The 53,666-nt window shown below is 42.3% G+C and carries 68 protein-coding genes, 1 pseudogene and 2 other annotated features; all 69 genes and pseudogenes read right to left on the bottom strand.

All coding sequences use genetic code 11. From position 1 onward, the window contains the following. Positions 1–87 precede the first annotated feature (87 nt). The 69 genes and pseudogenes from rpsI to ASE42_RS18080 all read right to left on the bottom strand — a co-directional run bounded on the left by rpsI (position 88) and on the right by ASE42_RS18080 (position 53,433). Entirely contained in the window at positions 88–480 is a 393-nt protein-coding gene (rpsI, locus tag ASE42_RS18410) for a 30S ribosomal protein S9 (RefSeq protein WP_007496354.1), read from the bottom strand. Between the two features lie 20 nt (positions 481–500). Continuing rightward, positions 501–938, bottom strand: a complete 438-nt coding sequence (gene rplM, locus ASE42_RS18405) for a 50S ribosomal protein L13 (protein WP_003217042.1) — start codon at positions 936–938, stop codon at positions 501–503. Positions 939–1,103: 165 nt separating this feature from the next. After that, positions 1,104–1,847, bottom strand: coding sequence for a tRNA pseudouridine(38-40) synthase TruA (gene truA, locus ASE42_RS18400; RefSeq protein ID WP_041105676.1), 744 nt, complete (start codon positions 1,845–1,847; stop codon positions 1,104–1,106). 11 nt (positions 1,848–1,858) lie between these two features. Next, complete coding sequence (locus ASE42_RS18395) at positions 1,859–2,656, bottom strand: energy-coupling factor transporter transmembrane component T family protein (protein WP_041105669.1); 798 nt, start codon at positions 2,654–2,656, stop codon at positions 1,859–1,861. After that, positions 2,653–3,522, bottom strand: a complete 870-nt coding sequence (locus tag ASE42_RS18390) for an energy-coupling factor ABC transporter ATP-binding protein (protein WP_024425606.1) — start codon at positions 3,520–3,522, stop codon at positions 2,653–2,655. The genes ASE42_RS18395 and ASE42_RS18390 overlap by 4 nt, the downstream gene beginning before the upstream one ends. After that, positions 3,498–4,340 carry an energy-coupling factor ABC transporter ATP-binding protein gene (locus ASE42_RS18385; RefSeq protein WP_008356549.1) on the bottom strand — a complete coding sequence of 281 codons (843 nt, stop codon included), beginning with the start codon at positions 4,338–4,340 and terminating at the stop codon, positions 3,498–3,500. Before ASE42_RS18385 ends, ASE42_RS18390 begins: the two co-directional genes overlap by 25 nt. Positions 4,341–4,465: 125 nt before the next feature. Then, the gene (rplQ, locus tag ASE42_RS18380; RefSeq protein WP_003216944.1) at positions 4,466–4,828 is read right to left on the bottom strand and encodes a 50S ribosomal protein L17; all 363 of its coding nucleotides are present in this window, start codon (positions 4,826–4,828) and stop codon (positions 4,466–4,468) included. Positions 4,829–4,903: 75 nt separating this feature from the next. Beyond that, on the bottom strand, positions 4,904–5,848 hold the full coding sequence (locus ASE42_RS18375; protein ID WP_003217009.1) for a DNA-directed RNA polymerase subunit alpha: 945 nt from the start codon (positions 5,846–5,848) through the stop codon (positions 4,904–4,906). Positions 5,849–6,023: 175 nt separating this feature from the next. Beyond that, positions 6,024–6,419, bottom strand: a complete 396-nt coding sequence (gene rpsK, locus ASE42_RS18370; protein ID WP_003217231.1) for a 30S ribosomal protein S11 — start codon at positions 6,417–6,419, stop codon at positions 6,024–6,026. Between the two features lie 20 nt (positions 6,420–6,439). Continuing rightward, positions 6,440–6,805: a 30S ribosomal protein S13 gene (rpsM, locus tag ASE42_RS18365; RefSeq protein ID WP_003217023.1), complete on the bottom strand. Its 366-nt coding sequence runs from the start codon at positions 6,803–6,805 to the stop codon at positions 6,440–6,442. Positions 6,806–6,826: 21 nt separating this feature from the next. Continuing rightward, positions 6,827–6,940: a 50S ribosomal protein L36 gene (rpmJ, locus tag ASE42_RS18360; protein WP_003156543.1), complete on the bottom strand. Its 114-nt coding sequence runs from the start codon at positions 6,938–6,940 to the stop codon at positions 6,827–6,829. Between the two features lie 31 nt (positions 6,941–6,971). Continuing rightward, a complete protein-coding gene (gene infA, locus ASE42_RS18355; protein WP_003217190.1) occupies positions 6,972–7,190 on the bottom strand; it encodes a translation initiation factor IF-1 in 219 nt (72 codons plus the stop codon). Continuing rightward, positions 7,168–7,474 (bottom strand): annotated as a pseudogene (locus tag ASE42_RS19315) (RNA-binding protein). Before ASE42_RS19315 ends, infA begins: the two are co-directional and overlap by 23 nt. 27 nt (positions 7,475–7,501) lie before the next feature. Next, complete coding sequence (gene map, locus ASE42_RS18350) at positions 7,502–8,248, bottom strand: type I methionyl aminopeptidase (protein WP_003217210.1); 747 nt, start codon at positions 8,246–8,248, stop codon at positions 7,502–7,504. Further along, the gene (locus tag ASE42_RS18345; protein ID WP_024425604.1) at positions 8,245–8,898 is read right to left on the bottom strand and encodes an adenylate kinase; all 654 of its coding nucleotides are present in this window, start codon (positions 8,896–8,898) and stop codon (positions 8,245–8,247) included. The genes map and ASE42_RS18345 overlap by 4 nt, the downstream gene beginning before the upstream one ends. 55 nt (positions 8,899–8,953) lie before the next feature. Further along, positions 8,954–10,246 (bottom strand): preprotein translocase subunit SecY, encoded by a 1,293-nt coding sequence (secY, locus tag ASE42_RS18340; protein ID WP_024425603.1) that lies wholly within the window; start codon positions 10,244–10,246, stop codon positions 8,954–8,956. A 1-nt stretch (position 10,247) separates the two neighbouring features. Then, positions 10,248–10,688 carry a 50S ribosomal protein L15 gene (gene rplO, locus ASE42_RS18335; RefSeq protein WP_003216888.1) on the bottom strand — a complete coding sequence of 147 codons (441 nt, stop codon included), beginning with the start codon at positions 10,686–10,688 and terminating at the stop codon, positions 10,248–10,250. 30 nt (positions 10,689–10,718) lie between these two features. Then, positions 10,719–10,901, bottom strand: coding sequence for a 50S ribosomal protein L30 (gene rpmD / locus ASE42_RS18330; RefSeq protein WP_003217067.1), 183 nt, complete (start codon positions 10,899–10,901; stop codon positions 10,719–10,721). 13 nt (positions 10,902–10,914) lie between these two features. Then, positions 10,915–11,415: a 30S ribosomal protein S5 gene (gene rpsE / locus ASE42_RS18325; RefSeq protein ID WP_007496332.1), complete on the bottom strand. Its 501-nt coding sequence runs from the start codon at positions 11,413–11,415 to the stop codon at positions 10,915–10,917. A 24-nt stretch (positions 11,416–11,439) separates the two neighbouring features. Continuing rightward, positions 11,440–11,802: a 50S ribosomal protein L18 gene (rplR, locus tag ASE42_RS18320; RefSeq protein WP_008356544.1), complete on the bottom strand. Its 363-nt coding sequence runs from the start codon at positions 11,800–11,802 to the stop codon at positions 11,440–11,442. Positions 11,803–11,834: 32 nt separating this feature from the next. Further along, positions 11,835–12,371 carry a 50S ribosomal protein L6 gene (gene rplF / locus ASE42_RS18315; protein ID WP_024425602.1) on the bottom strand — a complete coding sequence of 179 codons (537 nt, stop codon included), beginning with the start codon at positions 12,369–12,371 and terminating at the stop codon, positions 11,835–11,837. A gap of 31 nt (positions 12,372–12,402) precedes the next feature. Next, the gene (gene rpsH, locus ASE42_RS18310) at positions 12,403–12,801 is read right to left on the bottom strand and encodes a 30S ribosomal protein S8 (RefSeq protein ID WP_007496327.1); all 399 of its coding nucleotides are present in this window, start codon (positions 12,799–12,801) and stop codon (positions 12,403–12,405) included. A 31-nt stretch (positions 12,802–12,832) separates the two neighbouring features. After that, positions 12,833–13,018, bottom strand: a complete 186-nt coding sequence (gene rpsN / locus ASE42_RS18305) for a 30S ribosomal protein S14 (RefSeq protein ID WP_008356542.1) — start codon at positions 13,016–13,018, stop codon at positions 12,833–12,835. Positions 13,019–13,040: 22 nt separating this feature from the next. Further along, entirely contained in the window at positions 13,041–13,580 is a 540-nt protein-coding gene (gene rplE / locus ASE42_RS18300) for a 50S ribosomal protein L5 (RefSeq protein WP_024425600.1), read from the bottom strand. 25 nt (positions 13,581–13,605) lie between these two features. Further along, entirely contained in the window at positions 13,606–13,917 is a 312-nt protein-coding gene (rplX, locus tag ASE42_RS18295) for a 50S ribosomal protein L24 (protein ID WP_008356538.1), read from the bottom strand. 35 nt (positions 13,918–13,952) lie between these two features. Then, positions 13,953–14,321: a 50S ribosomal protein L14 gene (rplN, locus tag ASE42_RS18290; RefSeq protein WP_003216882.1), complete on the bottom strand. Its 369-nt coding sequence runs from the start codon at positions 14,319–14,321 to the stop codon at positions 13,953–13,955. A 39-nt stretch (positions 14,322–14,360) separates the two neighbouring features. Next, the gene (gene rpsQ, locus ASE42_RS18285) at positions 14,361–14,624 is read right to left on the bottom strand and encodes a 30S ribosomal protein S17 (RefSeq protein WP_003216906.1); all 264 of its coding nucleotides are present in this window, start codon (positions 14,622–14,624) and stop codon (positions 14,361–14,363) included. 25 nt (positions 14,625–14,649) lie between these two features. Further along, positions 14,650–14,850 (bottom strand): 50S ribosomal protein L29, encoded by a 201-nt coding sequence (rpmC, locus tag ASE42_RS18280; protein WP_003217155.1) that lies wholly within the window; start codon positions 14,848–14,850, stop codon positions 14,650–14,652. Beyond that, entirely contained in the window at positions 14,840–15,274 is a 435-nt protein-coding gene (gene rplP / locus ASE42_RS18275; RefSeq protein WP_003156478.1) for a 50S ribosomal protein L16, read from the bottom strand. The genes rpmC and rplP overlap by 11 nt, the downstream gene beginning before the upstream one ends. Before the next feature lies 1 nt (position 15,275). Beyond that, positions 15,276–15,932, bottom strand: coding sequence for a 30S ribosomal protein S3 (gene rpsC / locus ASE42_RS18270; RefSeq protein ID WP_003217241.1), 657 nt, complete (start codon positions 15,930–15,932; stop codon positions 15,276–15,278). Between the two features lie 3 nt (positions 15,933–15,935). Continuing rightward, positions 15,936–16,277 carry a 50S ribosomal protein L22 gene (rplV, locus tag ASE42_RS18265; protein WP_007496316.1) on the bottom strand — a complete coding sequence of 114 codons (342 nt, stop codon included), beginning with the start codon at positions 16,275–16,277 and terminating at the stop codon, positions 15,936–15,938. Between the two features lie 17 nt (positions 16,278–16,294). Next, positions 16,295–16,573 carry a 30S ribosomal protein S19 gene (gene rpsS, locus ASE42_RS18260; RefSeq protein WP_003216920.1) on the bottom strand — a complete coding sequence of 93 codons (279 nt, stop codon included), beginning with the start codon at positions 16,571–16,573 and terminating at the stop codon, positions 16,295–16,297. A 57-nt stretch (positions 16,574–16,630) separates the two neighbouring features. Further along, positions 16,631–17,464, bottom strand: a complete 834-nt coding sequence (gene rplB / locus ASE42_RS18255; RefSeq protein ID WP_024425599.1) for a 50S ribosomal protein L2 — start codon at positions 17,462–17,464, stop codon at positions 16,631–16,633. Positions 17,465–17,492: 28 nt separating this feature from the next. Then, the gene (rplW, locus tag ASE42_RS18250; protein ID WP_003217016.1) at positions 17,493–17,780 is read right to left on the bottom strand and encodes a 50S ribosomal protein L23; all 288 of its coding nucleotides are present in this window, start codon (positions 17,778–17,780) and stop codon (positions 17,493–17,495) included. Then, on the bottom strand, positions 17,780–18,403 hold the full coding sequence (gene rplD / locus ASE42_RS18245) for a 50S ribosomal protein L4 (protein WP_024425598.1): 624 nt from the start codon (positions 18,401–18,403) through the stop codon (positions 17,780–17,782). Before rplD ends, rplW begins: the two co-directional genes overlap by 1 nt. 27 nt (positions 18,404–18,430) lie before the next feature. Next, on the bottom strand, positions 18,431–19,060 hold the full coding sequence (gene rplC / locus ASE42_RS18240; RefSeq protein WP_024425597.1) for a 50S ribosomal protein L3: 630 nt from the start codon (positions 19,058–19,060) through the stop codon (positions 18,431–18,433). A 37-nt stretch (positions 19,061–19,097) separates the two neighbouring features. After that, entirely contained in the window at positions 19,098–19,406 is a 309-nt protein-coding gene (gene rpsJ, locus ASE42_RS18235; RefSeq protein ID WP_003156464.1) for a 30S ribosomal protein S10, read from the bottom strand. A 218-nt stretch (positions 19,407–19,624) separates the two neighbouring features. Further along, positions 19,625–20,584, bottom strand: a complete 960-nt coding sequence (locus tag ASE42_RS18230; RefSeq protein WP_056768519.1) for an alpha/beta fold hydrolase — start codon at positions 20,582–20,584, stop codon at positions 19,625–19,627. 109 nt (positions 20,585–20,693) lie between these two features. Then, positions 20,694–21,884 carry an elongation factor Tu gene (tuf, locus tag ASE42_RS18225; RefSeq protein ID WP_024425595.1) on the bottom strand — a complete coding sequence of 397 codons (1,191 nt, stop codon included), beginning with the start codon at positions 21,882–21,884 and terminating at the stop codon, positions 20,694–20,696. A 118-nt stretch (positions 21,885–22,002) separates the two neighbouring features. Beyond that, entirely contained in the window at positions 22,003–24,081 is a 2,079-nt protein-coding gene (gene fusA, locus ASE42_RS18220) for an elongation factor G (RefSeq protein ID WP_024425594.1), read from the bottom strand. 54 nt (positions 24,082–24,135) lie between these two features. Then, entirely contained in the window at positions 24,136–24,606 is a 471-nt protein-coding gene (rpsG, locus tag ASE42_RS18215) for a 30S ribosomal protein S7 (protein ID WP_008356520.1), read from the bottom strand. Positions 24,607–24,727: 121 nt separating this feature from the next. Beyond that, positions 24,728–25,147, bottom strand: a complete 420-nt coding sequence (rpsL, locus tag ASE42_RS18210; RefSeq protein ID WP_008356518.1) for a 30S ribosomal protein S12 — start codon at positions 25,145–25,147, stop codon at positions 24,728–24,730. A gap of 113 nt (positions 25,148–25,260) precedes the next feature. Continuing rightward, positions 25,261–25,509, bottom strand: a complete 249-nt coding sequence (locus ASE42_RS18205; RefSeq protein ID WP_024425593.1) for a 50S ribosomal protein L7ae-like protein — start codon at positions 25,507–25,509, stop codon at positions 25,261–25,263. A gap of 144 nt (positions 25,510–25,653) precedes the next feature. After that, positions 25,654–29,253, bottom strand: a complete 3,600-nt coding sequence (rpoC, locus tag ASE42_RS18200; protein ID WP_024425592.1) for a DNA-directed RNA polymerase subunit beta' — start codon at positions 29,251–29,253, stop codon at positions 25,654–25,656. Positions 29,254–29,314: 61 nt separating this feature from the next. Next, on the bottom strand, positions 29,315–32,896 hold the full coding sequence (rpoB, locus tag ASE42_RS18195; protein WP_024425866.1) for a DNA-directed RNA polymerase subunit beta: 3,582 nt from the start codon (positions 32,894–32,896) through the stop codon (positions 29,315–29,317). A gap of 255 nt (positions 32,897–33,151) precedes the next feature. Continuing rightward, positions 33,152–33,757: a class I SAM-dependent methyltransferase gene (locus tag ASE42_RS18190; RefSeq protein WP_024425591.1), complete on the bottom strand. Its 606-nt coding sequence runs from the start codon at positions 33,755–33,757 to the stop codon at positions 33,152–33,154. 96 nt (positions 33,758–33,853) lie between these two features. After that, positions 33,854–34,219, bottom strand: a complete 366-nt coding sequence (rplL, locus tag ASE42_RS18185; RefSeq protein ID WP_008345418.1) for a 50S ribosomal protein L7/L12 — start codon at positions 34,217–34,219, stop codon at positions 33,854–33,856. 48 nt (positions 34,220–34,267) lie between these two features. Continuing rightward, the gene (gene rplJ / locus ASE42_RS18180) at positions 34,268–34,768 is read right to left on the bottom strand and encodes a 50S ribosomal protein L10 (protein WP_024425590.1); all 501 of its coding nucleotides are present in this window, start codon (positions 34,766–34,768) and stop codon (positions 34,268–34,270) included. A gap of 69 nt (positions 34,769–34,837) precedes the next feature. Then, positions 34,838–34,978, bottom strand: a sequence feature (ribosomal protein L10 leader region). 49 nt (positions 34,979–35,027) lie between these two features. After that, entirely contained in the window at positions 35,028–35,726 is a 699-nt protein-coding gene (gene rplA / locus ASE42_RS18175) for a 50S ribosomal protein L1 (protein ID WP_017359164.1), read from the bottom strand. Positions 35,727–35,825: 99 nt separating this feature from the next. Then, the gene (gene rplK / locus ASE42_RS18170) at positions 35,826–36,251 is read right to left on the bottom strand and encodes a 50S ribosomal protein L11 (protein WP_003216956.1); all 426 of its coding nucleotides are present in this window, start codon (positions 36,249–36,251) and stop codon (positions 35,826–35,828) included. Positions 36,252–36,422: 171 nt separating this feature from the next. Beyond that, entirely contained in the window at positions 36,423–36,956 is a 534-nt protein-coding gene (gene nusG / locus ASE42_RS18165; RefSeq protein ID WP_003217197.1) for a transcription termination/antitermination protein NusG, read from the bottom strand. Between the two features lie 171 nt (positions 36,957–37,127). Beyond that, positions 37,128–37,304: a preprotein translocase subunit SecE gene (gene secE / locus ASE42_RS18160; protein WP_008345422.1), complete on the bottom strand. Its 177-nt coding sequence runs from the start codon at positions 37,302–37,304 to the stop codon at positions 37,128–37,130. A gap of 34 nt (positions 37,305–37,338) precedes the next feature. Beyond that, a complete protein-coding gene (gene rpmG / locus ASE42_RS18885; RefSeq protein WP_008356502.1) occupies positions 37,339–37,488 on the bottom strand; it encodes a 50S ribosomal protein L33 in 150 nt (49 codons plus the stop codon). Positions 37,489–37,564: 76 nt separating this feature from the next. Then, entirely contained in the window at positions 37,565–38,221 is a 657-nt protein-coding gene (gene sigH, locus ASE42_RS18155; RefSeq protein WP_008345424.1) for an RNA polymerase sporulation sigma factor SigH, read from the bottom strand. Between the two features lie 63 nt (positions 38,222–38,284). Further along, positions 38,285–38,797, bottom strand: coding sequence for a ribosome-dependent mRNA decay endonuclease Rae1/YacP (rae1, locus tag ASE42_RS18150; protein ID WP_024425589.1), 513 nt, complete (start codon positions 38,795–38,797; stop codon positions 38,285–38,287). A 2-nt stretch (positions 38,798–38,799) separates the two neighbouring features. Continuing rightward, positions 38,800–39,549, bottom strand: coding sequence for a 23S rRNA (guanosine(2251)-2'-O)-methyltransferase RlmB (rlmB, locus tag ASE42_RS18145; protein ID WP_024425588.1), 750 nt, complete (start codon positions 39,547–39,549; stop codon positions 38,800–38,802). Continuing rightward, positions 39,533–39,964: a Mini-ribonuclease 3 gene (locus ASE42_RS18140; RefSeq protein ID WP_024425587.1), complete on the bottom strand. Its 432-nt coding sequence runs from the start codon at positions 39,962–39,964 to the stop codon at positions 39,533–39,535. The genes rlmB and ASE42_RS18140 overlap by 17 nt, the downstream gene beginning before the upstream one ends. A gap of 3 nt (positions 39,965–39,967) precedes the next feature. Further along, complete coding sequence (cysS, locus tag ASE42_RS18135) at positions 39,968–41,368, bottom strand: cysteine--tRNA ligase (protein WP_024425865.1); 1,401 nt, start codon at positions 41,366–41,368, stop codon at positions 39,968–39,970. Next, positions 41,365–42,018, bottom strand: a complete 654-nt coding sequence (cysE, locus tag ASE42_RS18130; protein WP_024425585.1) for a serine O-acetyltransferase — start codon at positions 42,016–42,018, stop codon at positions 41,365–41,367. Before cysE ends, cysS begins: the two co-directional genes overlap by 4 nt. Positions 42,019–42,100: 82 nt before the next feature. After that, positions 42,101–42,331 (bottom strand) — a binding site (T-box leader). Further along, positions 42,331–43,782: a glutamate--tRNA ligase gene (gene gltX / locus ASE42_RS18125; RefSeq protein WP_025092232.1), complete on the bottom strand. Its 1,452-nt coding sequence runs from the start codon at positions 43,780–43,782 to the stop codon at positions 42,331–42,333. Its footprint overlaps the feature before it by 1 nt. Before the next feature lie 94 nt (positions 43,783–43,876). Next, the gene (gene ispF, locus ASE42_RS18120; RefSeq protein WP_003216928.1) at positions 43,877–44,353 is read right to left on the bottom strand and encodes a 2-C-methyl-D-erythritol 2,4-cyclodiphosphate synthase; all 477 of its coding nucleotides are present in this window, start codon (positions 44,351–44,353) and stop codon (positions 43,877–43,879) included. Positions 44,354–44,356: 3 nt separating this feature from the next. After that, complete coding sequence (gene ispD / locus ASE42_RS18115; RefSeq protein WP_024425583.1) at positions 44,357–45,046, bottom strand: 2-C-methyl-D-erythritol 4-phosphate cytidylyltransferase; 690 nt, start codon at positions 45,044–45,046, stop codon at positions 44,357–44,359. Between the two features lie 13 nt (positions 45,047–45,059). Continuing rightward, a complete protein-coding gene (locus tag ASE42_RS18110; RefSeq protein ID WP_024425582.1) occupies positions 45,060–46,160 on the bottom strand; it encodes a PIN/TRAM domain-containing protein in 1,101 nt (366 codons plus the stop codon). A 153-nt stretch (positions 46,161–46,313) separates the two neighbouring features. Beyond that, complete coding sequence (disA, locus tag ASE42_RS18105; protein ID WP_024425581.1) at positions 46,314–47,393, bottom strand: DNA integrity scanning diadenylate cyclase DisA; 1,080 nt, start codon at positions 47,391–47,393, stop codon at positions 46,314–46,316. Between the two features lie 2 nt (positions 47,394–47,395). Beyond that, the gene (gene radA, locus ASE42_RS18100) at positions 47,396–48,775 is read right to left on the bottom strand and encodes a DNA repair protein RadA (protein WP_025092231.1); all 1,380 of its coding nucleotides are present in this window, start codon (positions 48,773–48,775) and stop codon (positions 47,396–47,398) included. A gap of 93 nt (positions 48,776–48,868) precedes the next feature. Then, positions 48,869–51,304, bottom strand: coding sequence for an ATP-dependent protease ATP-binding subunit ClpC (gene clpC, locus ASE42_RS18095; RefSeq protein ID WP_007496263.1), 2,436 nt, complete (start codon positions 51,302–51,304; stop codon positions 48,869–48,871). Then, a complete protein-coding gene (locus tag ASE42_RS18090; RefSeq protein ID WP_024425579.1) occupies positions 51,301–52,392 on the bottom strand; it encodes a protein arginine kinase in 1,092 nt (363 codons plus the stop codon). The genes clpC and ASE42_RS18090 overlap by 4 nt, the downstream gene beginning before the upstream one ends. Positions 52,393–52,396: 4 nt before the next feature. Further along, a complete protein-coding gene (locus ASE42_RS18085) occupies positions 52,397–52,954 on the bottom strand; it encodes a UvrB/UvrC motif-containing protein (protein ID WP_024425862.1) in 558 nt (185 codons plus the stop codon). A 14-nt stretch (positions 52,955–52,968) separates the two neighbouring features. Then, positions 52,969–53,433 carry a CtsR family transcriptional regulator gene (locus ASE42_RS18080; RefSeq protein ID WP_003217184.1) on the bottom strand — a complete coding sequence of 155 codons (465 nt, stop codon included), beginning with the start codon at positions 53,431–53,433 and terminating at the stop codon, positions 52,969–52,971. Positions 53,434–53,666: the final 233 nt, after the last annotated feature.

Below are 53,666 nucleotides of genomic sequence, written 5' to 3'. Positions count from 1 at the left end.
AAGAAAATTTTATGGGTTTTCACAAGTCTTTAATAATGAACAAACCCCACAACCATAGTGATTGTGGGGTTTGCATTTTGAACCAAATTAACGTTTTGAGAACTGAGGTGCGCGACGAGCGCCTTTAAGACCGTATTTCTTACGCTCTTTCATACGAGAGTCACGAGTAAGAAGTCCAGCACGTTTAAGTGGTGTACGGTACTCAGGATCTACTTCTAGAAGAGCACGAGAGATACCGTGACGAATTGCTCCAGCTTGACCAGAGAATCCACCACCGTGAACATTTACAAGAACATCGTAGCTGTTAGCTGTTTCTGTGATGTTCAAAGGCTGTTTCACGTCTTCGATTAAAGCAGCGAATGGAATGTATTCAGTAATTTCACGATTATTAACGACGATACGGCCTTCACCTGGAACTAAGCGAACGCGCGCTACAGAACTTTTACGACGACCTGTACCGTAATATTGAACCTGTGCCAAATTGTTAACCTCCCTTATAATTAACCGCGAAGTTCGTAAACTTCAGGTTGTTGTGCTTGATGTGGATGCTCAGAACCACGGTACACATTTAATTTTTTGAACATTTGACGACCTAGTGGACCCTTTGGAAGCATACCTTTGATAGCAAGCTCCAACATTTTTTCAGGGTAGTTTGTACGCATCTCAAGAGCAGTTCTTTGTTTCAAACCACCTGGGTGCATCGTGTGACGGTAGTAAATTTTGTCCGTCAATTTCTTACCAGTTAATTCGATTTTCTCAGCATTGATGATGATCACATGATCACCTGTATCAACGTGTGGTGTATAAGTTGGTTTGTGCTTACCGCGCAAAAGTGATGCTACTTCAGTAGAAAGACGACCTAGTGTCTTGCCTGCCGCATCAACAACTAGCCATTTGCGCTCAATTGTGCTTGCGTTCGCCATTGGTGTTGTACGCATGAGTTTCCCTCCTAAATAAATCAATGAATTTTCCTTGAATCAAATGCTACGTTCTATTTCAAAACACAGATAAGTCTTCCGGGGCTTATTTGTGGGGTTGAAATACATACCATATGATATCTTATAACTTTCTGCTTCCTGTGTCAAGAACATGTTACACCTGGTTTAGTTGTCATAGAAAACTTCCCATAAATACAGTCCGTGACTAGGCGCAGTCTTGCCTGCCGCTTCGCGATTTCGGGCGGCAAGCATGGCTTTTATCTCCTCAGGGTGAAATTTACCAGAACCGATTTCAAGCAATGTTCCAGCGATAATCCGCACCATGTTGTATAAAAAACCATTCCCTCTCACACGCATTTCAAGCCCGTCTGAGACGTTTTTCCACTCGAGGGCATAAATAACCCTCACCTTGTCCTGAACCTCTGTATTGGCCGCACAAAAGCTTGTAAAGTCATGTGTCCCAACCAGGTGCTCAGCGGCTTCTCTCATTTTATCGATATCCAGCCGGTAAGGATAGTGGCAGGCATACTGTCTCGTGAATACATTTTGGTGTGTTTCCGTTGAGACCTTATAACGGTACTCCTTCGAAACAACACCAAATCTGGCATGAAACGAATCATCGACCTCCTCAGCCTTTAGAACACGGATATCATCCGGCAGCATGCTGTTGAGGGCAAAAGGCCATCTCTCCATCGGGATCGAAAGCGGGGTCTCAAAATGGATGACCTGTCCCTTTGCATGGACACCACTGTCCGTCCGGCCGGAAGCCACAATCGGAATCAGTTCATCCTGTTTATGCATTCTTGCAAGGGCAGACTCTATCTCCGTCTGAACGGTTCGCTGCCCTGGCTGCACCTGATAGCCTTTAAAATGTGTCCCATCGTAGGATACGGTACATTTGACCTTCATCTAGGAATCACCTAATTTCTAAGCAGCACAAGGAGTGCTGTTAACAGGATGAATAGAAGCAGCGTGAACGTGTCCTTCATGCCCCAGACAAGCTGACGATATTTCGTCCGTCCTTCTCCCCCGCGGTAGCCTCTCGCTTCCATCGCGGTCGCCAGTTCCTCTGCACGCTTAAACGCACTGACGAAAAGCGGAACAAGCAAAGGAACGATAGCTTTCAGGCGATCCTTTAAAGGTCCGCTTGTAAAATCAACGCCTCGTGCCATTTGTGCCTTCATGATTTTGTCTGTCTCTTCTAATAACGTCGGAATAAACCGAAGAGAGATGGACATCATGAGAGCAAGTTCATGAACAGGCAGTTTGATTTTACGGAACGGGTGCAGCAGCTTCTCCATCCCGTCTGTCACTTCTATAGGCGTTGTGGTTAACGTAAGAAGTGTCGTCATCATAATGAGATAGACAAAACGGAGTGAAATGAAGATTCCCTGCTTTAGACCTTCTTCATAAATATTCAGAAAACCCAAGTGGAATAGCAAGGAGCCATCCTTTGTCATGAAAATATGCAGAATAAAGGTAAACAGGACAATCCATAGGATCGGCTTCATTCCCTTGAGAATAAAGTATAGCGGCACCTGAGAAACCATCACCACAAGGATGGTAAAGACACCTAAAAGCCCGTAAGTGATGTAATTATTAGCAAAAAAGACGATAAAGACGAAAAAGAAAATTGATAACAGCTTTGTCCTTGGATCAAGACGATGGACAAAGGATGAGCCTGGCACATATTTGCCGATAATCATACTATCCATCATGATGTCGTGTCCTCCTGATAAAGAGCTGTTAAGGCTTCTGCCATTTCATCCATGGTCAGAAGCGGCCTTGGAAACGTAATACCAAGCTTTTCTTCTACAGTCTGCTGGAATTTAATCGTTTCCGGGAGGTCGAGACCAAACGAAGACATGTCTGTACGATTGGCAAACAACTCTCTCGGCGTGCCTGTCGCCTTCACTGTTCCTTTATGCATCACAATCATTTGATCCGCATAATGAGCGGCATCCTCCATACTGTGTGTGACCAGGATCGTGGTGAGGTTTGCCTTTTGATGAAGGTCATAGAACATGTCCATAATTTCCTTCCGCCCGCGTGGATCCAGCCCAGCAGTCGGCTCATCAAGCACAAGCACTTCTGGCTCCATCGCTAAAACGCCTGCAATCGCCACACGTCTCATTTGACCGCCGCTTAGTTCAAAGGGAGATCGAGATAATAGAGATTCAGGAAGACCAACCAGTTTCAGCATCTCCTTCGCCTTCGCTTCTGCCTTCTCTTGAGGAACACCGAAGTTCATTGGACCAAAGCAGATATCCTTGAGGATGGTTTCCTCAAAGAGCTGATGCTCAGGAAACTGAAACACGATGCCTACCTTTTTCCGGAGGGGTTTCATATCCTTCTGCTTTTTATTGGCTTGTAAAATTGTCTCTCCAAGCGCAATGCTCCCCTTCGTTGGTTTGAGCAATCCATTTAAATGCTGCAGCAATGTAGACTTACCAGAGCCCGTATGACCAATGACAGCGACATAGCTGCCCTCTTTGATGGAAGCATTGACATCATACAAAGCGAGACGCTCAAACGGCGTTTTCATTTGATAACGATGCTCTAATTCTTTGATCGTAATGTCCATAGCTCTTTCACCAATCCTTCTTGTGTCAAATGGGCATTTGCAAGCGGCACACCTTGCTGCTTCAATTGCTTGCTCAATCGATAGGAGAATGGCAGATCAAGTCCAATCTGAACCAGCTGTTCATCTAGTTCAAATACTTCCTCTGGCGTTCCCTCGGCAAATTTCTTCCCGCCATTCATCACAATGACGCGGTCTGCCTTGGCAGCCTCGTCTAAATCATGTGTGATGGAAATGACTGTGACCGTTCCTTGTTCCTTCAATAGTCTAACAGTCTCTAACACTTCTTCACGGCCAATCGGATCAAGCATTGATGTTGCTTCATCCAAGATCATGATGTCAGGGCTTGCGGCAAGCACACCTGCAATGGCGACTCTCTGCTTCTGCCCGCCTGATAGATGGTGCGGCTCTTGATCAAGAAACTCCTGCATATTGACCTGTTTGACAGCCCAATCTACACGTTCTATCATCAATTCCCGCTCAACCCCGTTATTTTCTAAACCAAAAGCCACATCATCACGAACCGTTGAGCCCACAAATTGGTTATCTGGGTTTTGAAAGACCATTCCTACCTTTTTGCGAATATCCCAAACACTTTCTTCTTTGAGCTCAATCTCTCCAACCTTGACCGTACCAGCATCCGGTAAAATGAGCCCATTCAGCACACGGGCAAGTGTGGATTTACCTGAACCGTTATGACCAACAATGGCGAGCCATTCATTTTGATTCACATGCAGTGACACTTGATCTAAAGCGGGCTTGTCCGCATCCTTGTGATAACGAAATACAATGTCTTTTACGTCAATTAATGTCTTCCCCATCTCTACCGGACCTCCTCTCAGCTCAACCTCTTCTTTGCTTATTCCTAAAAAAGCCGTAGTACCTAAAAAAGGGCATAGATCCAGTTATGAACTGTCCCGCCCTTTCTTAGATACACGATATGTGATTAAACTAATTCAATGACAGCCATTGGTGCGCCATCGCCGCGACGAGGTCCAAGCTTCATGATACGAGTGTATCCACCTTGGCGATCTTCGTAGCGAGTTGCAACGTCAGCGAATAATTTTTGAAGTGCATCTTGGTTTGTTTCAGCGTTAGCTACTTCATTACGAATGTAAGCTGCAGCTTGACGGCGAGCATGAAGATCTCCGCGTTTGCCAAGAGTGATCATTTTTTCAACTACAGAGCGAAGTTCTTTCGCACGTGTTTCAGTTGTTTCGATGCGTTCGTTGATGATCAAATCAGTCGTTAGGTCACGAAGCATTGCTTTACGTTGTGCACTAGTGCGTCCTAGCTTTCTGTATGCCATGTGATGTCCCCTCCTTAATTAGAGATGCTGTATGAATAAAAAACACACGAAAATCCTAGTTCACAATGAAACTAGTCAATCGTCTTTACGAAGACCCAGTCCAAGTTCTTCTAGTTTCGCTTTCACTTCTTCAAGAGATTTACGTCCAAGGTTACGAACTTTCATCATATCCTCTTCTGTCTTGTTAGCAAGCTCTTGAACAGTGTTAATACCCGCACGCTTCAAACAGTTGTAAGAACGAACAGAAAGATCAAGCTCTTCAATTGTCATTTCAAGCACTTTTTCTTTTTGGTCTTCTTCTTTCTCAACCATGATTTCAGCATGCTGAGCTTCGTCAGTTAACCCAACGAAAATATTCAGGTGTTCAGTTAAAATCTTAGAACCTAGAGCGATCGCTTCTTTCGGTCCTGTGCTTCCATCAGTCCATACATCTAGTGTTAATTTATCATAGTTTGTGATTTGCCCAACACGGGTGTTCTCCACTTGATAAGTCACACGAGATACAGGTGTATAGATTGAGTCGATCGGAATCACACCGATTGGCTGATCGTCTCTTTTGTTTGCATCAGCAGGATTATACCCGCGACCTCTTTGTGCAGTTAAGCGAACACGGAAGCTCGCATTCTTGCCAAGAGTTGCGATGTGAAGATCTGGATTTAAGATTTCAATATCGCTGTCGTGTGTAATATCAGCAGCTGTTACAGTACCTTCATCTTGTACATCAATTTCAAGCGTCTTCTCTTCTTCAGAGTAGATTTTGAGTGCAAGCTTTTTAATGTTTAAGATAATCGTTGTAACATCTTCAACCACGCCTTCGATCGTTGAGAATTCGTGTAAGACACCATCTATCTGGATCGATGTTACAGCTGCACCAGGAAGTGAGGATAAAAGGATACGACGAAGGGAGTTCCCTAAAGTGGTACCATATCCACGCTCAAGTGGCTCTACGACAAACTTGCCATACTTGGCATCGTCGCTGATTTCAACCGTTTCGATTTTTGGTTTTTCAATTTCGATCATCTAATAAAACCCTCCTTCAAAACGTCGAAACCTCGAATAGAATCATATGAGATTCCATCCGAAATTCCTCATTGTTTAGTCCCGTATGTGCTCAGGCAACGAGTCGTGTATTCGTCTCATAAATAACTGTATCATAACCCATTATTGACAGGGACACAAAATCTATACAAACAAATTACACGCGGCGACGTTTTGGTGGACGGCATCCGTTATGAGGAACTGGAGTTACGTCTCTAATTGCAGTAACTTCAAGACCTGCAGCTTGAAGTGCACGAATTGCAGCTTCACGACCAGAACCAGGACCTTTAACAGTTACTTCAAGTGTTTTAAGACCGTGTTCGATAGAACCTTTAGCAGCTGTTTCAGCAGCCATTTGTGCAGCGAAAGGAGTAGATTTACGAGAACCTCTGAATCCTAATGCACCAGCACTTGACCAAGAAATTGCGTTTCCATGAACATCAGTAATCGTTACAATCGTGTTGTTGAAAGTGGAACGGATATGAGCGATTCCAGCTTCAATATTCTTTTTCACGCGACGTTTACGCGTATTTTGTTTACGAGCAGCAGCCATTCTTTAACTACCTCCTTTACTTATTTTTTCTTGTTAGCTACAGTACGACGCGGACCTTTACGAGTACGCGCGTTGTTTTTTGTGTTTTGTCCACGAACAGGAAGTCCTCTACGATGACGGATTCCGCGGTAGCTTCCGATTTCAATTAGACGCTTAATGTTAAGTGAAACTTCACGACGAAGGTCACCTTCTACTTTAAGTTTGTCAATGATATCACGGATTTTACCAAGTTCGTCTTCAGTTAGATCGCGAACGCGAGTGTCTTCAGAAACACCTGCTTCTTTAAGGACTTGTTGCGCAGTCGTACGACCAATTCCAAAAACATATGTTAAAGAAATGACAACACGCTTATCACGTGGAATATCTACACCAGCAATACGAGCCATGATTTGGGCACCTCCTTGTTATTAGCCTTGTTTTTGTTTATGTTTTGGGTTTTCACAGATCACCATTACTTTTCCTTTTCTGCGAATCACTTTACATTTTTCACAGATAGGTTTAACAGATGGTCTCACTTTCATGTGTTTCCAACCTCCTTCTTCCGGAGTTGCTTTATTTGTAACGGTACGTAATTCTACCACGAGTTAAGTCATATGGAGATAATTCTACCGTAACTTTGTCTCCAGGTAAAATGCGAATGAAGTGCATACGGATTTTTCCTGATACATGAGCCAAAACTGTATGACCATTCTCTAGTTCAACTTTGAACATTGCGTTTGGCAAAGTTTCTGCTACAGTACCTTCCACTTCAATTACATCGTCTTTCGCCATTCAAGTGTTCTCCCTTCTTCAAATCAGTAACTTGCTCTCTGACAAATGTCCAAATGAGAATCTCTCAATTGTTCATCTATCACCCGACCTGTTTTGAATATACTGTTCTGAACTTCCGGAGATACGCAATCATAAAAGGTTATATGATTGATATTTTTTCTTAGGAGAATGAAATTTACGCTTTTCTCCGTCTGCGATTAGTACATGGCAGTCAACGAATATGCCGATGACACCTGTATACTGATCTTGTTCTTTCTTTGGACTATACAGACAACCTGCCCGATTTGGGCCTGAAAGGCTTCAGTGAAGACCTAAATCTTAGTCAGTATATCAAAACCTGTATCTGTAATCGCAATCGTATGCTCAAAGTGAGCACACTTTTTCCCATCAACCGTTACAACCGTCCAGTTATCAGCCAATGTTTTCACATATCGGCTGCCTGCGTTCACCATCGGTTCGATGGCCAACACCATTCCAGGTTTTAGCCGCGGGCCTTTGTTGGGCGGACCATAATGAGGAATTTGAGGGTCCTCATGAAGATCCTGTCCGACCCCATGTCCAACATATTCTCTAACAACTGAAAAATTCTCATTTTCAACATACGTTTGTATGGCATGGGAAATGTTCGACAGACGTTCGCCTGGCTTTGCTTCCTGTAAGCCTTTATATAGAGATTCCTCTGTGACTTCCAGTAGTTTGCGGTCTTCATCACTGATTACCCCAACTGGATAAGTCCAAGCAGAGTCACCATGATAGCCATTTAACTTTGCGCCAATATCGATACTAATGATGTCACCATCACGTAAAACCCGTTTACCAGGAATACCGTGAACGAGTTCTTCATTCACCGAAACGCAAATGCTCCCGCGAAAACCATTATACCCTTTAAAAGATGGGATTGCACCCTGCTTTGTAATAAAACGTTCGGCAATTTGATCCAATTCTTTTGTCGAAATACCTGGTTTTATGTGTTTCTTCAGCTCTTCATGAGTCAGTGCGACAATACGTCCAGCTTCTCTCATAATCTCAAGCTCGCGAGGAGTTTTACAGATAATCATTTATTTAATCCTCCAAGCAGGTCCTTAATATCTGCATATACATCGTTAATGTGCTTCGCACCATCAATGTTTGCAAGATATCCTTTTTCTGAATAGAAGTTCAGTAAAGGTTCAGTCTGCTTTAAGTTTACTTCAAGTCTAGTCGAAACGGTTTCTGCATTATCATCTGCACGTTGATAAAGCTCGCCTCCGCACTTGTCGCAAACATTTTCTTTCGCAGGTGGATTGAATACTAAATGATATGTTGCTCCGCAATTTTTGCAAATTCTTCGGCCAGTCAGACGCTCCATCAAAGCATCTTTATCGACTTTAATATTAATGACATAATCAATCGTTCTGCCAAGGTCCTTTAGAATTTCTTCTAAAGCTTCAGCCTGAGCGACTGTTCGCGGAAATCCGTCCAGAAGAAAACCTTGTTCACAATCATTTTTGCCAAGTCTTTCTCTAACAATACCGATTGTGACCTCATCAGGAACAAGCTCTCCTTTATCGATAAAGGATTTTGCTTCGAGCCCAAGTTGTGTCTCCTCTTTCATAGCAGCGCGGAACATATCTCCTGTTGAGATATGAGGGATCCCATAATCATCAACAATTCGTTCTGCCTGAGTGCCTTTACCAGCACCCGGAAGCCCCATTAAGACTAAGTTCATTTCGGATTTCCCCTTCCTTACTTAGAGAGGTTGGGCAGCTGCCCAGCCCTCTGTTTTATTTCATAAATCCACGGTAATTTCGTTTCACTAATTGGCTTTCAAGCTGTTTCATTGTTTCAAGTGCAACACCTACAACAATGAGAAGACTTGTGCCGCCAATTTGTGCAGCGGAAGGTAATCCAGCGAATTGAATGAAAAAGATAGGAAGTATTGAAATCACGGCTAAGAAAATGGCGCCCACAAACGTGAGTCGGTACAAAATGCTCGTAATTCTATCTTGAGTCATTTTCCCTGGACGAACTCCCGGGATATAGCCACCCTGCTTTTGCAGATTTTCAGCCATTTGTTCAGGATTGACTTGGACAAAGGCATAAAAATATGTGAAAGCAACAATCAGCGCTACATAAATCGTCATACCGATTGGCTTAGTATAGTCAAAGTTGTTGGTTATCCAAGTTGTCACATTATTGGTTCCGAAGAACGATGCGATCGTCTGCGGAGTAATAATGAAAGAAACGGCAAAGATGACTGGAATCACCCCTGCTGGATTCACTTTCAATGGAAGGTGCGTTGCTTGACTAGCAGACATTTGTGCACGGCCAGTTCCCTTTGAATATTGAATTGCAATCTTTCTCACTGCCATTTGAATGTAAATAACACCGATAACAATGACAAGAATGGCAATGACAATAAGGGCAATTTTAAGGATTTGCATGAACAGCTGTCCATCTCCACCTACAAATTGTTGAGCGTACACTTGTTTTAATGTTTGAGGGATACCAGCGATGATACCGGCAAAGATAATAATCGAAATACCATTACCAACACCGTGAGCAGTAATCTGCTCACCCAGCCACATTAAAAATGCTGTTCCCGCAGTGAGTACGACCGCAATTAAGAGATACGTTGAAACACCAGGGTTTTCAATCAGCATGCCTCCTGCCATATTGTTGAATCCATATGACATTCCCAGCGCCTGGATAAATCCTAGAACAATTGTAAAATACCTTGTGAATTGTGCTAATTTTCGGCGGCCAACCTCTCCTTGCTTTGACCACTCAGTAAACTTCGGCACAACATCCATCTGCAAGAGCTGAATGATGATCGAAGCAGTGATATACGGCATAATCCCCATTGCAAGAATGGAGAATTGGAAAAGTGCCCCGCCCCCAAACGTGTTGAGGATTCCGAAAACACTCATTTGATCCTGTGCCTGGAGAACATCGGCGTTCACATTAGGCACAGGGATGAAAGCACCTATACGAAAGACGACTAACATTAAAAGTGTGAATATAATCTTATTCCGTATATCTTTCACGCGCATAAAATTGGAGATTGTCTTAAACAAGTTAGATCACCTCGGCTGTACCGCCAGCAGCTTCAATCGCTTCTTTCGCAGAAGCAGAGAATTTATTGGCTTTTACAGTTAATTTTTTTTCTAATTTACCGTTGCCAAGAATTTTTACTCCTGCTTTTAACTTGCTTATTGCACCAGTCTCTAGAAGAAGTTCAGGAGTTACTTCCGTTCCTTCGTCAAAACTGTTTAATCTGTCTAAGTTGATTACCGCGTAATCTTTACGGTTGATGTTTGTAAAACCACGTTTTGGAAGGCGTTGGAATAAAGGCATCTGACCACCTTCGAAACCAGGGCGTACACCGCCGCCAGAACGAGCGTTTTGACCTTTATGACCTTTACCAGAAGTTTTACCGTTACCTGATCCAATACCACGACCAACACGGTTGCGTACTTTACGTGAACCTTCTGAAGGCTTCAATTCATGAAGTTTCATTTGGGCACCTCCTTATCGATTAAAAATGTTTTATTGTTCTTTAACAGAAACTAAATGAGACACCTTGTTAATCATGCCGCGGATCGCTGCATTGTCTTCATGTACGACTGTTTGGTTTGTTTTCTTAAGACCAAGAGTACGAACAGTGACACGCTGATCTTCAGGGCGACCGATTACACTGCGTTTGAGGGTAATTTCTAATTTATTTGCCATTATTGTTCCCTCCTTATCCTAACAGGTCTTCTACAGATTTTCCACGAAGCTTCGCTACATCTTCAGCACGTTTAAGCTCACTTAAACCTTGAAGTGTTGCGCGGATCATGTTGATCGGTGTATTAGAACCTAGAGATTTAGAAAGGATATCAGCTAGACCAGCAAGCTCAAGTACCGCACGCACTGGGCCTCCAGCGATAACTCCTGTACCTTCTGAAGCAGGCTTCAATAGAACGTTTCCTGCACCGAATCGACCGATGATTTCATGTGGAATTGTAGTTCCAACCATTGGTACTTCAATTAAATTCTTTTTCGCATCTTCAACAGCTTTGCGTATCGCTTCTGGTACTTCTTGTGCTTTACCAGTACCGAAACCTACATGACCGTTTTTGTCACCGACAACAACTAAAGCTGCAAAACGGAAACGACGTCCACCTTTAACAACTTTCGCTACGCGGTTAACCGTAACTAAGCGTTCTTCTAACTCTAATTTGCTTGGGTCAATACGACTCATTCGGATGTGTCCCTCCTTCTTTTATTAAAATTTAAGTCCAGCCTCACGAGCAGCTTCAGCTAGAGCTTTTACACGTCCATGATATAGGTATCCTCCGCGGTCAAATACCACGTTAGAGATTCCTTTTTCAACAGCACGTTTTGCAACAAGTTCGCCAACTTTCGTAGCAGCTGCAGTGTCAGAACTATTCTCGATCTTTAACTCTTTATCAAGAGTAGAAGCACTTACAAGTGTTACACCGTTAACATCATCAATTACTTGAGCGTAGATATTCTTGTTAGAACGGAAAACGTTAAGGCGAGGTCTTTCAGCAGTACCTGAAAGTTTCGCACGAACACGAGCATGTCTTTTAAGACGAGTAGCGTTTTTGCTAGTTTTCGTAATCATCCGAGTCACTCCTTTCTTCACTTTAAGCGATCTTACTTACCAGTTTTTCCTTCTTTACGGCGAACGAATTCACCTTCGTAACGAATTCCTTTACCTTTGTAAGGCTCTGGAGCACGGACAGCGCGGATGTTAGAAGCTAGAGCTCCTACACGCTCTTTATCGATACCTTTAATGATTACTTTCGTTTGAGATGGAACTTCGATTTCAACTCCAGCCTCAGGAACGATTTCAACTGGATGAGAGTATCCAACGTTAAGAACAAGTTTGTTTCCAGATTTAGCTGCACGGTAACCGACACCGATAAGTTCTAAACCTCTTTCGAAACCTTTAGATACACCTTCAACCATGTTTGCAATCAAGCTACGTGTTGTACCATGTAATGCACGGTGTTCTTTATTTTCAGACGGACGGCTTACAGTTAAGACGTTGTCCTCAATTTTAATTTCCATATCAGGGTGAAATGCACGAGTTAGTTCACCTTTTGGTCCCTTTACTGTCACTGTGTTATCGTTGTTTGTCACAGTTACTCCTGAAGGGATCTCGATTAGTTTTTTACCTATACGAGACATACCAAGCACCTCCATTCATCTTAAACTTTTTTTACCATACGTAAGCAAGTACTTCTCCACCAGCTTGTTTAGCACGGGCTTCTTTGTCCGATAAAACACCTTGTGATGTAGAAATAATTGCGATTCCAAGTCCGTTAAGTACACGTGGTACTTCATTTGATTTCGCATATACGCGTAAACCAGGTTTACTGATTCTTTTAAGACCAGTGATAACACGTTCGTTGTTTTGGCCGTATTTAAGGAACAAACGGATAATTCCTTGTTTGCTGTCTTCGACGTACTCAACGTCACGGATAAAACCTTCACGCTTTAAGATTTCAGCAATTTCTCTTTTGATTTTTGAAGCCGGTACTTCTAGCTTCTCATGACGTACCATGTTCGCATTGCGAATACGAGTCAGCAAATCTGCAATCGGATCTGTCATAACCATTATTTAATAACCTCCTTCCCATTTATGGGGATTACCAGCTGGCTTTTTTAACGCCAGGAATTTGTCCTTTATATGCAAGTTCGCGGAAACAAATACGGCAAAGTTTAAACTTACGAATAACTGAATGTGGACGTCCACAACGTTCGCAGCGCGTATACTCTTGAACTTTAAACTTTTGTTTGCGTTGTTGTTTCGCAATCATAGACTTTTTAGCCACGATTTCGCCTCCCTTTCATTGATTATTTCTGGAACGGCATACCTACTTGAGTTAATAACTCACGTGCTTCTTCGTCCGTATTGGCAGTAGTAACGATAACGATATCCATACCGCGGACCTTTGTTACTTTATCGTAATCAATTTCTGGGAAGATTAACTGTTCTTTAATACCAAGCGTGTAGTTTCCACGACCGTCGAAAGATTTCTTAGAAATCCCGCGGAAGTCACGTACACGTGGTAAAGACACAGAAATAAGTTTATCAAGGAAATCATACATGCGCTCTCCGCGAAGTGTTACTTTCGCACCGATTGGCATTCCTTCACGTAGACGGAATCCAGCAATAGACTTCTTCGCACGAGTAACGACAGGTTTTTGACCAGCGATAAACGTTAATTCTTCAACAGCAGTATCGATTGCTTTAGCGTTTTGAACGGCGTCACCAACACCCATGTTGATCACGATTTTTTCGATTTTTGGCACTTGCATTACTGAAGTGTATTCAAATTTAGAAACTAATGCAGGTGTAATTTCTTTTACATACTTTTCTTTAAGGCGGTTCATGAGAAAGACCTCCCTTCCTTATTTACTATTTATCTAGAACTTGCCCAGATTTTTTCGCTACACGGACTTTCTTTCCGTCCTCAACTTTATACCCAACACGTGTCACTTCACCCGTTTTAGGATCAAGCGGCATTACGTTTGATACGTGGATCGGCGCTTCTTGTTCAGAAATTCCGCCTTGAGGGTTAGCTTGGGTTGGTTTAGAGTGTTTTTTCACAAGGTTAATACCTTCTACTAAAACACGTTCCTTTTTAGGGAAAGCAGCAAGGATGACACCTTGTTTACCTTTATCTTTACCAGAGATAACCACTACTTTATCGCCCTTTTTAACATGCATTTAATCGCACCTCCTTGAGTCGCGGATTGTATTCATTAAAGTACTTCTGGTGCTAGAGAAACAATTTTCATATAGTTGTTTTCACGAAGTTCACGTGCTACTGGTCCGAAGATACGAGTTCCACGTGGGCTCTTGTCGTCACGGATGATGACACATGCATTTTCATCGAAACTGATGTAAGATCCATCGTTTCTGCGAGCTCCGCTCTTAGTACGAACGATAACTGCTTTCACAACTTCACCTTTTTTGACAACGCCTCCAGGTGTTGCTTGTTTAACCGTACAAACAATGACATCACCGATGTTAGCCGTTTTACGTCCAGAGCCACCAAGAACTTTAATCGTTAGTACTTCGCGTGCGCCAGAGTTGTCAGCTACTTTTAAACGAGTCTCCTGTTGAATCATTAATGTTACCTCCTTTCGGAAAAAGAAATCCGAACTTTATTAGATAATAACGGCTTCTTCGACAACTTCAACTAGACGAAAGCGTTTAGTCGCAGATAAAGGACGAGTTTCCATGACCTTTACGATGTCTCCGATTTTTGCTTGGTTGTTTTCATCATGTGCTTTGAACTTTTTAGAGTATCTTACACGTTTGCCATAAAGTGAATGCTTTTTGTATGTTTCAACTACAACAGTGATGGTTTTATCCATTTTGTCAGAAACAACACGACCTTGATACACTTTACGTTGGTTACGTTCGCTCATGTTTGCGGGGCCTCCCCTCTAATTATTATTTATTAGCAGCGATTTCTCTTTGACGAATCACAGTTTTCATGCGTGCGATTGATTTACGCACTTCACGAATGCGAGCAGTGTTTTCAAGCTGCCCAGTCGCTAATTGGAAACGAAGATTGAAAAGTTCTTCTTTAAGAGACTTTACTTTTTGTTCAATTTCAGCAGTGGTAAGGTCACGAATTTCATTAGCTTTCATTTGATTCACCACCAATTTCTTCACGTTTTACGAACTTCGTTTTAATTGGCAATTTGTGAGATGCAAGACGAAGAGCTTCACGAGCAACTTCTTCAGACACACCAGAAATTTCAAATAAAACTTTGCCCGGTTTTACTACAGCTACCCATCCTTCTGGAGCACCTTTACCGGAACCCATGCGGACCTCTAGAGGTTTAGCTGTGTATGGCTTAGAAGGGAAAATTTTAATCCAAACTTTACCGCCACGTTTCATGTAACGAGTCATAGCAATACGAGCAGCTTCGATTTGACGGTTTGTGATCCAAGAAGCTTCAAGAGCCTGGATACCGTACTCACCGAAATGTACTTCAGTACCGCCTTTTGCACGACCACGCATTTTTCCACGATGTTCTCTGCGATACTTCACGCGTTTTGGCAATAACATATTATTTTCCTCCTTCCGCAGTATTCTTCTTAGTTGGAAGGACTTCTCCACGATAGATCCATACTTTTACGCCAAGCTTACCATAAGTAGTGTCAGCTTCAGCAGTAGCATAGTCGATGTCAGCACGAAGTGTGTGCAATGGAACAGTACCTTCACTGTAATATTCAGAACGAGCAATATCTGCACCGCCAAGACGACCAGAAACCATTGTTTTGATTCCTTGTGCTCCAGCACGCATTGTGCGTTGGATTGTTTGTTTTTGTGCACGACGGAATGAAATACGGTTTTCAAGTTGACGAGCGATGTTTTCAGCAACTAGCTGAGCATCAAGATCTGCTCTCTTGATTTCAAGAATATTGATGTGTACACGTTTGCCAGTTAGGCTGTTAAGAGCTTTACGAAGTGCTTCAACTTCAGATCCGCCTTTACCAATTACCATACCTGGTTTAGCCGTGTGGATTGTGATATTTACGCGGTTTGCAGCACGTTCGATTTCTACTTTAGAAACAGACGCGTCAGACAAACGCTTGCTGATGAATTCACGGATTTTCAAGTCTTCATGTAAGAAGTCAGCGTAATCTTTTCCTGCGAACCATTTAGATTCCCAATCACGAATGACGCCAATACGAAGACCTACTGGATTTACCTTTTGACCCACGGATTATCCCTCCTTCTTTTCTGATACAACGATTGTAATGTGGCTAGTACGTTTGTTAATTGCGCTCGCACGACCCATAGCACGTGGACGGAATCTCTTAAGTGTTGGACCTTCGTCAACGAATGCTTGAGTAATCACTAGGCTGTTAGCGTCCAACTCGTAGTTGTGCTCAGCGTTTGCGATAGCAGATTTTAATACTTTTTCAATAATTGGTGAAGCAGCCTTAGGTGTAAGGTTTAAGATAGAAACTGCTTCTCCTACTTGCTTACCTCGGATCAGGTCCATTACTAGACGTGCTTTACGAGGAGCAATACGGACTGTTCTTGCGACAGCTTTAGCTTGCATTTAAAAGCCTCCTCTCATTAGCGTCTTGTTTTTTTATCGTCACTAGCATGACCTTTGTAAGTACGGCTTGGTGCGAATTCGCCCAATTTGTGACCTACCATATCTTCAGAAATGAAAACAGGTACATGTTTGCGTCCGTCATAGACAGCGATTGTGTGACCGATGAATTGTGGGAAAATTGTAGAACGACGAGACCAAGTTTTTACGACTTGCTTTTTGTCAGTTTCATTCAATTTCTCGACTTTAGCCATCAAATGATCATCAACAAATGGTCCTTTTTTTAAGCTGCGAGCCATTGTGGAACCTCCCTTCGTGATTGAACTACGGTCCTAAATGAACCGTAGACAACCCCGTTACTTGTTTTTACGACGACGTACAATGAATTTATCAGACTTGTTGGTTTTCTTACGAGTCTTGAATCCAAGAGTCGGTTTACCCCATGGAGACATTGGTGATTTACGTCCGATTGGAGCGCGTCCTTCACCACCACCGTGTGGGTGATCGTTAGGGTTCATTACAGAACCACGAACTGTTGGGCGTACGCCTTTCCAGCGAGAACGTCCAGCTTTACCGATGTTGATTAATTCGTGTTGCTCGTTTCCAACTTGACCGATAGTCGCACGGCAAGCAGAAAGAATCATGCGAACTTCTCCTGAGTTCAAACGTACAAGAACGTATTTACCTTCTTTACCTAGAACTTGAGCAGAAGTACCAGCAGAACGAACTAATTGTCCACCTTTACCTGGTTTTAATTCAATGTTATGCACAACTGTACCAACTGGGATGTTGATAAGTGGAAGAGCATTACCTGGTTTGATGTCAGCTTCTGGTCCAGAAGTAACTTCAGTACCAACTTGGATTCCTTTCGGAGCAAGAATGTAACGTTTCTCACCATCTGCATAGTTTACAAGAGCGATGTTAGCTGAACGGTTTGGATCATACTCGATTGTAGCAACGCGTCCAGGTATACCGTCTTTATCACGCTTAAAGTCGATGATACGGTATTGACGTTTGTGACCGCCACCTTGATGACGAACAGTCAATCTACCTTGGTTGTTACGTCCGCCTTTTTTGTGTAGCGGTGCAAGCAACGATTTTTCTGGTTTGTCAGTCGTGATTTCAGCAAAATCTGAAGTAGTCATGCCACGACGACCATTACTGGTTGGTTTATACTTTTTAATCGCCATTTTGAATTTCCCTCCTTCTTTTTAAGATTTACGCTTCAAAAATTTCGATTTCTTTGCTGTCAGCAGTTAATTTCACGATCGCTTTTCTGCGACGGCTAGTCATACCAGTGTAGCGTCCAACGCGTTTTGATTTTCCTTTGTAGTTTTGAACGTTGACTTTCTCAACTTTCACTCCAAAGATTTCTTCAACAGCGTCTTTCACTTCTGTTTTGTTAGCTCTGACATCAACTTCGAACGTGTACTTCTTCTCTGTCATTAGATCAGCAGAACGTTCAGTAATGATAGGGCGCTTTAGAACATCACGAGGATCTTTCATTATGCAAGTCCCTCCTCTACTTTTTCAACCGCTGCTTTAGTGATCAGAAGTTTGTCGTGGTTGACAACGTCAAGAACGTTGATACCGTTAGCTTCAACAACTGTTACTCCAGGGATGTTACGAGCAGATAAAGCAACTGTTTCGTTTGCATCCGCAGTGACGATCAACGCTTTCTTCTCAACAGATAATCCTTTAAGGATGCCTGCGAATTCTTTCGTTTTCACTGCATCAAGAGTCAGATCTTCAAGAACGATGATGTTGTTGTCGATTACTTTAGAAGACAATACTGACTTGATAGCCAAGCGGCGAACTTTTTTAGGTAATTTATAAGAATAACTGCGTGGTGTTGGACCGAATACGATACCGCCTCCGCGCCATTGTGGTGAACGGATAGAACCTTGACGAGCACGACCTGTACCCTTCTGTCTCCAAGGCTTACGACCTCCGCCACGTACTTCAGAACGAGTTTTTACTTTATGAGTTCCTTGACGTAAGGAAGCTCTTTGCATAAGAATAGCATCGAATACTACGCTTTCGTTTGGCTCGATTCCAAACACAGAAGCGTTTAATTCGATTTCACCGTTAGTAGAACCGTTTTGGTTATATAATGCTACTTTTGGCATGACTTGTTTCCTCCTTTCCTAAGAGAGTTATTTAGATTTAACTGCACTCTTTACAGTTACTAGAGATTTTTTAGCTCCTGGTACGTTTCCTTTGATCAATAGAAGATTGCGTTCTGCATCAACTTTAACGATCTCAAGGTTTTGGACAGTGATTTGCTCTCCGCCCATACGACCTGGAAGAAGTTTACCTTTGAATACACGGTTTGGATCAACAGGTCCCATTGAACCAGGACGACGGTGGTAACGTGAACCGTGAGTCATTGGTCCGCGTGATTGTCCGTGGCGTTTGATAGCCCCTTGGAATCCTTTACCTTTTGATGTTCCTGTTACATCTACGATATCTCCATTTGCGAAAATATCAACTTTGACTTCCTGACCAACTTCATACGCATCTAACTCCGCACCGCGTAATTCTTTTACGAAGCGCTTAGGAGCAGTTTCCGCTTTAGCAACGTGGCCTTTCTCTGGTTTGTTAGAAAGCTTTTCACGTTTATCATCAAAACCGATTTGGATTGCTTCATAGCCATCCGTGTCAACAGTCTTCTTTTGAAGAACAACGTTAGCAGCAGCCTCAACAACAGTTACAGGGATAAGATCACCGTTTTCTGCGAATACTTGCGTCATACCAATTTTTCTACCTAAGATTCCTTTGGTCATTAGTCACACCTCCTATAATATGTGTTTTCTATTTGAATTAAAGTTTGATTTCGATATCTACACCAGATGGTAAATCTAAACGCATAAGTGCATCAACTGTTTGCGGAGTTGGATTCACGATGTCGATTAGACGTTTGTGAGTACGCATCTCGAATTGCTCACGAGAATCTTTGTACTTATGCACCGCACGAAGGATTGTGTAAACTGATTTTTCAGTTGGAAGCGGGATTGGACCAGATACACTAGCACCAGAACGCTTAGCCGTTTCAACAATCTTCTCAGCAGATTGATCAAGAATTCTATGATCATATGCTTTTAAACGAATACGAATTTTTTGTTTTGCCATTATTTTCCCTCCTTTTCGCCTACTTACGTTAGACAGTTCTCCGTGAGAAAAACCTGATCACCTCGCCATGGCAAAGCGGCCGGGTGTGTCAGCAACCTCTCACTTCATCGCAGTCAAAGACCAACATGCACTATTGTACCAAATTGGCCTGCGTGTTGCAATAATAAATCGGATAAATTTATGATTTGCACACTTTTCATATTATACAGGGATTCAGCCTATAAATCAAGCTTTCCCTGAAGATGATGTATAGCAGTCTTTCTTATGATACGTATAAATTCATCTGGCTCTTCGATATGCGGAGAATGTGCAGAGTCTTTAAAGGTAAACCATTCTTTGATTGGTGCTTTTAATTGATCAACATATGGTTTTGATACAGCAGCTGGTGTAATCATGTCGTGATCGCCAATGAGAAAGTAGCACGGTATTAATATAGTAGAAACTCGGTATTGAATACTCTCATTCATTAGCTGATCCCATAACTTGTCTTGACTAAAATTCTGCCCTTTTATGAACTTCCATTTATCTTTCAGCTGATATTGCTTACTAAAAAGAAACCCTTTTAGTATTTGAAAAACCGGCTTCCATCTATGTGTGAGACCTACGCTCGCAAACTCTTTATATAGAGAAAACAAGGCATGAGCTGATGTCCGTTTCCATGGAGGCGGTGTCAGTAATCGCAGACACCCAGCAAACAGCCGATTGCGATGGTATTTCTTCAAAAGGAGCTCGTACGATACGATATCTTCCTTTAACACATCTACTACCTGACTAATCCCATAATAAGCATGATAAAGATCCGGACGCTTATGTACTGCTTGTATGGCAATTAATGATCCCCACGAGTATCCTGCGATATACAATTTTGAATGACCTAGATAAGATAGGATCTTCTCTGTCAATTCAATCGTGTCTTCAATAAATTGCTGAATGGTCATCGATGCATCGGGAAGATTCTCTTGATAGGAAAGTCCTGCGCCACGCTGATCCCAATGGACAACTGTAAAGTCTTGATCAAGTTCCTCGAGAAAGGAATCAATATAACTGATTTGAGCTGAGCCGGGCCCACCGTGTAGAAATAAAAGTACAGGCTTCGTTTCACTCGTCTGATCTTCTTTCATCCTAATCCATTGGTCAATTCCGCCGATCGACCATTTTTTCAAATATGTCTTTGCCATTCCAGCGATCCTCTCGGTTCCATTTAGATTCTATAGCTTATAGTAGCCGTTCTGATCTGGAAAAGCAAAAAAAGAGACCCTTTTGCAAGGAGTCTCTTTTATATGTTTATTACTTAACGATAGTTGAAACGACACCAGAACCTACAGTACGTCCACCCTCACGGATAGAGAAACGAGTTCCTTCTTCGATAGCGATAGTAGAGATAAGTTCAACTTCCATCTCAGTGTTATCGCCAGGCATTACCATTTCAGTACCTTCTGGAAGATGTACGATACCAGTTACGTCAGTTGTACGGAAGTAGAACTGCGGACGGTAGTTAGCGAAGAATGGAGTATGACGTCCACCCTCTTCTTTAGAAAGTACATAAACTTCAGCTTTGAAACGGCTGTGTGGAGTGATTGTACCTGGTTTAGCAAGTACTTGACCACGTTGGATATCTTCACGAGATACACCACGAAGTAGTGCACCGATGTTGTCACCAGCTTCAGCATAGTCAAGAAGTTTACGGAACATTTCAACACCTGTAACAGTTGTTTTACCGTTTTCTTCTTGAAGACCGATGATTTCAACTTCGTCACCGACTTTAACTTGTCCACGCTCAACACGACCAGTAGCAACTGTTCCACGACCAGTGATTGAGAATACGTCCTCAACTGGCATCATGAATGGCTTCTCAGTGTCACGCTCTGGAGTTGGGATGTACTCATCAACCGCATCCATAAGTTCAAAGATTTTTGCTTCGTAATCAGCATCTCCTTCAAGAGCTTTAAGAGCAGAACCTTTGATAACTGGTACATCGTCACCAGGGAAGTCATAGTCAGAAAGAAGGTCACGAACTTCCATTTCAACAAGTTCAAGTAACTCTTCATCGTCAACCATGTCACATTTGTTAAGGAATACTACGATGTATGGTACACCTACGTTACGAGAAAGTAGGATGTGCTCACGTGTTTGTGGCATTGGACCATCAGCAGCAGATACTACTAAGATCGCGCCGTCCATTTGAGCAGCACCAGTGATCATGTTTTTAACATAGTCAGCGTGTCCTGGGCAGTCTACGTGTGCATAGTGACGAGTTTCAGTTTCATACTCAACGTGTGCAGTTGAGATTGTGATTCCACGCTCGCGCTCTTCTGGAGCACCATCGATTTGGTCATAAGCCATAGCTGTACCTTTACCAGATTTCTTATGAAGAACTGTTGAGATAGCAGCAGTTAGAGTTGTTTTACCATGGTCAACGTGTCCAATTGTACCAATGTTAGCATGCGATTTGGAACGGTCGAATTTTTCTTTAGCCATTCTAAAAATCCTCCTTAAAGGTTCATTGTATTTGGTATAGAGTGATAGAAAGTGAAGAGTTACCTCTCACTTTCTGATCTTCAATAGTAGTTATACTTTAGTTTAAAGGCAAAATCAATTATTCACCTTTATTTTTTTTGATGATTTCTTCACTGATGCTCTTAGGCACTTCTTCGTAGTGATCCATGTGCATAGTGAAAGTACCGCGTCCTTGTGTGTTAGAACGGAGTGCAGTAGCATATCCGAACATTTCAGAAAGTGGAACCATAGCGCGAACAACTTGAGCGTTACCGCGAGCTTCCATACCTTCTACACGTCCACGACGAGATGTGATATCACCCATGATGTCTCCCATGTATTCTTCAGGGATAACGACTTCCACTTTCATCATTGGCTCAAGTAGAACTGGGTTACATTTGCTGACAGCATTTTTCAATGCCATAGATGCAGCAATTTTGAACGCCATTTCGTTCGAGTCAACATCGTGGTAAGATCCATCAAATAATTTTGCTTTGATGTCGATTAATGGGAATCCAGCTAATACACCATTTTCAAGTGAATCTTCAAGACCTGCTTGAATTGCTGGGATGTATTCACGTGGAACAACCCCACCGACGATTGCATTTTCAAATTCGAAGCCTGCGCCTTCTTCGTTTGGTTCGAACTCGATCCAAACGTGTCCGAACTGACCGCGTCCACCAGACTGACGTACGAATTTACCTTCAACTTTTGCACCAGAACGGAATGTTTCACGGTACGCAACCTGAGGAGCACCTACGTTAGCTTCAACCTTGAACTCACGCTTCATACGGTCAACAATGATATCAAGGTGAAGCTCACCCATACCAGAGATGATCGTTTGACCAGTTTCAGGGTTTGTTTGTGTACGGAATGTTGGATCCTCTTCAGCTAGTTTAGCTAAAGCGATACTCATTTTATCTTGGTCAGCCTTAGATTTAGGCTCGATAGCTACATCGATTACTGGCTCTGGGAATTCCATAGACTCAAGGATAACAAGATTTTTCTCGTCACAAAGAGTGTCACCAGTAGAAGTATCTTTAAGACCTACAGCTGCTGCGATATCCCCTGCATATACAGTAGAGATTTCTTCACGGCTGTTTGCGTGCATTTGAAGGATACGTCCAACACGTTCACGCTTGTTCTTAGAAGAGTTCTTCACGTATGAACCAGAATCAAGTGTTCCAGAGTATACGCGGAAGAAAGTTAGTTTCCCAACATAAGGGTCAGTCATAACTTTAAATGCAAGAGCTGCGAATGGTGCGTCATCAGTAGACTCACGAACAACCTCTTCATTTGAATCTGGCAGGATACCTTTGATTGCAGCAACATCAGTTGGTGCAGGAAGGTAGTCAAGCACAGCGTCAAGTACAAGCTGAACACCTTTGTTTTTGAAAGCAGATCCAACAAGAACTGGGTAGAATTCAACATTCAATGTTCCTTTACGGATTGCAGCTTTCAATTCAGGAATTGTGATTTCTTCACCCTCAAGGTATTTTTCCATAAGCTCTTCATCAAGCTCAGCGACAGCTTCAATTAGGCTGCTGCGAAGCTCTTCAGCTTTGTCTTTATACTCAGCAGGGATTTCTTTAGCATCAGAGCGAGTTCCAAGGTCATCTTCGTAGAAGTATGCTACGTTTTCTACAAGGTCGATGATTCCTTCGAATTGATCTTCAGCGCCGATCGGCAATTGAATTGCATGAGCGTTCGCTTGAAGACGATCTCTTAATGTGCTTACAGAGTAAAGGAAGTCCGCACCGGTTTTATCCATTTTGTTAACGAATACGATACGAGGTACTCCGTAAGTTGTTGCTTGGCGCCAAACTGTTTCAGTTTGTGGCTCTACACCTGATTGTGCATCAAGAACAGCAACCGCACCATCAAGTACACGTAAAGAACGTTCAACTTCAACAGTGAAGTCTACGTGTCCTGGTGTATCGATGATGTTTACACGGTAACCTTTCCATTGTGCTGTAGTAGCAGCAGAAGTGATTGTAATACCACGTTCTTGCTCCTGCTCCATCCAGTCCATTTGTGAAGCTCCTTCGTGAGTTTCACCAATTTTATGGATACGACCAGTGTAGTATAAGATACGCTCAGTCGTTGTCGTTTTACCGGCATCGATGTGAGCCATGATACCAATATTACGAGTTTTGTCTAAGGAGAACTCTCTTGCCATTGGGTAATTTCTCCTTCCTCATTAGGGAATAGTTTTTTTAGTTTGGTATAAATCCTACCAGCGGTAGTGAGCGAATGCTTTGTTCGCTTCTGCCATTTTGTGTGTATCTTCACGTTTCTTAACAGCAGCACCAGTGTTGTTAGCTGCGTCAAGGATTTCGTTAGCAAGACGCTCTTCCATCGTTTTTTCTCCACGAAGACGAGCGTAGTTTACTAACCAGCGAAGACCTAAAGTAGTACGACGGTCTGGGCGAACTTCTACAGGAACTTGGTAGTTAGCTCCACCTACACGACGTGCTTTAACTTCAAGAACTGGCATGATGTTTTTCAAGGCTTGTTCGAAAACCTCCATCGCTTCATTACCAGTACGTTCTTTGATGATATCAAATGACTTGTAGAGAATTGTTTGTGCTTTTCCTCTTTTACCGTCGATCATCATTTTGTTGATCAAACGAGATACAAGTTTAGAATTGTAAATTGGATCTGGCAATACGTCTCTTTTTGCTACAGGACCTTTACGTGGCATCTGAATAGCCTCCCTTCTCTTTTAAAAGGATTTCTATCTGTCTCTCATCTCAATATCATTGTCAGTTATCTGACTCCACTGATCTGATATCAACTTCTAAAAACCCTTATGTTTGTTTGTATTATTTGCTTTGTTTAGGGCGTTTTGTTCCGTATTTAGAACGTCCTTGCATACGACCGTCAACTCCGGCAGTATCAAGCGCACCACGAACGATGTGGTAACGTACACCCGGTAAGTCTTTTACACGTCCGCCACGGATAAGTACTACACTGTGCTCTTGTAGGTTATGTCCGATACCAGGAATGTAAGCTGTTACTTCAATCAGGTTAGACAAACGTACACGAGCATATTTACGTAGTGCTGAGTTTGGTTTTTTCGGTGTCATTGTACCGACACGAGTACAAACCCCGCGCTTCTGTGGAGATGTTACGTTAGTGTGCTCTTTTTTGAAACTGTTGTATCCTTTGTTAAGTGCAGGTGACTTTGAGTTTTCAACTTTACTCACGCGTCCTTTGCGTACTAGCTGATTAATTGTAGGCATGTTGTTATTCCTCCCTTCATTACTTTTTTTATAACCCACATACCCAGGTGGTTCATCAAAAGGCAAAAAACAATGCTTTTGCATTTTAAGCATGCAAAAACAAAACAAGTACGTTATAACATAATGGCAACAGCTGCTGCCCCAACTTCAATTCCGCAGGCCTTGCCGAGCTTTTTCATGGAATCTACCACTAAAATGTCTACACCCTTCTCTTGTGCTAGTTTCAATACACTAGCAGTTAAAGCAGGATCAGCATCTTTCGCTACGACGACTTCCTTTACTGAATCTCGTTTCAGAGCTTTTACTGTTTGCTTCGTACCGATAATAATGGATTGAGCCTGTGATACTTTATCATAAGACATCGAATATCCTCCAAAGTAACAGGTTTTATTTTGAGCACCTTGGTTATATTATCATCATGGCAGAAGGATGTCAATATCGTATGACAGATTATCTTGACATCCTTCACCATTTTTGATGATTTTATAGGAATCTCACGAGAAAGATTACTCTACAGGAACCATATCGTCAGACGGCTGCACTTGCGAAACCGGCTTAACTTTACGGTAGTTTGGCATTCCCGTTCCAGCAGGAACAAGTTTACCAATGATCACATTCTCTTTCAAGCCAAGCAGTTCATCACGTTTTCCTTTGATCGCCGCATCTGTTAGGACACGAGTCGTTTCTTGGAAGGATGCCGCAGACAAGAATGAGTCTGTTTCAAGCGAAGCTTTTGTAATACCAAGAAGAACTGGACGGCCTGTTGCAGGACGTTTGCCTTCGAATAGTACTTTTTTGTTCGCTTCAGTGAATTGATGTACATCAAGAAGTGTGCCTGGTAATACGTCTGTATCCCCTGCATCAGCGACACGCACTTTACGAAGCATTTGGCGAACCATTACCTCTACGTGCTTATCTCCGATTTCTACCCCTTGCATACGGTATACTTTTTGTACTTCATGAAGCAGATATTCTTGAACAGCTGTCATGTCAGTCACTTTAAGAAGTTCTTTCGGATCGATCGAACCTTCTGTAAGTACTTGACCACGAGTAACTGTGTCACCTTCAACAACTTTTAGACGCGCATTGTAAGGAGCTGTGTATGAGCGAGTTTCAACTTCGCCTTGAACCACAATTTCCTGCTGCTTGTCACGAACATCGTTAATTTCAGCAACGACACCATCAATTTCAGAAATTGTCGCTTGCCCTTTCGGATTACGCGCTTCAAATAGCTCTTGGATACGAGGTAGACCTTGAGTGATATCGTCTCCTGCTACCCCACCGGTGTGGAACGTACGCATTGTAAGCTGTGTTCCTGGCTCACCGATTGATTGTGCAGCGATGATTCCAACTGCTTCACCGACTTCAACGTCAGTACCAGTTGCAAGGTTACGGCCGTAGCATCGTTTACATACACCATGAGGCGTGTTACATGTAAATGCAGAACGGATCCATACTTCCTCAATTCCTGCTTCAACTACTTCAAGTGCTTTATCTTCATCAATTAGTTCGTTTTCGGCTACAATGACTTCGCCTGTTTCAGGATGAACAATTGGTTTTCTTGCAAAACGTCCGATCAGACGCTCTTCAAGTTTCTCAATAATTTCATTTCCTTCTTTAATAGACTTCGCCAAGATTCCACGGTCTGTACCGCAATCTGTTTCACGGATGATGACATCCTGTGCAACGTCAACGAGACGACGCGTGAGGTAACCTGAGTCAGCTGTTTTAAGGGCTGTATCGGCAAGACCTTTACGCGCACCGTGAGTGGAAATAAAGTATTCCAATACGGTTAAACCTTCACGGAAACTAGATTTAATCGGAAGTTCGATGATACGTCCAGCCGGGTTGGCCATCAGACCACGCATACCAGCCAGCTGAGTAAAGTTAGATGCGTTACCACGCGCTCCAGAGTCACTCATCATGTAGATTGGGTTGACTTCATCAAGGGACTTCATCAGTTTACCTTGGATCACATCTTTAGAAGAACTCCAGATTGAAATAACTCTCTCATAACGCTCTTCTTCAGTAATCAAACCACGTCTGAATTGCTTCATGACGTTATCTACTTTTGCTTGTGCTTCTTCAAGAATTTGCTGCTTATCATCTAATACGACGATATCAGACACACCAACCGTAATACCGGCTTTAGTAGAGTATCTGAAACCAAGATTTTTCATGCGGTCAAGCATTTTAGATGTCTCAGTGATATGGAATCTCTTAAAGATTTCTGCAATGATTTTACCTAAAATACCTTTTTTGAACGGCGCATTGATTTCTTGTTTCTCGATCGCAGCTTTTACATCCTCACCTTTTTCAAGGAAGAAACGATCAGGCGTTTTTTCTTCAATATTGCTCTTTGTCGGCTCATTCATGTATGGGAATGATTCCGGTAAGATTTCGTTAAAGATCAGTTTTCCAACTGTTGTAATCAACAATTTAGAACGCTGTTCATCAGTGAATGTCACATTCTTCAACGAGCTAGCTGCAACAGCTACACGTGTATGAAGATGCACATAACCATTTTGATAAGCTAGAAGGGCTTCGTCAGTATCTTTGAAGACCATACCTTCTCCGATAGCACCTTTGCGCTCAAGTGTAAGGTAGTAGTTACCAAGCACCATATCCTGAGATGGCGTAACAACTGGTTTTCCATCTTTCGGGTTCAAAATGTTTTGAGCCGCAAGCATTAAGATACGAGCTTCAGCTTGAGCTTCAGCAGACAATGGTACGTGAACCGCCATTTGGTCACCGTCAAAGTCAGCGTTGTAGGCTGTACATACAAGTGGATGCAGACGAATTGCGCGTCCTTCCACAAGTGTAGGTTCAAACGCTTGAATACCAAGTCTATGAAGAGTCGGTGCACGGTTTAGTAAGACTGGATGCTCACGAATAACTGATTCTAAAACATCCCATACTTCCGGCTGCACACGCTCAATTTTACGCTTCGCACTCTTGATGTTGTGAGCTAATCCTTTTTCAACAAGCTCCTTCATCACGAATGGTTTGAATAATTCAAGAGCCATTTCTTTCGGAAGTCCACACTGATACATTTTCAAATGTGGTCCTACGACGATAACGGAACGTCCAGAATAGTCAACACGTTTACCAAGCAAGTTTTGACGGAAACGTCCTTGTTTCCCTTTCAGCATGTGAGAAAGAGATTTCAATGGTCGATTTCCTGGTCCTGTTACTGGTCGGCCTCTACGTCCATTATCAATCAAGGCATCGACAGCTTCTTGAAGCATACGCTTCTCGTTCTGAACGATGATGCTTGGCGCGCCAAGATCTAATAAACGCTTCAGACGATTGTTACGGTTGATGACACGACGATAAAGGTCGTTCAAGTCAGAAGTAGCAAAACGTCCACCATCAAGCTGAACCATTGGACGTAATTCTGGTGGAATAACCGGAAGTACATCAAGAATCATCCAAGATGGTTTGTTTCCTGAGTTGCGGAAGGCTTCTAACACTTCAAGGCGTTTGATCGCACGTGTACGGCGCTGTCCTTGAGCAGTTTTCAGCTCTTCTTTCAGTGTATCTACTTCTTTTACAAGATCGATATCTTGAAGAAGTTTGTTGATTGCTTCTGCACCCATAGCTGCTTGGAATGTATTACCGTATTTATCTAAATAAGCACGGAATTCTTTCTCAGAAAGAAGTTGTTTCTTCTCAAGCGGTGTATTGCCCGGATCTGTCACGACGTAAGAAGCGAAGTAGATCACTTCTTCTAACGCACGTGGTGACATATCAAGAACAAGACCCATACGGCTTGGGATACCTTTGAAATACCAAATGTGGGAAACTGGGGCAGCCAGTTCGATATGCCCCATTCTCTCACGACGGACTTTTGCCCGTGTTACTTCTACACCACAACGGTCACATACAACACCCTTATACCGAACGCGTTTATACTTCCCACAATGACATTCCCAGTCTTTTTGCGGTCCGAAGATACGTTCACAAAAGAGACCATCTTTTTCAGGTTTCAGTGTACGATAGTTAATCGTTTCAGGCTTTTTCACTTCACCAAAAGACCAAGAACGGATTTTATCAGGTGATGCGAGACCGATGTTCATATACTCAAAATTGTTCACATCTAGCAAGGGGCCTACCTCCCTTTTAATCTTCGGGTTATACCCTAGTCACTTGCTCTAATCGTTTCTGCTATTCTTTTGTGACTGCGTCACGTTCAAGATCGACAGGTGCGAGGTCTGCAGCATCTTCGTCATTAGATAACGCTAATCCGTCTGCTTTCTTCGTTTCCTCATCGTCTTCTAAATCTCTCATTTCTATCTCTTCTTCATCGCCAGATAGGATTTTCACATCCATACCTAAACTTTGAAGTTCTTTGATTAACACTTTGAATGATTCAGGGACACCTGGTTCAGGTACGTTATCCCCTTTGACGATGGCTTCGTATGTTTTCACACGACCCACAACGTCATCCGATTTAACTGTTAAGATCTCTTGAAGTGTATATGCTGCACCGTAAGCTTCAAGTGCCCATACTTCCATCTCTCCGAAACGCTGACCACCAAACTGTGCTTTACCGCCAAGTGGCTGCTGCGTAACAAGTGAGTATGGTCCAGTTGAACGAGCGTGAAGTTTATCGTCAACCATGTGAGCCAGTTTGATCATGTACATGATTCCGACAGATACACGGTTGTCGAATGGTTCACCAGTTCGACCGTCATAAAGGACTGTTTTCGCATCACGGGACATACCTGCTTCTTCAAGCGTTTCCCAAACATCTTCCTCGCGCGCACCATCAAATACTGGTGACGCAATGTGGATGCCGAGGTAACGTGCAGCCATACCCATATGAAGCTCAAGTACCTGACCGATGTTCATACGAGATGGTACCCCTAGAGGGTTCAACATGATATCGATCGGTGTTCCGTCTGGAAGATAAGGCATATCTTCTTCTGGAAGGATTTTAGAGATAACCCCTTTGTTACCATGTCGTCCGGCCATTTTGTCACCTTCAGAAATCTTACGCTTCTGAACGATGTATACGCGGACTAATTGGTTTACACCTGGAGGTAATTCATCTCCATCTTCACGGTTGAAGACTTTTACATCGTGGATAATTCCGCCGCCGCCGTGTGGAACACGTAGTGACGTATCACGAACTTCACGAGCCTTTTCACCGAAGATTGCATGTAATAGACGTTCTTCAGCTGTTAGTTCAGTTACACCTTTAGGCGTTACTTTACCTACAAGAAGGTCTCCGTCTTTTACTTCTGCACCGATACGGATGATTCCGCGCTCGTCAAGGTTGCGTAAAGCATCTTCCCCAACGTTTGGAATATCACGAGTGATTTCTTCTGGTCCAAGCTTTGTATCACGAGCTTCTGATTCATATTCTTCAATATGAATAGACGTGTAGACGTCATCTTTTACAAGGCGCTCACTCATGATGATCGCATCCTCGTAGTTGTAACCGTCCCAAGTCATGAAGCCGACCATGACGTTACGTCCTAGAGCCAATTCACCTTTTTCCATAGAAGGACCGTCTGCAAGGATTTCCCCTTTAACGACTTCATCTCCAACACTTACGATAGGACGCTGGTTGTAGCAAGTCCCTTGGTTAGAGCGGACAAATTTCAGCAAGCTGTATTTGTCTAGGTTTCCTTTGACTTGTTGTCCGTCAACGTCTTCATAACGGCGAACCCAAATATTTTTTGCTTCTACACGTTCTACAACACCTGGGTAGCGGCAGATGACAGCAGCACCAGAGTCTTTACCTGATACGTACTCCATACCTGTACCAACAATCGGTGATTCTGGCTGCATCAAAGGCACAGCCTGACGCTGCATGTTCGCTCCCATTAGAGCACGGTTAGAGTCATCGTTTTCTAAGAATGGGATACATGCTGTCGCTGCAGAAACAACCTGCTTTGGCGAAACGTCCATGTAGTCAACGCGGTTTCGAGGAACAACGGTGTTTTCCCCTCTGAAACGAGCAATGATATTATCATCGATAAACGAACCATCATCAGCTAACTGAGCGTTCGCTTGTGCTACTACGTAGTTATCCTCTTCATCAGCAGTTAAGTAATCGATTCTCGGTGTCACTTTACCAGTTTCAGGATCAACCCGGCGGTAAGGTGTTTCGATAAATCCGAAGCGATTCACTTTTGCAAATGAAGATAGAGAGTTGATCAAACCAATGTTTGGACCCTCTGGTGTTTCAATCGGACACATACGTCCATAGTGAGAGTAGTGAACGTCACGAACTTCCATTCCTGCACGCTCACGTGTCAAACCACCCGGTCCAAGCGCTGACAGACGACGTTTGTGCGTCAATTCAGCAAGCGGGTTTGTTTGATCCATGAACTGAGAAAGCTGAGAACTACCAAAGAACTCTTTGATAGAAGCGATCACAGGACGAATGTTGATCAGCTGCTGAGGTGTGATCGTGTTTGTGTCTTGAATTGACATTCTTTCACGGACAACACGCTCCATTCTGCTTAAACCAATACGGAATTGGTTTTGCAGAAGTTCACCTACAGAACGCAGACGACGGTTACCAAGGTGGTCGATATCATCTGTGTCACCTACACCATGAAGAAGGTTGAAGAAGTAACTGATTGACGCAATGATGTCAGAAGGCGTGATGTTTTTCACAGCTTCCTCTACATATGCATTTCCAATCACGTTGATCACTTGCTCGCCTTCTTGATCAGTCGGTGCATAAATCTTAATAGATTGAAGTTCTACTTCATCTTCTACTACGCCACCATTAGGATAAAGCTTTCTAAATCCGATGCCGTTTTCTAAGTATGGAAGAACTTTATCAAGAACTCTTCTGTCTAAAATTTGACCTTTTTCTGCTAGAATTTCACCTGTTTCAGGATCAACTAGCGTTTCAGCCAATTTTTGATTGAACAGTCTATTTTTAATATGAAGCTTCTTATTAATCTTGTAGCGTCCAACATTTGCTAGGTCATATCTCTTCGGATCGAAGAAGCGAGAGTCTAGCAAGCTTTTCGCATTTTCAACAGTTGGCGGTTCTCCAGGACGGAGGCGCTCGTAGATTTCGAGAAGTGCTTTATCCGCATTCTCTGTATTGTCTTTTTCCAGTGTGTTGCGTAAGTATTCATTCTCGCCAATGAGGTCAAGAATCTCTTGATCAGAGCTGAAGCCGAGAGCACGCAAAAGAACCGTAACCGGCAACTTACGTGTGCGATCGATGCGTACATAGACTACATCCTTCGCATCAGTTTCGTATTCTAACCATGCGCCACGGTTTGGAATGACAGTCGCAGTAAAACCTTTTTTACCGTTTTTGTCTACTTTACCACTGAAATATACACTTGGAGAACGCACTAACTGAGAAACGATTACACGTTCCGCACCATTAATGATAAAAGTACCTGTGTCTGTCATGATTGGGAAATCACCCATGAACACATCTTGGTCTTTTACTTCTCCAGTTTCTTTGTTAATTAAACGAACTTTTACTCTTAGTGGAGCAGAGTAAGTTACATCACGTTCTTTTGATTCTGCTACAGGATACTTAGGATCCCCTAGGCTGTAATCAATGAATTCAAGAGAAAGGTTACCAGTAAAATCCTCAATTGGGGATATATCTTGAAACATCTCTCTAAGACCCTCATCAAGAAACCACTGATAAGAAGAGGTTTGAATTTCAATGAGATTTGGTAATTCTAACACTTCGCTTATGCGTGCGTAGCTTCTGCGCTGGCGGTGTCGTCCATACTGAACTAGTTGACCTGTCAACTGATTCACCCCTCAAATCATGCGTATTATATGTGTAAAAAGTATTTCTGTCTTTCAAATGTCAGTAAAGAAATACTTTTACAAGACAAAAGAAAAAAGGGTTTCTAAAATAAGAAAACCACATCCAAAAACAAATACCGATTTTATTAGTTTTCCCAAGTATGCATAATTTATACAAAATAGTTGTTTTTTAAGCCTATCAAGCAAAATATACACATTGGCATTTTATAATGTTAACACAGCTAGGAAACTGCGTCAAACTTTTTTAGCTTTGATGATATAGTAGCCCTTTTTTTTCAGCACAACCTCGACTTCTCCAAAGAGCTGCTCTAATTTTTCAATCGCAGATGGTCCACCTTGCTTTTTCTGAATAACCACCCACAACTCACCTTCCGGCAATAAATGATCAGCACTTTTTTCAAAGATCGCATGTACAACTTTCTTCCCTGCCCGTATTGGGGGATTGGTCAGTATAGAGGCAAAAGCAGCTGAGGAATGAACATTCGAGAACAAATCACTTTGATAGATGCGAACATTATCAATGCGATTATGTTTAGCGTTTTCCTTTGAAAGTTCGACTGCTCTTTCGTTCACATCAATCATATGAATGGTACGGCTAGTCATTTCGTTTGCTAACGATAAGCCGATCGGTCCATAACCGCAACCGACATCTAAGACATCGCCATCCAAGTCAGGTTCTTCGAAAGCTTCAATTAAAAGCCTTGAACCAAAGTCGACTTCTTTCTTAGAAAACACTCCACTGTCACTTGTAAAAGTAAAGGTACGGTTTCTCAAGGTGAAGTCCCATGTCTGTTTATTGCTTTTCACTGATGGCTTTTCCGTATAATAGTGGTCACTCATGGTGAATGGACCTCCTCTGGATTCAATCGTTTCAGGAGATTAGAAAAGAAAAAGCCCGCCAGTAAAAGCGAGCTTTCCCAAAAGATTAGGCGAAGATTACTTAACTTCTACAGAAGCGCCAACTTCTTCAAGCTTAGCTTTAAGTTCTTCAGCTTCTTCTTTAGCAATACCTTCTTTAAGTGGTTTTGGAGTGTTGTCAACAAGTTCTTTAGCTTCTTTCAAGCCAAGACCAGTGATTTCACGAACCACTTTGATAACTTTGATTTTTTGGTCTCCAGCACCAGCAAGTACTAGATCAAAATCAGTTTTTTCTTCAGCAGCAGCACCGCCACCAGCAGCTACAGCTACAGGAGCAGCAGCAGTTACGCCAAATTCTTCTTCGATTGCTTTTACTAAGTCGTTTAACTCAAGTACAGTTGCTTCTTTAACTGAAGCAATGATTTCTTCGATATTTAAAGCCATTTGTAATTCCTCCATTTTAAGTTTTTTTACGTAAACGTAAAGTACGCATTAAGCGCCTTGTTCTTCTTTTTGATCTGCAACTGCTTTAGTAGCAAGAGCAAGATTACGAACTGGAGCTTGAAGAACGCTAAGCAACATAGAAAGTAAGCCTTCGCGAGACGGAAGTTCCGCAAGAGCCTTCACTTCTTCTACAGTCGCTACGTTTCCTTCGATGACACCAGCTTTGATTTCTAAAGCTTCGTGGCTTTTCGCAAATTCGTTGATGATTTTCGCAGGTGCGATAACATCTTCGTTACTGAATGCGATAGCGTTTGGACCTGTTAAGAAATCGTTTAAACCCGTTAGTTCAACTTGTTCAACTGCACGGCGAGTCAAAGTGTTTTTGTAAACTTTGAATTCTACGCCAGCTTCACGAAGCTGTTTACGAAGTTCAGTCACTTCAGAAACTGAAAGACCGCGGTAATCTACAATGACAGTAGACATACTATCTTTAAATTTAGAAGTAATTTCATCAACGACAACTTTTTTAGTATCGATTGCATTGCTCATGGTTACACCTCCTGTACATTCTTTGTGTAACACTTATACCGATCAGGCCATCACGTTCCTAACGAACGGTTCTCCATATAAAAAGCCTCCACTAAGACATGGAGGCTGTATATACAAGCATACGTTAACGTAAGACTGTGACATATACACCTCGGCGGGTTAATTAAGCCATAAGGCCCCTGCTGTCTACGGTATAAATGGACATTATTCTATTTTACAACATTTTGATATTATCAAAATGGTTGTCATAAGTCAAGAATTATTTTGCAGAGAAAGAAGATGGATCCACTTTCACGCCAGGGCCCATAGTAGATGTAACAGAAACGTTTTTCACGTATACACCTTTAGCCGCTGCAGGTTTTGCTTTAAGGATTGTGTCATAGATTGTTGCAAAGTTCTCAACAAGCTTTTCGTCCTCGAAAGAAACCTTTCCGATTGGCGCGTGGATGTTACCAGCTTTATCAACGCGGTATTCTACTTTACCAGCTTTGATTTCATTGATTGCTTTTTCAACTTCGAACGTTACAGTTCCTGTTTTAGGGTTTGGCATAAGACCTTTTGGTCCAAGTACACGACCGATCTTACCAACTTCACCCATCATGTCAGGTGTCGCAACGATTACATCGAATTCGAACCAGCCTTGTTGGATTTTAGTGATGTAATCAGAATCTCCAACGTAGTCTGCTCCAGCAGCTTCTGCTTCTTTTGCTTTTTCGCCTTTAGCGAACACAAGAACGCGTTGAGTTTTACCAGTTCCGTTAGGAAGTACAACTGCACCGCGGATTTGTTGATCGTTTTTACGAGGGTCTACGCCCAAACGAAAAGCAACTTCTACAGTCGCATCAAATTTAGCTGTATTTGCTTTTTTTGTAAGAGAAACAGCTTCAGCTACATCATACGCTTTAGTACGATCGATCAGCTTAGCAGCTTCTACATACTTTTTACCTTTTTTAGCCATTATAAAAATCCTCCTTATGTGGTTTTAGCGGAATAACCTCCCACGAATAAGGGTTGCGAACTTGTCAAAACCAAACTCGCAACCCAACAAGACAAAAAATTAATCTTCGATGACAATACCCATACTGCGTGCAGTACCTTCAACCATGCGCATAGCTGATTCAACGCTAGCAGCGTTTAAGTCAGGCATTTTTGTTTCCGCGATTTCGCGTACTTTATCACGCTTAACAGTTGCCACTTTATTACGGTTAGGTTCACCAGAACCAGACTCAATACCAGCTGCTTTTTTAAGTAAAACTGCAGCAGGTGGAGTTTTAGTAATAAATGTAAATGAACGGTCTTCAAAAACCGAAATTTCAACAGGAATGATAAGACCAGCTTGGTCAGCTGTACGAGCGTTAAACTCCTTACAGAATCCCATGATATTAACACCGGCTTGACCTAGTGCAGGTCCAACTGGTGGAGCTGGGTTAGCTTTTCCAGCAGGAATTTGCAATTTAACAACTTTAACTACTTTTTTAGCCACGAGACACACCTCCTTAAAGTCCGTGATGTGGTAATAGGGGAATCCCCCTCCCACTCAACAACTTCATTCTTTATATGAATGACGAAATAACTAGCTAGCGATCTTGAGTGAACTCAAGACGTACCTTTGCTATATTACCACTTCTATACACTCATTTCAAGCTCTTTTAAATTACAATTTATCGATCTGTGTGAACTCAAGTTCAACAGGTGTTTCTCTACCAAACATATTAACGAATACTTTGACTTTGCTTTTATCGTAATCAATTTCTTCAATCGATCCAGTGAAGTTAGCAAATGGTCCATCGATGACCTTAACTGTTTCTTTCAGTTCAAAGTCGATTTCTGTTTTGCGTTCTTCAAGACCCATTCTCTTCAGAATGGTTTCGGCTTCGCCTGGCAGCAGTGCAGTCGGCTTTGAGCCTGATCCAGCTGATCCAACGAATCCAGTGACACCTGGTGTATTACGAACAACATACCAAGAGTCGTCAGTCATCACGATTTCCACTAGGACATAGCCAGGGAATACTTTCTTTTTGACGACTTTTTTCTTACCATTTTTAATATCCGTTTCTTCTTCTTCTGGTACGACGACGCGGAAGATTTTATCCTGCATGCCCATTGATTCAACACGCTTTTCCAAATTCGCTTTTACTTTGTTTTCATAGCCAGAGTACGTATGCACAACATACCAATTCTTTTCCATTTTCGTTCAGGACTATTTAGTCCTTCCCTCCCCACATTTCATAATGTCTATTTGACGAATCTCGAGTAACGGTAAATATTTTCAAGCAATTGAAAAAACCCGTAAAACGGGTTTTTTGGCAAGTCATATTATGATCTATTATAGCACGTTCAGCAGACCATTATTCAAGTATTAATGAATTAATTCGATTAATTGTGAGATTCCTATATCAAGAAAAGAGAAAAAGATGGCAAAGAATACGACTGTTAAAATAACAGTGATTGTGTAGCGGACCATTTCGTTCTTCTTTGGCCAGCTGACCTTTTTCATTTCTTTTCCGACACTTTTTAAGAAACTGATAATACGCATGTAAAAGACCTCCACAGATTAAAGAACGCAAATCTTACTTCGTTTCTAAATGTGTTTTATGTGAATTACAAGTCTTGCAATATTTCTTAACTTCTAATCTTTCAGCTGCTGAAGCAACACTTTTCATTGTCGTATAATTGCGGCTTCCGCAGTCTTTACAGGCTAGAGTAATCTTTTTCCTCATATTTACACCTATTTTCTCGACATCATTTCATTAGTACCTTATCACAGTGTCGAAAAAGCTGTCAATATAGGTTTGATTAGAGACTAATCTCGCGAAGCTCTAAATATTTCTCTAATTTTCTCTTTACTCTTTGGAGTGCGTTATCAATTGATTTCACATGACGGTTTAAATCTTCCGAAATCTCCTGATAGGATCTGCCATCAAGATACAGCACAAGTACCTTTCTTTCCAGCTCGCTTAGCAGTTCACCCATCTTCATTTCGATATCATCAAATTCTTCTTTGCTAATAATTAAGTCTTCTGGGTTAAGCGCTTTAGCACCGGAAATGACATCTAATAATGTTCTGTCCGATTCTTCATCGTAGATCGGCTTGTCTAATGATACATAGGAATTTAACGGGATATGTTTTTGGCGAGTAGCTGTTTTAATTGCGGTGATAATTTGGCGGGTAATACATAATTCTGCAAAAGCCTTAAATGAAGTAAGCTTGTCCTCTCTGAAATCGCGGATAGACTTATAAAGTCCGATCATTCCCTCTTGGACAATGTCCTCTCGATCCGCTCCTATCAAGAAATAAGATCTTGCTTTCGCACGTACAAAATTGCGGTATTTCGTTATTAAATAATCTAGCGCATCACTATCTCCGACATGAACCCTTTCAATGACTTGTTCATCTTCCAACTGGCAAAATTGCTCTCTGATGGACTTACCCTTGCTGTTGTTTAGATTCACTTCGATCCCCCCGACCGCACCTAGATAGAAATATTATACATTAATGGTTGAAATATCGTCAAGCTATTCCAGATTCCCGCGCCGCCATTTTTCAAACGTTTTCAATACATCTTCTGACAATTCAATCTTAGATGCTGGTTTATCAGAAGTAATCTTTTTGACCCTCGTTTCAATCTTTCGTTCTATCACTTCAATCTCTCTTAAAAGCTCACGAGCCGACTTCCGAAGAGCTCCTTGTCCAAAAATAGCCCATTGTTCCGTAAAATCTGAGGTTGCCACATGAATTTGCGTCCGGATATTATTCAAATCCTGCGCCAGCTTTTCAATCCGCTCATCCGCCGTTTCATTCTCTCTCGTAAAGATGACCTCTACTCGGTGGTTGGTCCGCTTTTTTTCAATTCCTTTGACCATATGGGCATCGAATACGACAATGACTCGATACCCAGTGTATGCTTGATATTCTGCTAAATGTTGAATCAGCACGTCTCTGGCTTCTTCAAAGCTGTTTTCCTTTAAGTGCTGCAGCTGAGGCCATGCACCTATCATGTTGTATCCATCGACTAAGAGGATATCCATCTCTATTCTCCTAACGGATAACGTTTTCGATACACTTCATACATCAATAGACCAGCCGCAACTGATGCGTTTAACGAAGTAACCTTCCCGGCCATAGGCAGTTTAATCAGAAAATCACACTTTTCTTTAATCAATCGGCCAATTCCTTTTCCTTCACTGCCAATCACAAGAGCCAGCGGCATTGTGCCATCAAATTGTCTGTAATCCTGTTTAGCAGACGCATCTGTTCCCGCAACCCAGATTCCTCTTTCTTTCATTTCATCAAGGGCTCTTGAAAGATTGGTCACTTTTGCAACAGGAATATGCTCAATTGCTCCAGTGGATGCCTTAGCAACTGTTGTTGTTAGACCGACCGCTCTCCTTTTCGGAATGACAATCCCATGTGCACCTACAGCATCTGCCGTACGCATAATAGATCCTAAATTATGCGGGTCTTCAATTTCATCTAAAATCAGAAAGAAAGGCTGTTCATTCCGCTTTTCAGCGATTTGATACAGATCGTCCAATTCTGCATATTCATATGCTGCTACTTGTGCAACGATTCCCTGGTGCTGACCTGTAACCATTTGATCAAGCTTTTTCCTCGGAACATACTGAATGGTGATATTTTGCTTTTTAGCGAGTTCAATGACCTGCTGGGCTTGTCCTTTTACAGTGTTTTCCGCCATCCAGAGCTTGTATAACTCCCGATCTGACTTCAGTGTTTCAATCACTGCATTTTTCCCAATGACATAATCATGTTGCTGACTCATTTGTCTTCCTCCCTGACGTTCCGATTTCAATCGCCTGACCAATCAGCTCTTCTAAGCGTTCGTCCTGCTTTTCGATAAATAAATACCCCATGAGCGCTTCAAACGCTGTACTATAACGATACGTTTGAACGTCTGTGTTTTTAGGCACTGTGCCTGATTTTGCGTTTCTTCCTCTTTTCAGCACCGCTTCTTCTGCTTCAGTGAAAAAGCCTTGCTGCTGAAGCGTAAATAAAATAGCAGCCTGTGATTTAGCTGAAACAATTTTGCTTGCTCGTTTGTGCAGCTCATTTGGTTTTGTCGCCCCCGTTTGGAGGAGGTGATGCCTCACATACACTTCAAAAATGGCATCACCCATATAAGCCAGCGCAAGTCCGTTCAGCTGTTTACCGTCTTTCAGCTTTTCAAAATTCAACATTGCCTATTCTCCTCTTTTCCAACGAGTACCTTGAGGAGTGTCCTCCAACACAATATTCATGTTCTTTAATTGATCACGAATTTGATCAGATAGGGCAAAGTCACGATTTCTTCTAGCTTCATTGCGTTTTTCAATTAACGCTTCTACCTCTTCGTCAAGCGTGTGCTTTTCTTCTAATGAGAAGCCGAGAACAGACGTAATTTCTTGGAACAAGCCGATAAATGCCTTGATCACTTCCTCCGAAGTATGATCATTTTCCATATAATAATTCGCCTGTTTCGCTAATTCGAATAAAACAGAGATCGCATTTGCCGTATTGAAGTCATCATTCATTTCAGAAATAAATGTCGCACGCTGCTCTTCAATTTTTTCCAGCCATTCAGCATTGTCTTCCGTGATATTCGTACTGCTCTCAAGACGGTGATGTAAATTCGCATACGATGTCTTGAGTCGGTTAAACGCACTCTTTGTACTTTCTAATAAATCCATTGAGTAGTTAATTGGGTGGCGATAGTGAACCGACAACATAAAGAAGCGGAGCACATCAGGATCTTGTTCTTTCACAATGTCATGCACGAGCACAAAGTTGCCAAGTGATTTTGACATTTTTTCATTATCAATATTAATATACCCGTTATGCATCCAATATTTCGCAAAAGGCTTCCCTGTCAAAGCCTCAGATTGGGCAATTTCATTCTCATGGTGAGGGAATGTTAAATCCTGTCCGCCAGCATGAATGTCGATCGTATCACCTAAATATTTTTTGACCATTGCCGAGCATTCGATGTGCCAGCCTGGGCGTCCTTTGCCCCACGGGCTATCCCAAGAGATTTCCTGATCCTTTGCAGCCTTCCAAAGGGCAAAGTCCAGCGCATCTCGTTTCTTTTCACCTACACGAATACGAGCACCCGTCTTCAGTTCATCAATTGATTGGTGAGAAAGCTTTCCATAACCTTCAAATGAGCGTGTGCTGTAATACACGTCACCATCTGCTTCATAGGCGTAGCCTTTTTCAATCAATGTCGCAATAAACGCAATGATATCATCCATGTTTTCCGTCACTCGCGGGTGAAGGTCTGCTTTTTTGCAGCCGAGCGCACTGACGTCTTCAAAGTAGGCTTGGATAAAACGATCAGCAATTGTCGGCACATCTTCTCCGAGTTCATTGGCTGCCTTGATGAGTTTATCATCCACATCTGTAAAGTTTGATACAAAGTTCACATCGTAACCGCTGTATTCTAAATACTTACGTACAGTGTCATAAACAATAGCAGGTCTAGCATTCCCGATATGAATGTAGTTATAAACGGTTGGTCCGCACACATACATCTTGACCTTTCCTGGCTCAAGCGGGACAAATTCTTCCTTCTTACGTGTCAATGTATTATAAATATTGATTGTCATGATTGTTCTTCCTTTCTGCTCAATGAAGCCAGCTCACCTTTTAGCTTTTCCATTTCTCGTTCCAATTCTTTAAAACGATCGGAAACTGGATCTGGCAAATCTTGATGGTTGAGATCACGATTGATTTTCTTTCCATTTTGAACGACCACTCGCCCAGGTATACCTACAACAGTGGAATGGTCTGGGACGTCTTTTAACACGACCGACCCTGCACCAATCTTGGACCCTTTTCCAACCGTGATAGAACCAAGCACCTTGGCACCTGTCGCAATGAGGGCATCATCTAAAATGGTCGGATGCCGCTTTCCCTTTTCTTTCCCTGTTCCCCCTAATGTCACGCCTTGGAAAACAGTGACGTTGTCTCCAATTTCACATGTTTCCCCGATCACGACGCCCATGCCGTGATCAATGAAGAACCGCCTGCCAATGGTTGCCGCCGGATGAATTTCCACCCCTGTGAAAAAGCGGCTGACCTGAGAAATGATCCGCGCAATAAAATACAGCTTCCGCTTATAAAATGCGTGCGCAATACGGTGAGCCCAAATCGCATGAAGCCCTGAATAGGTTAGCACTACTTCAATATAGCTTCTAGCAGCAGGATCTTGATCAAACACAGTATCAATATCTTCTTTCAGCATTTTGAAAAACACATGCTCCCCCCGTTCTTCCCCATGAATCTCTCTTAGGACTTGCTCTCTTTTTTTGGACAAATAAAAAACGCCTCTGCCAAATGACAGAGACGTTTTGAAAACGCGGTTCCACTCTGTTTAGAAAGCTACTTATCTTTCAGCCTTCTCAACTTAATCCCATAACGGAGGGTACCGCCCTTGCATACTAACGTACGTGTTCCTCAAGGGTCTTGAGGGTGCATTTCCAATGTCTGCCCATAAGTCTCTTTCAGCCGGTGGAGACTCTTTCTGTGATGGACGAGTACATTGTACTTCTCCCTCGCAACGATTTCCTTATATTTGTTTAATGCGGTTTAATACCGTTTCTTTACCTAGTAATTCAATACTTTGCGGAAGTTCTGGGCCATGCGTTTGTCCTGTGACAGCCACACGAATCGGCATGAATAGTTTCTTGCCTTTATGCCCTGTTTCTTTTTGTACCGCTTTAATGGCAGCCTTGATTTCATCAGGTGTGAAAGACTCAAGCTGTTCAAGCTGACCTGCAAAAGATGCCATCACTTCTGGTACTTGCTCCTCTGCTAGAACTTCCTTTGCCTCTTGATTATACTCAATTTGCTCCTTAAAGAACAACTCTGTTAACTCAACAATTTCTGCTCCGTAGCTTAATTGTTCGTGATACAGAGAAATAAGCTTGCGTACCCACGTGTTTTCTTCTTCAGTCAGCTGCTCACTTACCTTGCCTGCTTTTTGAAGATGCGGAAGTGTTAGTGCCACAACCTGATCAAGATCAAGTGCTTTTACGTATTGGTTGTTCACCCATTTTAGTTTATGCATATCGAATAGAGCTGGTGACTTAGAAAGTCGGTTTACATCGAAAATGTCGATGAATTGCTCTTTTGTAAACAGTTCTTCTTCGCCTACTGGAGACCATCCAAGTAATGCAATGAAGTTAAACAGGGCTTCAGGTAAATAGCCTAAGTTCTTATATTGCTCGATGAATTGAATAATTGATTCATCACGTTTACTTAATTTCTTACGGTTCTCGTTCACAATCAACGTCATATGTCCGAATAGCGGAACATCCCAGCCAAATGCATGAAAAATCATAATTTGTTTAGGGGTATTTGAAATATGATCTTCTCCGCGAAGAACGTGAGTCATTTTCATCAAATGATCATCCACGGCTACGGCAAAGTTATAAGTTGGCGTGCCATCTTTTTTCACAATAACAAAGTCACCAATGCCGTCTGTTTCAAATGAAATTTCACCTTTGACCATGTCGTCAAATTTGATGATTTCTCCTTTTGGTACTCGGAAGCGGATGCTTGGCTCTCTTCCTTCAGCAATCAGTTTGTCCTCTTCTTCTTTTGATAAATGACTGCATTTACCAGAATATCGAGGCATTTCACTGCGGGCGATTTGTGCTTCACGCTCGGCCTCTAGCTCTTCTGCCGTACAATAGCACTTATACGCCAAGTCCTTCTCTAACAGCTCGTCATAATATTTTTTGTAAATATCATTACGCTCTGATTGTCTATAAGGACCGTAACCGCCATCTTTATCAATGCTCTCATCCCAATCAATACCGAGCCATTGCAGGTGGCGAAGCTGGCTTTCCTCCCCGCCTTCTACATTACGCTTTTGGTCCGTATCCTCGATTCGAATAATAAATTTGCCGCCTTGGCTGCGTGCGAACAAATAGTTGAAAAGAGCCGTTCTAGCATTCCCAATATGTAAATGACCAGTTGGACTCGGTGCATAACGAACACGCACTTCATTTCCCATGAGTTTAACTTCCTTTCATCTGCATCATGTTGTCTGACACCAATTTTTTATAAACGTATTTTATCATCAAAACCTATTCTCATCAAAATGGATTTTACTTTTTCTGAAGAAGCACTGTTGCCTGAGAGGCAATTCCTTCTCCTCTTCCTGTAAATCCGAGTTTCTCTGTCGTTGTTGCTTTGACATTCACCTGTGTGACATCTGCCTCAAGCGCTTCTGCAATTTTCTCACACATTGGTTGAATGTAAGGTGCCATTTTAGGCTTTTGCGCCATGATGGTGCAGTCAATATTCACAAGTGTGTAGCCCTTTTCTTTCACAAGTGCCCACACATGCTGCAATAATTTAAAAGAATCTGCATCCTTAAACTCAGGATCTGTGTCTGGGAAATGTCTGCCGATATCTCCTTCAGCAATCGCACCCAGGCATGCATCTGCCACTGTGTGAAGCAGTACGTCAGCATCTGAATGCCCTAGCAGACCCTTTTCATAAGGGATGGTGACCCCGCCGATAATTAGAGGTCTTCCCTCTGTTAATTGATGTACATCAAAACCTTGTCCTATTCTCAACATGATCTAGTACCCTCTTTCCGCATCCATAATTGCCTTGGCAACCAATAAATCATCCGGTGTTGTCAGCTTAATATTGGTATAGTCTCCTTGGACAATATACACATTCTCACCTTGTAATTGTTCAACAAGACTGGCGTCGTCTGTTCCAAGGAAGCCTGTCCGCTCCGCATATTCATGCGCCTCTTTTAAAATAGAATGACGAAAAGCTTGTGGGGTCTGGACTGCCCACAAGCTCTGACGTTCAATGGTTTGTTCCACTTTGCCTTCTTGAACGCGTTTGATTGTGTCTTTCACTGGTACCGCTACAACTGCGGAGCCTTTTTCAATCGCCGCTTTAACGAGCAAGTCAATCTGTGTATGCTTAATAAAAGGCCTTGCCCCATCATGAACAAGCACGATGTCCGCATCTTTCACAGCCTTTAATCCTTCGTATACACTTTGCTGACGTTCTTCACCGCCAGTGACAAGTGAAACAGGCGTTTGAAAAGCGTGTACCTTGAGTAGCCTTTCAAAGTCTTGACGCTCCTCTTCATTGATCGCTAGGATCATTCGTTTGCATTGCGCATGAGCGTCAAACACCTTTAGTGTATGAATGATGACCGGCATTCTTTTCAGCTCAATAAAAAGCTTATTGCGGCCGGCCTTCATTCGTTTCCCCTGCCCCGCAGCCGGAATAACTACTTCATAATACATGTTCGTTCTCCCTTTAGAGCGCCTTCTCCAGAAGTTTTGGCTTCGCAAAAATCATTCTTCCAGCAGCAGTCTGCAGCACACTTGTGACGAGCACGTCAATGTCTTTTCCAATGTAATTGCGTCCTTCCTCGACCACAATCATCGTCCCGTCATCTAAGTAAGCAACACCTTGGTTATGCTCTTTCCCATCTTTGATGACCTGTACCTTCATTTCTTCCCCAGGCAGTACAACCGGTTTAACGGCATTGGCTAGATCATTGATGTTTAACACTGCTACTTTTTGAAGTTCGCATACTTTATTTAAATTAAAATCATTGGTCACAACAACACCTGAAGTTAATTTCGCCAGCTTCACAAGCTTGCTATCAACCTCTTGAATGTCTTCGAAGTCACCTTCGTAAATTTCAACTTTGATATCCAATTCTTTTTGAATACGATTTAAAATATCAAGACCTCTTCGGCCTCTATTTCTCTTTAATACATCTGAAGAGTCTGCAATATGCTGTAATTCCTCGAGTACAAATTGAGGAATGACCATGACACCTTCTAAGAATCCAGTTTGGCAAATATCTGCGATTCTTCCATCAATGATAACACTTGTGTCTAAAATTTTCAGCTTTTTATCTTCTATTTCAGGTTCATCATCAGCTGCTCCTTTTTTCTTTGTGACCTTTGCAGATCGGGAGAACAGCCCTATCATTTCATCCTTCTTCTTAAAGCCTACCTGAAACCCAAGGTATCCTAAAAAGAAAGCCAGGAAAATCGGAATAATGGTACCAAAAATATGATATGGGATATTGTTTAGCGGGATCACGTTTACAATAAGATATGCTAGAATAAGTCCAAATACTAATCCGAAACTTCCAGATATAAGATCAGGAAGAGGCGCCTTCAATAGAGAATCCTCGATCCATTTCACCCAATTAACCACATAACCTGTGCACCATTTACCAATGATGAAGAACACAACGGCTCCTATTAGTGCTGAAGAGTAAGCATTTGTTATGAAAGGTATGTCCTTTACATTTAAAAGCAGAAATAACTCTGGAATGATAAAAATCCCCACAACTGCACCCAAAATGATAAAAAACGCCTGAACGATTCTTTTTAACATACCTTCACCTCCTTTATTTTTCATCTGTCAATCCACCTTCATCTGACATTGATATATGTTTAAGTTTCCTATCATGAGCAACAGAAAACAAAACCATCATTAATATACCCATATTCATCCATTTTTAACCGTAGTAGAGAAAAATTTCTCTTCTTAAAGCTGACGGTCGATATAATGTTTTTCTTGTAACCTTTTTAATCCTTTTTTTATCTTTTTCGCTCTTACTTCTCCAATTCCTTCTACTTCATCCAATTCTTGTACATCTGCTTCCATAATTCGATCTAGCACACCGAATGCTTCAACCACATTTTCGACGATTGGCATTGGCAGTCTAGGGATTTTATGGAGCAATCTGTATCCTCTTGTGTACACATATTCGTCAATATTTGTAGAAGCTGGATATCCAAGTAACTTGTACAGAATGGAATCATCTAAAAGCTCAAAGCTCGACATATCTTGAAGTTGTTTAAGCAGCACATACGGATCTTTAATCTTTTCTTTCACGTAATCTTTAATAAATAAAGCCGCTTCCTGCTCCATATCTGTAATCAATTCATTGACCTGCAGACGGATCAAGTGTCCCTCTGTTCCAAGCTCTTTGATATACATATTGATTTCATTTTTGATTCTGAGTACCATTTCGTAGCGGTGCAGCACGGATAATACATCACCAAAGGTCACAAGCTCTTCGAATTCTAGGGCGCTTAACGCAGAAATGGCATGATCTAAAATCGTTTTATATTTCTCAAGTGTTTGAATGGCTTGATTAGCCTTTGTTAAAATAAAGCCAATATCTTTCAGCGTATAACGACGATTCCCTTGGTATAAGGTAATGACGTTCCTCCGTTCAGAAATAGCAATAATTAAGCAGCCTGTCTGCTTTGCTACACGTTCAGCCGTCCGGTGCCTCATGCCTGTTTCCGATGAATGAATGGTTGCATCTGGCATCAGCTGTGTATTCGCATACAAGATTTTTTGACCAGAATCGCTAAGAATAATGGCCCCATCCATCTTCGCCAATTCATATAAATGTGCTGGGGAGAAGGCTGAATTAATGTGAAATCCTCCATCTACCACACTCTTTACTTTGTCATTATAACCAACTACAATGAGCCCGCCAGTATTGGCTCTCAGGACGTTTTCAATCCCTGCCCGCAGAGGTGTTCCTGGTGCCACAAACTGTACAATATCTAAGAGATCGAGTTCTCTCGCTCCTTTTTTCTCTTTTTCCATTTCTATGATCCCCCTAGTGAAATTCGAAGTGCCTCCGCTACATTTTCTACACCAACTAACTCAATCCCTCTCGGCTTTTTCCATCCGTCTATATTCGCCTGAGGAATAAACATTCGCTTAAATCCTAGTTTTGCAGCTTCCTGCACTCGCTGTTCAATTCTTGATACTCTTCTGACTTCTCCCGTCAGACCGACCTCTCCTATAAAGCAATCCGCTTGATGCGGCGCTGCATCTTTAAAGCTTGATGCAATACTGACGGCAATAGCTAAGTCAATCGCCGGTTCGTCAAGCTTCACACCGCCTGCGACCTTTAAATAGGCATCTTGGTTTTGCAGCAGCAGCCCCACGCGTTTTTCTAAAACTGCCATGAGCAGCGATACTCGATTATGATCAAGGCCAGTGGCCATTCTTCGCGGATTCCCAAAGCTTGTCGGGGAAATTAATGCCTGTATCTCGACAAGTACGGGTCTTGTTCCTTCCATTGAGGCAACAACACACGAACCAGATACACCTGCCGACCGCTCTTCTAAAAAGATTTCTGATGGGTTTAATACTTCCGTGAGCCCTTCCTCTCTCATTTCAAAAATTCCCAATTCATTCGTTGAACCAAATCGGTTTTTGACCGCCCGTAAAATACGAAACGTATGATGACGCTCGCCTTCAAAATAAAGAACTGTGTCCACCATATGCTCTAAAAGGCGTGGACCTGCGATCGAGCCTTCTTTGGTCACGTGACCAACGATAAAAATAGGAATACCATTTGTTTTGGCAATCTTCATCAGCTGCGCTGTACATTCTCTAACTTGAGATACAGAGCCGGGAGCTGACGTGATATCGCTTTGGTAAACGGTTTGAATCGAATCCACCACAACAAAAGCAGGTTTCATCTCCTGTATAGCAGACGTTATATACTCCATATCGGTTTCAGCCAAAACATGTAAAGAGGCGCTTTCAATGCCCAGGCGGTCCGCTCTTAGCTTCGTTTGTTTAATAGACTCCTCACCAGATATGTATAACACATTCTGATTTTTGTCTGAGAGCTGTGCTGATACTTGTAATAACAATGTGGACTTCCCAATCCCAGGATCTCCGCCGATGAGAACAAGAGAACCTTTGACAATTCCACTTCCTAATACTCGGTTAAATTCTTCTAAATTTGTTTTAATTCGGGGTTCCTCGGATGTTTCAATTGCAGATATAGGTGAAGGTTTTTGAATGGTTTGAACAGAATGATTAAAAGCACTTCGACGGTTTGCCGGCTCTTTGCGAACGACCTCTTCTGTCATACTGTTCCACGTGCCGCAGCCTGGACATTTCCCCATCCATTTGGCTGACTCATAACCGCACGATTGGCATATAAATTTTGATTTTGTCTTAGCCATAGATTGAAGAATACAACTCCTTATACTGGTCAGAAAATAAGTAAAGGGAGGCATACACCTTACTGGTATGCCTCACACTTTTTTCTTACTATATTAGTTCGTAGCAGCCGTCGCTTTTACGACAATTTCTCCATCTTCCACATCTAATACGATATGTTGACCTTTTTCAATATTGCCCTTCAGAAGCTCTTCAGAAAGTCGATCTTCCACGTGCTTCTGAATCGCTCTTCTTAACGGACGCGCACCGTACTCAAGGTCTACTCCTTCGTCGGCAATCTTCGCTTTTGCTGCTTCCGTCAATTCAATTGATAGGTCTTGTTCTTTTAATCGTTTTGTCAATTGATCAGACATGAGAGACACGATCTCTTTGAGATGTTTCTTCTCAAGCGAGTGGAAGACAATGATTTCATCAATACGGTTGATAAACTCAGGTCTAAACGCACGTTTCAACTCGCCCATCACTTTGCCTTTCATATCCTTGTAATTTTGACTTTCATCCTGCACGTTAAAGCCAACATATTTATTGCGCTTCAGCTCACTAGCTCCAACGTTTGATGTCATGATCAAAATCGTATTTCTAAAGTCAACGGTACGCCCTTTAGAATCAGTCAGACGACCATCTTCTAACACTTGCAGTAAGATATTAAATACATCTGGATGCGCCTTTTCAATCTCGTCTAAAAGAACGACAGAATAAGGTTTTCTTCTCACTTTTTCAGTCAGCTGTCCACCTTCATCATAGCCCACATAGCCTGGAGGTGACCCAACAAGTCTGGATGTAGAGTGTTTCTCCATGTATTCAGACATATCAATACGGATCATTGCTTCTTCATCACCGAAAATAGACTCAGCGAGTGCTCTTGCAAGCTCCGTTTTACCAACCCCTGTTGGACCCAAGAAGATAAAGGAGCCGATTGGACGCTTCGGATCTTTCAGGCCAGCACGCGCACGTCTCACTGCTTTGGCTACAGCGACAACCGCTTCATCCTGTCCGATCACGCGAGAGTGGAGCAATTGTTCCATGTTCAGAAGCTTATCTGTCTCCGTTTGAGCAATTTTCGAAACAGGCACTCCCGTCCAGCTGGAAACGACCATTGCGATATCATCTACAGATACCTCTGAATTCTCTTGTCCCTGCTTTTCTTTCCATGATTTCTTTGTCACTTCTACTTTTTCACGCAAACGCTGTTCTGTATCGCGAAGAGAAGCTGCTTTTTCAAATTCTTGACTTTGAACTGCCGCATCCTTTTCCTTGCGTACTTCATCCAGCTTTTGCTCTAATTCTTTTAGATTAGGCGGTGTCGTGAACGAACGTAAACGGACTTTCGAACCTGCCTCATCAATTAAATCAATCGCCTTATCTGGAAGGAAACGGTCAGAAATATAACGGTCAGACAGCTTCACCGCCGCCTCAATCGCTTCATCTGTAATAGACACACGGTGATGTGCTTCATACCGGTCTCTAAGTCCTCTTAAGATTTGAATACTTTCATCAACAGACGGCTGATCTACTTGAATTGGCTGGAAACGTCGTTCAAGCGCAGCGTCCTTTTCAATGTATTTACGGTACTCATCTAACGTTGTCGCTCCAATACATTGAAGCTCACCACGTGCTAAGGATGGCTTCAAGATATTAGATGCATCAATCGCGCCCTCTGCTCCACCAGCACCAATGAGTGTATGAAGCTCGTCGATAAAGAGAATGATATTTCCTGCCTGGCGAATTTCGTCCATCACTTTTTTCAAACGATCCTCGAATTCACCACGATATTTCGTCCCAGCTACAACAGTTCCCATATCCAGTGTCATCACTCGTTTATCGCGCAGGATTTCAGGCACTTCGTTATGAATAATTTGCTGTGCAAGACCTTCTGCGATGGCTGTTTTACCAACACCAGGCTCACCAATCAGCACGGGGTTATTTTTTGTTCTTCTACTTAGGACCTCAATGACACGTTGAATTTCTTTGCTTCGGCCAATGACAGGGTCCAAGCTGTCCTCTTTTGCGATAGCTGTCAAATCTCTTGCCAAGCTATCTAGTGTTGGTGTATTTGCATTGCTATTAGAGCCTGCCGCAGATGCACCTGTTTCATTGCTTCCAAGCAGCTGCAGGACTTGCTGACGTGCTTTATTTAAGCTCACTCCGAGGTTATTTAAGACACGGGCAGCGACACCCTCTCCCTCACGAATAAGACCTAATAGAATATGTTCTGTCCCTACATAGGAATGACCTAGCTTTCTTGCTTCATCCATTGAAAGCTCAGTGACCTTCTTCGCTCTAGGCGTATAATGAGGAATAGCTTGAGACACCTCTTGCCCTCTTCCAATCAAGCTTTCGACTTCTTTTTGGATTTTATCTGAAACAAGGCCCAGTGCTTCTAACGCTTTGGCAGCGATGCCCTCACCTTCACGTACAAGGCCAAGTAAAATGTGCTCAGTACCTATGTTTTTATGGCCTAGGCGAATGGCTTCTTCTTGTGCAAGTGCTAATACCTTTTGAGCTCTTTCAGTGAATCTTCCAAACATCATATCGTTTCATCCTCCTGTCCATTCCTATGCATTTCTAAGCGCAGCCTTTCTCTAATAATCGCTGCTCGTTTTATATCTCGTTCATTTGGCTCTAAGGCTCCTCCTGAATATTGTTGAAGGAAGCCGGGCTGAGTCAAAATCATGAGTTCATTCAGTATATTACTTGAAAGCCCCTTAATGATACCTAAATCAATTCCAAGCCGCACATCTGACAAACACTTTGCTGTTTCCTTTGATTCAATCATACGACAATTGGCCAAAATCCCTAAGGAACGGTACACTCTGTCCTCAAGTTCAATTTTAGATGTTTGATATAACGCTTTTCGTGCAGATCGCTCTTGTTCAATGAGCTGAGCGGTCACACTATTCAAGTCATCTACAATGTCTTCTTCTGATTGGCCAAGTGTCATTTGATTTGATATTTGAAAGATGTTTCCTATTGCTTCGCTGCCCTCACCATAAATTCCTCTGACCACAAGACCTAATTGATTAATGGCCGGAATAATCCGATTCATTTGTCTTGTGAGCGCTAATGCTGGTAAATGCATCATGACCGAAGCCCTAATACCTGTACCTACATTGGTCGGACAGCTTGTTAAGTATCCTCGCTTTTCAGAAAACGCATAATCCACTTGCTCTTCAATCCAGTCATCTACCTGATTAGCCGCTTTTAGTGCATTGGCTAGCTGAAAACCTGGGAATAAGCATTGGATTCGAATATGGTCTTCTTCATTCAGCATCACACTGATTTCTTCATTCTCAGAAAGCAAACAGCCGCCAAATCTTGATTCAGCTAAATTGGGGCTAATCAAATGCTTTTCAACAAGTACCCTCTTTGCTAAAGGCTGCGTTTCATTCATTCGAATGAGAACAAAGTTTCCAATGTCCTTCACTTCCTGGCTAGCAAACTTTTGTTCGAATTGCTGGAGAACAGCTTCAGCTTCAGCTTGAGAAAACTGAGTTGGGAAACGAACATGCTCTAGATTGCGAGCTAGCCGGATACGACTGCTTAAAACAATGTCACTTTCTGGTCCTTTTTGTTTCATCCACTGACTTAGAGCGTCTTGAATAAAATGCTGGAGCGACATGTCGTTAATCTCCCTCCCTCTGCTGAGATTGCTCATGCTCTAATGCACGAATTTGATCTCGAACTTCCGCTGCCTTTTCGAACTCTTCTTGTTCAATCAGCTGCTTCAGCTCTTGCTGCATTAACTCAAGTTTCCGGCGAACATGCAGGCTGCCGGCAATTCGTTTTGGGACTTTTCCATTATGGACTGTATTTCCACTATGGACTTTCCGTAAAACAGGGTTCAGATACTGATCAAATGTACGATAGCATTCTGCACAGCCAAATCGGCCTGTTTTTCTGAACTGCTGAAAGGTTAAGCCACACTTAGGACATTGATCCACTTCTTTCGCTTCTTGAAAAATAGACGAGCCCTTGTTAGCACTTGTGGTGAAGCTAGGATCAATATTCAATAAGCCTGATAATAAGTTGTGAATCGAGAAACCTTGGTTTCCACTCATAGCATATGAATCACTGTTTTCTTTTGCACATTGTTCACATATGTGCATTTCTTGTTTTTCTCCATTTATAACTTTCGTAAAGTGAAAAGTGGCTGGTCTCTCATTACATTCTTGACAAATCAATCTTTTCACCCGCTTTACTTTAATTTCAAAGCATTTAACATCGCTTTCATCATCCGAGCACGCAGTTCATCACGTTCAGGTAAATCAATATGCAATACAGAACGGTCCATGACACTAATCATCATTTTAGCTTCTCTTTCAGATAAAATGTTATTTTCAACAAGACGCATGATGATATGATCAGATGCAGCCTGTGATAAACGATGATATATTTGGGAAATAATGTTGTTCAATAAGTCGACTTCATCATTCATTTTGACTTTAATGATGCGGATATAGCCACCGCCGCCACGCTTACTTTCAACGATATAGCCTCTCTCGCTCGTAAAGCGTGTATTGATAACATAGTTAATTTGTGAAGGTACGCATTGAAATTTATCTGCAATTTCATTGCGCTTAATTTCTAATATTTCTCGACCGTTCTGATCCAAGACTTCCTTCAAATACTGCTCGATGATATCAGAAATATTTTGTGCCACTCCGCCTCCTCCTCCATTGACTTTGACTATATTTGACTTTAATCTTACTATAAATTTTTTCGATCGATTTTTCAAGATAATCGCTCAATTAACAATATTATTTCCACATTTATATGGTATCAAACCTCTCAAAAACACAAAAAAGACCAGTTCCGACTGGAACTGATCTTTATAGAAGCTTGGCGGCGTCCTACTCTCACAGGGGGAAACCCCCAACTACCATCGGCGCTGAA

The sequence above is a fragment of the Bacillus sp. Root920 genome, from assembly GCF_001429445.1.
GTDB classification, from domain to species: Bacteria; Bacillota; Bacilli; order Bacillales; family Bacillaceae; genus Bacillus; species Bacillus safensis.
The sequence above is the reverse complement of the archived record's forward strand: the minus strand, read 5'-3'. Positions and strand labels throughout refer to the sequence as shown.

What these genes read in the sequence shown, in the direction of transcription:
- rplM (WP_003217042.1), bottom strand. Translation starts at nt 938, where the DNA reads ATGCGTACAACACCAATGGCGAACGCAAGCACAATTGAGCGCAAATGG.
- truA (WP_041105676.1), bottom strand. Translation starts at nt 1,847, where the DNA reads ATGAAGGTCAAATGTACCGTATCCTACGATGGGACACATTTTAAAGGC.
- ASE42_RS18395 (WP_041105669.1), bottom strand. Translation starts at nt 2,656, where the DNA reads ATGATGGATAGTATGATTATCGGCAAATATGTGCCAGGCTCATCCTTT.
- ASE42_RS18390 (WP_024425606.1), bottom strand. Translation starts at nt 3,522, where the DNA reads ATGGACATTACGATCAAAGAATTAGAGCATCGTTATCAAATGAAAACG.
- ASE42_RS18385 (WP_008356549.1), bottom strand. Translation starts at nt 4,340, where the DNA reads ATGGGGAAGACATTAATTGACGTAAAAGACATTGTATTTCGTTATCAC.
- rplQ (WP_003216944.1), bottom strand. Translation starts at nt 4,828, where the DNA reads ATGGCATACAGAAAGCTAGGACGCACTAGTGCACAACGTAAAGCAATG.
- ASE42_RS18375 (WP_003217009.1), bottom strand. Translation starts at nt 5,848, where the DNA reads ATGATCGAAATTGAAAAACCAAAAATCGAAACGGTTGAAATCAGCGAC.
- rpsK (WP_003217231.1), bottom strand. Translation starts at nt 6,419, where the DNA reads ATGGCTGCTGCTCGTAAACAAAATACGCGTAAACGTCGCGTGAAAAAG.
- rpsM (WP_003217023.1), bottom strand. Translation starts at nt 6,805, where the DNA reads ATGGCTCGTATTGCTGGTGTAGATATTCCACGTGATAAGCGTGTTGTC.
- rpmJ (WP_003156543.1), bottom strand. Translation starts at nt 6,940, where the DNA reads ATGAAAGTGAGACCATCTGTTAAACCTATCTGTGAAAAATGTAAAGTG.
- infA (WP_003217190.1), bottom strand. Translation starts at nt 7,190, where the DNA reads ATGGCGAAAGACGATGTAATTGAAGTGGAAGGTACTGTAGCAGAAACT.
- map (WP_003217210.1), bottom strand. Translation starts at nt 8,248, where the DNA reads ATGATTATCTGTAAAACTCCTCGCGAGCTTGAGATTATGAGAGAAGCT.
- ASE42_RS18345 (WP_024425604.1), bottom strand. Translation starts at nt 8,898, where the DNA reads ATGAACTTAGTCTTAATGGGGCTTCCGGGTGCTGGTAAAGGCACTCAG.
- rplO (WP_003216888.1), bottom strand. Translation starts at nt 10,688, where the DNA reads ATGAAACTTCATGAATTGAAGCCTTCAGAAGGTTCACGTAAAGTACGC.
- rpmD (WP_003217067.1), bottom strand. Translation starts at nt 10,901, where the DNA reads ATGGCAAATAAATTAGAAATTACCCTCAAACGCAGTGTAATCGGTCGC.
- rpsE (WP_007496332.1), bottom strand. Translation starts at nt 11,415, where the DNA reads ATGAGTCGTATTGACCCAAGCAAATTAGAGTTAGAAGAACGCTTAGTT.
- rplR (WP_008356544.1), bottom strand. Translation starts at nt 11,802, where the DNA reads ATGATTACGAAAACTAGCAAAAACGCTACTCGTCTTAAAAGACATGCT.
- rplF (WP_024425602.1), bottom strand. Translation starts at nt 12,371, where the DNA reads ATGTCTCGTATAGGTAAAAAACTAATCGAGATCCCTTCAGGAGTAACT.
- rpsH (WP_007496327.1), bottom strand. Translation starts at nt 12,801, where the DNA reads ATGGTTATGACAGATCCGATTGCAGATTTGCTGACTCGTATTCGCAAT.
- rplE (WP_024425600.1), bottom strand. Translation starts at nt 13,580, where the DNA reads ATGAACCGCCTTAAAGAAAAGTATGTAAAAGAAATTACACCTGCATTA.
- rplX (WP_008356538.1), bottom strand. Translation starts at nt 13,917, where the DNA reads ATGCATGTTAAAAAGGGCGATAAAGTAGTGGTTATCTCTGGTAAAGAT.
- rplN (WP_003216882.1), bottom strand. Translation starts at nt 14,321, where the DNA reads ATGATTCAACAGGAGACTCGTTTAAAAGTAGCTGACAACTCTGGCGCA.
- rpsQ (WP_003216906.1), bottom strand. Translation starts at nt 14,624, where the DNA reads ATGAGCGAACGTAACCAACGTAAAGTGTATCAAGGTCGTGTTGTTTCT.
- rpmC (WP_003217155.1), bottom strand. Translation starts at nt 14,850, where the DNA reads ATGAAAGCTAATGAAATTCGTGACCTTACCACTGCTGAAATTGAACAA.
- rplP (WP_003156478.1), bottom strand. Translation starts at nt 15,274, where the DNA reads ATGTTATTGCCAAAACGCGTGAAGTATCGCAGAGAACATCGTGGAAAA.
- rplV (WP_007496316.1), bottom strand. Translation starts at nt 16,277, where the DNA reads ATGCAAGCTAAAGCTGTCGCAAGAACAGTCCGTATTGCTCCTCGTAAA.
- rpsS (WP_003216920.1), bottom strand. Translation starts at nt 16,573, where the DNA reads ATGGCTCGCAGCTTAAAAAAAGGACCATTTGTTGATGATCATTTGATG.
- rplB (WP_024425599.1), bottom strand. Translation starts at nt 17,464, where the DNA reads ATGGCGATTAAAAAGTATAAACCAACCAGTAATGGTCGTCGTGGCATG.
- rplW (WP_003217016.1), bottom strand. Translation starts at nt 17,780, where the DNA reads ATGAAAGATCCTCGTGATGTTCTAAAGCGCCCTATCATTACTGAACGT.
- rplD (WP_024425598.1), bottom strand. Translation starts at nt 18,403, where the DNA reads ATGCCAAAAGTAGCATTATATAACCAAAACGGTTCTACTAACGGTGAA.
- rplC (WP_024425597.1), bottom strand. Translation starts at nt 19,060, where the DNA reads ATGACCAAAGGAATCTTAGGTAGAAAAATTGGTATGACGCAAGTATTC.
- rpsJ (WP_003156464.1), bottom strand. Translation starts at nt 19,406, where the DNA reads ATGGCAAAACAAAAAATTCGTATTCGTTTAAAAGCATATGATCATAGA.
- ASE42_RS18230 (WP_056768519.1), bottom strand. Translation starts at nt 20,584, where the DNA reads ATGGCAAAGACATATTTGAAAAAATGGTCGATCGGCGGAATTGACCAA.
- tuf (WP_024425595.1), bottom strand. Translation starts at nt 21,884, where the DNA reads ATGGCTAAAGAAAAATTCGACCGTTCCAAATCGCATGCTAACATTGGT.
- fusA (WP_024425594.1), bottom strand. Translation starts at nt 24,081, where the DNA reads ATGGCAAGAGAGTTCTCCTTAGACAAAACTCGTAATATTGGTATCATG.
- rpsG (WP_008356520.1), bottom strand. Translation starts at nt 24,606, where the DNA reads ATGCCACGTAAAGGTCCTGTAGCAAAAAGAGACGTATTGCCAGATCCA.
- rpsL (WP_008356518.1), bottom strand. Translation starts at nt 25,147, where the DNA reads ATGCCTACAATTAATCAGCTAGTACGCAAAGGACGCGTGAGTAAAGTT.
- ASE42_RS18205 (WP_024425593.1), bottom strand. Translation starts at nt 25,509, where the DNA reads ATGTCTTATGATAAAGTATCACAGGCTCAATCCATTATTATCGGTACG.
- ASE42_RS18190 (WP_024425591.1), bottom strand. Translation starts at nt 33,757, where the DNA reads ATGAGTGACCACTATTATACGGAAAAGCCATCAGTGAAAAGCAATAAA.
- rplL (WP_008345418.1), bottom strand. Translation starts at nt 34,219, where the DNA reads ATGGCTTTAAATATCGAAGAAATCATTGCTTCAGTTAAAGAAGCAACT.
- rplJ (WP_024425590.1), bottom strand. Translation starts at nt 34,768, where the DNA reads ATGAGCAATGCAATCGATACTAAAAAAGTTGTCGTTGATGAAATTACT.
- rplA (WP_017359164.1), bottom strand. Translation starts at nt 35,726, where the DNA reads ATGGCTAAAAAAGGTAAAAAGTATGTAGAAGCTGCTAAGCTGATCGAT.
- nusG (WP_003217197.1), bottom strand. Translation starts at nt 36,956, where the DNA reads ATGGAAAAGAATTGGTATGTTGTGCATACGTACTCTGGCTATGAAAAC.
- secE (WP_008345422.1), bottom strand. Translation starts at nt 37,304, where the DNA reads ATGCGTATTATCAGTTTCTTAAAAAGTGTCGGAAAAGAAATGAAAAAG.
- rpmG (WP_008356502.1), bottom strand. Translation starts at nt 37,488, where the DNA reads ATGAGGAAAAAGATTACTCTAGCCTGTAAAGACTGCGGAAGCCGCAAT.
- rae1 (WP_024425589.1), bottom strand. Translation starts at nt 38,797, where the DNA reads ATGGATATCCTCTTAGTCGATGGATACAACATGATAGGTGCATGGCCT.
- rlmB (WP_024425588.1), bottom strand. Translation starts at nt 39,549, where the DNA reads ATGAGTCAGCAACATGATTATGTCATTGGGAAAAATGCAGTGATTGAA.
- ASE42_RS18140 (WP_024425587.1), bottom strand. Translation starts at nt 39,964, where the DNA reads ATGTTGAATTTTGAAAAGCTGAAAGACGGTAAACAGCTGAACGGACTT.
- cysS (WP_024425865.1), bottom strand. Translation starts at nt 41,368, where the DNA reads ATGACAATCAATATTTATAATACATTGACACGTAAGAAGGAAGAATTT.
- gltX (WP_025092232.1), bottom strand. Translation starts at nt 43,782, where the DNA reads ATGGGAAATGAAGTGCGTGTTCGTTATGCACCGAGTCCAACTGGTCAT.
- ispF (WP_003216928.1), bottom strand. Translation starts at nt 44,353, where the DNA reads ATGTTGAGAATAGGACAAGGTTTTGATGTACATCAATTAACAGAGGGA.
- ispD (WP_024425583.1), bottom strand. Translation starts at nt 45,046, where the DNA reads ATGTATTATGAAGTAGTTATTCCGGCTGCGGGGCAGGGGAAACGAATG.
- ASE42_RS18110 (WP_024425582.1), bottom strand. Translation starts at nt 46,160, where the DNA reads ATGTTAAAAAGAATCGTTCAGGCGTTTTTTATCATTTTGGGTGCAGTT.
- disA (WP_024425581.1), bottom strand. Translation starts at nt 47,393, where the DNA reads ATGGAAAAAGAGAAAAAAGGAGCGAGAGAACTCGATCTCTTAGATATT.
- radA (WP_025092231.1), bottom strand. Translation starts at nt 48,775, where the DNA reads ATGGCTAAGACAAAATCAAAATTTATATGCCAATCGTGCGGTTATGAG.
- clpC (WP_007496263.1), bottom strand. Translation starts at nt 51,304, where the DNA reads ATGATGTTTGGAAGATTCACTGAAAGAGCTCAAAAGGTATTAGCACTT.
- ASE42_RS18090 (WP_024425579.1), bottom strand. Translation starts at nt 52,392, where the DNA reads ATGTCGCTCCAGCATTTTATTCAAGACGCTCTAAGTCAGTGGATGAAA.